At 33.8% G+C, this 56482-nt stretch carries 51 protein-coding genes and 2 pseudogenes; 25 read left to right on the plus strand and 28 right to left on the minus strand.

Translation table 11 applies throughout. The features are described 5' to 3' along the window. On the plus strand, nt 1–548 hold a 548-nt coding region (locus GGR32_RS09740), incomplete at its 5' end, for a pyrroline-5-carboxylate reductase family protein (protein ID WP_183478016.1). 378 nt (nt 549–926) lie between these two features. After that, the gene (locus tag GGR32_RS09745) at nt 927–1661 is read left to right on the plus strand and encodes a hypothetical protein (RefSeq protein ID WP_183478017.1); all 735 of its coding nucleotides are present in this window, start codon (nt 927–929) and stop codon (nt 1659–1661) included. Nucleotides 1662–2001: 340 nt separating this feature from the next. Here the strand turns inward: GGR32_RS09745 and rodA are convergent, their stop codons facing one another. From rodA to GGR32_RS09785, 8 genes are all read right to left on the minus strand, one after another. Next, entirely contained in the window at nt 2002–3258 is a 1257-nt protein-coding gene (gene rodA, locus GGR32_RS09750) for a rod shape-determining protein RodA (protein ID WP_183478018.1), read from the minus strand. Beyond that, a complete protein-coding gene (gene mrdA / locus GGR32_RS09755) occupies nt 3258–5120 on the minus strand; it encodes a penicillin-binding protein 2 (RefSeq protein WP_183478019.1) in 1863 nt (620 codons plus the stop codon). Before mrdA ends, rodA begins: the two co-directional genes overlap by 1 nt. Continuing rightward, the gene (locus tag GGR32_RS09760; RefSeq protein WP_183478020.1) at nt 5117–5626 is read right to left on the minus strand and encodes a rod shape-determining protein MreD; all 510 of its coding nucleotides are present in this window, start codon (nt 5624–5626) and stop codon (nt 5117–5119) included. Before GGR32_RS09760 ends, mrdA begins: the two co-directional genes overlap by 4 nt. After that, nucleotides 5619–6437 (minus strand): rod shape-determining protein MreC, encoded by an 819-nt coding sequence (gene mreC / locus GGR32_RS09765; protein ID WP_183478021.1) that lies wholly within the window; start codon nt 6435–6437, stop codon nt 5619–5621. Before mreC ends, GGR32_RS09760 begins: the two co-directional genes overlap by 8 nt. A gap of 24 nt (nt 6438–6461) precedes the next feature. Beyond that, complete coding sequence (locus tag GGR32_RS09770; RefSeq protein ID WP_183478022.1) at nt 6462–7490, minus strand: rod shape-determining protein; 1029 nt, start codon at nt 7488–7490, stop codon at nt 6462–6464. A 45-nt stretch (nt 7491–7535) separates the two neighbouring features. Continuing rightward, nucleotides 7536–9062 carry a bifunctional phosphoribosylaminoimidazolecarboxamide formyltransferase/IMP cyclohydrolase gene (gene purH / locus GGR32_RS09775; protein WP_183478023.1) on the minus strand — a complete coding sequence of 509 codons (1527 nt, stop codon included), beginning with the start codon at nt 9060–9062 and terminating at the stop codon, nt 7536–7538. A gap of 139 nt (nt 9063–9201) precedes the next feature. Continuing rightward, nucleotides 9202–9819: an L-threonylcarbamoyladenylate synthase gene (locus GGR32_RS09780; RefSeq protein WP_183478024.1), complete on the minus strand. Its 618-nt coding sequence runs from the start codon at nt 9817–9819 to the stop codon at nt 9202–9204. 93 nt (nt 9820–9912) lie between these two features. Beyond that, complete coding sequence (locus tag GGR32_RS09785; protein WP_183478025.1) at nt 9913–12243, minus strand: ATP-dependent helicase; 2331 nt, start codon at nt 12241–12243, stop codon at nt 9913–9915. A gap of 164 nt (nt 12244–12407) precedes the next feature. On the opposite strand from GGR32_RS09785, the gene GGR32_RS09790 reads away from it, so the two are divergent. Continuing rightward, nucleotides 12408–14012, plus strand: a complete 1605-nt coding sequence (locus tag GGR32_RS09790; RefSeq protein WP_183478026.1) for an FMN-binding glutamate synthase family protein — start codon at nt 12408–12410, stop codon at nt 14010–14012. Between the two features lie 17 nt (nt 14013–14029). Then, nucleotides 14030–14554, plus strand: coding sequence for a DUF7935 family protein (locus GGR32_RS09795; protein WP_183478027.1), 525 nt, complete (start codon nt 14030–14032; stop codon nt 14552–14554). Here the strand turns inward: GGR32_RS09795 and GGR32_RS09800 are convergent. Both GGR32_RS09800 and GGR32_RS09805 read right to left on the minus strand, forming a co-directional pair. Continuing rightward, nucleotides 14546–15451 (minus strand): patatin-like phospholipase family protein, encoded by a 906-nt coding sequence (locus GGR32_RS09800; RefSeq protein ID WP_183478028.1) that lies wholly within the window; start codon nt 15449–15451, stop codon nt 14546–14548. The genes GGR32_RS09795 and GGR32_RS09800 overlap by 9 nt on opposite strands. Continuing rightward, nucleotides 15448–17535: a M1 family metallopeptidase gene (locus tag GGR32_RS09805; protein WP_183478029.1), complete on the minus strand. Its 2088-nt coding sequence runs from the start codon at nt 17533–17535 to the stop codon at nt 15448–15450. The genes GGR32_RS09800 and GGR32_RS09805 overlap by 4 nt, the downstream gene beginning before the upstream one ends. Before the next feature lie 116 nt (nt 17536–17651). On the opposite strand from GGR32_RS09805, the gene recG reads away from it, so the two are divergent. The 6 genes from recG (at nt 17652) to GGR32_RS09835 (ending at nt 25128) form a co-directional block, all read left to right on the plus strand. Then, nucleotides 17652–19757, plus strand: coding sequence for an ATP-dependent DNA helicase RecG (recG, locus tag GGR32_RS09810; RefSeq protein WP_183478030.1), 2106 nt, complete (start codon nt 17652–17654; stop codon nt 19755–19757). A gap of 115 nt (nt 19758–19872) precedes the next feature. Beyond that, nucleotides 19873–22296 (plus strand): phenylalanine--tRNA ligase subunit beta, encoded by a 2424-nt coding sequence (gene pheT, locus GGR32_RS09815; RefSeq protein WP_183478031.1) that lies wholly within the window; start codon nt 19873–19875, stop codon nt 22294–22296. 123 nt (nt 22297–22419) lie between these two features. Further along, nucleotides 22420–23628 carry a diaminopimelate decarboxylase gene (lysA, locus tag GGR32_RS09820; RefSeq protein ID WP_183478032.1) on the plus strand — a complete coding sequence of 403 codons (1209 nt, stop codon included), beginning with the start codon at nt 22420–22422 and terminating at the stop codon, nt 23626–23628. A gap of 10 nt (nt 23629–23638) precedes the next feature. Continuing rightward, a complete protein-coding gene (locus GGR32_RS09825) occupies nt 23639–24205 on the plus strand; it encodes a hypothetical protein (protein WP_183478033.1) in 567 nt (188 codons plus the stop codon). Then, on the plus strand, nt 24205–24618 hold the full coding sequence (locus tag GGR32_RS09830) for a hypothetical protein (protein WP_183478034.1): 414 nt from the start codon (nt 24205–24207) through the stop codon (nt 24616–24618). Before GGR32_RS09825 ends, GGR32_RS09830 begins: the two co-directional genes overlap by 1 nt. A gap of 27 nt (nt 24619–24645) precedes the next feature. Then, nucleotides 24646–25128 carry a DUF4199 domain-containing protein gene (locus GGR32_RS09835; RefSeq protein ID WP_183478035.1) on the plus strand — a complete coding sequence of 161 codons (483 nt, stop codon included), beginning with the start codon at nt 24646–24648 and terminating at the stop codon, nt 25126–25128. Nucleotides 25129–25182: 54 nt separating this feature from the next. On the opposite strand, the gene GGR32_RS09840 is transcribed toward GGR32_RS09835, so the two are convergent. Genes GGR32_RS09840 through GGR32_RS09850 form a run of 3 tightly spaced genes read right to left on the minus strand, consistent with a single transcriptional unit; the run spans nt 25183 to nt 27810 of the window. After that, nucleotides 25183–26649 (minus strand): hypothetical protein, encoded by a 1467-nt coding sequence (locus tag GGR32_RS09840; protein ID WP_183478036.1) that lies wholly within the window; start codon nt 26647–26649, stop codon nt 25183–25185. 26 nt (nt 26650–26675) lie between these two features. Next, nucleotides 26676–27281, minus strand: a complete 606-nt coding sequence (locus GGR32_RS09845; RefSeq protein WP_183478037.1) for a hypothetical protein — start codon at nt 27279–27281, stop codon at nt 26676–26678. Further along, entirely contained in the window at nt 27265–27810 is a 546-nt protein-coding gene (locus GGR32_RS09850; protein ID WP_183478038.1) for an RNA polymerase sigma factor, read from the minus strand. Before GGR32_RS09850 ends, GGR32_RS09845 begins: the two co-directional genes overlap by 17 nt. Before the next feature lie 122 nt (nt 27811–27932). Here GGR32_RS09850 and GGR32_RS09855 point away from each other — a divergent pair, with 122 nt between their 5' ends. The 5 genes from GGR32_RS09855 to smpB all read left to right on the plus strand — a co-directional run bounded on the left by GGR32_RS09855 (nt 27933) and on the right by smpB (nt 31836). Further along, entirely contained in the window at nt 27933–28496 is a 564-nt protein-coding gene (locus GGR32_RS09855) for a DUF2911 domain-containing protein (protein ID WP_183478039.1), read from the plus strand. Nucleotides 28497–28558: 62 nt separating this feature from the next. After that, nucleotides 28559–29308 carry a hypothetical protein gene (locus GGR32_RS09860; protein WP_183478040.1) on the plus strand — a complete coding sequence of 250 codons (750 nt, stop codon included), beginning with the start codon at nt 28559–28561 and terminating at the stop codon, nt 29306–29308. A gap of 86 nt (nt 29309–29394) precedes the next feature. After that, nucleotides 29395–30147, plus strand: coding sequence for an SDR family NAD(P)-dependent oxidoreductase (locus tag GGR32_RS09865; RefSeq protein WP_183478041.1), 753 nt, complete (start codon nt 29395–29397; stop codon nt 30145–30147). Nucleotides 30148–30178: 31 nt separating this feature from the next. After that, entirely contained in the window at nt 30179–31231 is a 1053-nt protein-coding gene (locus tag GGR32_RS09870) for a linear amide C-N hydrolase (RefSeq protein ID WP_183478042.1), read from the plus strand. Between the two features lie 146 nt (nt 31232–31377). After that, the gene (gene smpB, locus GGR32_RS09875) at nt 31378–31836 is read left to right on the plus strand and encodes an SsrA-binding protein SmpB (RefSeq protein ID WP_183478043.1); all 459 of its coding nucleotides are present in this window, start codon (nt 31378–31380) and stop codon (nt 31834–31836) included. A 129-nt stretch (nt 31837–31965) separates the two neighbouring features. On the opposite strand, the gene GGR32_RS09880 is transcribed toward smpB, so the two are convergent. Beyond that, entirely contained in the window at nt 31966–32607 is a 642-nt protein-coding gene (locus GGR32_RS09880; protein WP_183478067.1) for a protein-L-isoaspartate(D-aspartate) O-methyltransferase, read from the minus strand. A gap of 202 nt (nt 32608–32809) precedes the next feature. On the opposite strand from GGR32_RS09880, the gene GGR32_RS09885 reads away from it, so the two are divergent. Genes GGR32_RS09885 through miaA form a run of 7 tightly spaced genes read left to right on the plus strand, consistent with a single transcriptional unit; the run spans nt 32810 to nt 39783 of the window. Further along, on the plus strand, nt 32810–33772 hold the full coding sequence (locus tag GGR32_RS09885) for a Gfo/Idh/MocA family oxidoreductase (RefSeq protein ID WP_183478044.1): 963 nt from the start codon (nt 32810–32812) through the stop codon (nt 33770–33772). Nucleotides 33773–33817: 45 nt separating this feature from the next. Further along, nucleotides 33818–34705, plus strand: a complete 888-nt coding sequence (locus GGR32_RS09890) for a 3-hydroxyacyl-CoA dehydrogenase family protein (RefSeq protein ID WP_183478045.1) — start codon at nt 33818–33820, stop codon at nt 34703–34705. Nucleotides 34706–34720: 15 nt separating this feature from the next. Next, nucleotides 34721–35959 (plus strand): DUF1015 domain-containing protein, encoded by a 1239-nt coding sequence (locus tag GGR32_RS09895; protein ID WP_183478046.1) that lies wholly within the window; start codon nt 34721–34723, stop codon nt 35957–35959. A 9-nt stretch (nt 35960–35968) separates the two neighbouring features. Continuing rightward, entirely contained in the window at nt 35969–36634 is a 666-nt protein-coding gene (locus GGR32_RS09900; protein WP_183478047.1) for a YggS family pyridoxal phosphate-dependent enzyme, read from the plus strand. Nucleotides 36635–36640: 6 nt separating this feature from the next. Then, entirely contained in the window at nt 36641–38005 is a 1365-nt protein-coding gene (locus GGR32_RS09905; protein WP_183478048.1) for an exonuclease domain-containing protein, read from the plus strand. Nucleotides 38006–38027: 22 nt separating this feature from the next. Next, nucleotides 38028–38873 carry an ion transporter gene (locus GGR32_RS09910; protein ID WP_183478049.1) on the plus strand — a complete coding sequence of 282 codons (846 nt, stop codon included), beginning with the start codon at nt 38028–38030 and terminating at the stop codon, nt 38871–38873. Beyond that, a complete protein-coding gene (miaA, locus tag GGR32_RS09915) occupies nt 38866–39783 on the plus strand; it encodes a tRNA (adenosine(37)-N6)-dimethylallyltransferase MiaA (protein ID WP_183478050.1) in 918 nt (305 codons plus the stop codon). Before GGR32_RS09910 ends, miaA begins: the two co-directional genes overlap by 8 nt. A gap of 55 nt (nt 39784–39838) precedes the next feature. Here the strand turns inward: miaA and GGR32_RS09920 are convergent, their stop codons facing one another. The 14 genes from GGR32_RS09920 to GGR32_RS09985 form a co-directional block, all read right to left on the minus strand. Next, on the minus strand, nt 39839–40549 hold the full coding sequence (locus GGR32_RS09920; RefSeq protein ID WP_183478051.1) for a response regulator transcription factor: 711 nt from the start codon (nt 40547–40549) through the stop codon (nt 39839–39841). Between the two features lie 19 nt (nt 40550–40568). Next, nucleotides 40569–42131: a sensor histidine kinase gene (locus GGR32_RS09925; RefSeq protein ID WP_183478052.1), complete on the minus strand. Its 1563-nt coding sequence runs from the start codon at nt 42129–42131 to the stop codon at nt 40569–40571. A 77-nt stretch (nt 42132–42208) separates the two neighbouring features. Continuing rightward, nucleotides 42209–42793: a dephospho-CoA kinase gene (gene coaE / locus GGR32_RS09930; protein WP_183478053.1), complete on the minus strand. Its 585-nt coding sequence runs from the start codon at nt 42791–42793 to the stop codon at nt 42209–42211. Then, nucleotides 42794–43753: a YbbR-like domain-containing protein gene (locus GGR32_RS09935; RefSeq protein ID WP_183478054.1), complete on the minus strand. Its 960-nt coding sequence runs from the start codon at nt 43751–43753 to the stop codon at nt 42794–42796. Further along, nucleotides 43746–44750 carry a glycosyltransferase gene (locus GGR32_RS09940; RefSeq protein ID WP_183478055.1) on the minus strand — a complete coding sequence of 335 codons (1005 nt, stop codon included), beginning with the start codon at nt 44748–44750 and terminating at the stop codon, nt 43746–43748. Before GGR32_RS09940 ends, GGR32_RS09935 begins: the two co-directional genes overlap by 8 nt. Nucleotides 44751–44820: 70 nt before the next feature. Continuing rightward, nucleotides 44821–45642 carry an enoyl-ACP reductase FabI gene (locus GGR32_RS09945; protein ID WP_183478056.1) on the minus strand — a complete coding sequence of 274 codons (822 nt, stop codon included), beginning with the start codon at nt 45640–45642 and terminating at the stop codon, nt 44821–44823. Nucleotides 45643–45686: 44 nt separating this feature from the next. Then, entirely contained in the window at nt 45687–47339 is a 1653-nt protein-coding gene (gene recN, locus GGR32_RS09950; RefSeq protein ID WP_183478057.1) for a DNA repair protein RecN, read from the minus strand. 94 nt (nt 47340–47433) lie between these two features. Next, nucleotides 47434–48327 carry a type IX secretion system protein PorD gene (porD, locus tag GGR32_RS09955; protein ID WP_183478058.1) on the minus strand — a complete coding sequence of 298 codons (894 nt, stop codon included), beginning with the start codon at nt 48325–48327 and terminating at the stop codon, nt 47434–47436. A 95-nt stretch (nt 48328–48422) separates the two neighbouring features. Next, entirely contained in the window at nt 48423–49622 is a 1200-nt protein-coding gene (gene coaBC, locus GGR32_RS09960) for a bifunctional phosphopantothenoylcysteine decarboxylase/phosphopantothenate--cysteine ligase CoaBC (RefSeq protein ID WP_183478059.1), read from the minus strand. 12 nt (nt 49623–49634) lie between these two features. Next, nucleotides 49635–49958, minus strand: coding sequence for a DNA-directed RNA polymerase subunit omega (locus GGR32_RS09965; RefSeq protein ID WP_183478060.1), 324 nt, complete (start codon nt 49956–49958; stop codon nt 49635–49637). A gap of 11 nt (nt 49959–49969) precedes the next feature. Further along, nucleotides 49970–50788, minus strand: a complete 819-nt coding sequence (locus tag GGR32_RS09970; protein ID WP_183478061.1) for an outer membrane protein assembly factor BamD — start codon at nt 50786–50788, stop codon at nt 49970–49972. 84 nt (nt 50789–50872) lie between these two features. Beyond that, the gene (gene dapA, locus GGR32_RS09975) at nt 50873–51754 is read right to left on the minus strand and encodes a 4-hydroxy-tetrahydrodipicolinate synthase (protein WP_183478062.1); all 882 of its coding nucleotides are present in this window, start codon (nt 51752–51754) and stop codon (nt 50873–50875) included. A 75-nt stretch (nt 51755–51829) separates the two neighbouring features. Further along, nucleotides 51830–53704 carry a M61 family metallopeptidase gene (locus GGR32_RS09980; RefSeq protein ID WP_183478063.1) on the minus strand — a complete coding sequence of 625 codons (1875 nt, stop codon included), beginning with the start codon at nt 53702–53704 and terminating at the stop codon, nt 51830–51832. A 406-nt stretch (nt 53705–54110) separates the two neighbouring features. Beyond that, nucleotides 54111–54554 (minus strand): DUF3408 domain-containing protein, encoded by a 444-nt coding sequence (locus GGR32_RS09985; RefSeq protein ID WP_183478064.1) that lies wholly within the window; start codon nt 54552–54554, stop codon nt 54111–54113. 476 nt (nt 54555–55030) lie between these two features. On the opposite strand from GGR32_RS09985, the pseudogene mobA reads away from it, so the two are divergent. From mobA to GGR32_RS10000, 3 genes and pseudogenes are all read left to right on the plus strand, one after another. Beyond that, nucleotides 55031–55465 (plus strand): annotated as a pseudogene (mobA, locus tag GGR32_RS09990) (conjugal transfer protein MobA). Nucleotides 55466–55469: 4 nt separating this feature from the next. After that, a pseudogene (locus GGR32_RS09995) lies at nt 55470–55829 on the plus strand (relaxase/mobilization nuclease domain-containing protein); the annotation flags it as partial. 65 nt (nt 55830–55894) lie between these two features. Then, nucleotides 55895–56482: transposase (locus tag GGR32_RS10000; RefSeq protein WP_183478065.1), on the plus strand; the 588-nt coding region annotated here is incomplete at its 3' end.

Consider the following 56482-nt stretch of genomic DNA (forward strand, 5'->3'; position numbering starts at 1 on the left):
ATTTGATTTTATCAGTAATGGCTGGAGTTTCAATTGATAATATTTCAAAAAAATTACAAGTCAAAAAAATAATTCGGTCAATGCCAAATATTCCGACACAAATAGGACAAGGCATGACCGTTTTTACGGCTTCTCAAGAAGTAGATAGAAAAGATTTATTTATTATTCAAAATCTAATAAATACCACTGGAAAATCATTATTCATTGAAAATGAAGAAATGATTAACTCGTCAACTGCTATTTCAGGAAGTGGGCCAGCTTACGTTTATTATTTTATAAATGCGATAATTGACTCGGCAATAAATTTAGGATTTACAAAATCGGAAGCGGAGTTTTTAGTGCAACAAACGTTTCTGGGTTCTACACAATTACAAAACAGAAGCAATTTATCAAATTTAGAGTGGATTGAAAAAGTAGCGTCAAAAGGAGGAACAACTGAAGCCGCTTTGGGTATATTTCATTCATTTGATATAAAATCCAAAATTAATGAAGGTATTATTCAAGCTAATGCAAGAGCAAAAGAACTTGGTAAATTAATTGATAAATAAAAACGAACGCCCAACCAAGTAGACGGCTCCGCACCTAAATAGGTACAGAGTTCGCCTCTCAACTATTTATATTCACGAAGTCCTATAACAAAAATAACAATGTACTGAGTACACCTCCCTACGTACGGGTCTCGTATACGGCGGTTCAATAATGATACACTACTTTTTGAGCTATTCTCGAACAACGCCCTGACAGTACGACTGTAATTCGCTATATTTGTAGTAAATTATTAATAATTATTGACTTGAGACGCCTACATAGGTGAACTCTCGACAACAAACGGATATAACGAATTACGTCTAATAGCTCTCTTTGCTCTTGAAGTTTTCACTTCAACGCAAATCGTCATATCCGTCAGGGCGTTGGTATTAATTTGAATGAAAAACATTTTAAAATACATTTTCTTAATTTTCATATTTAGCTGCTCCCCTATTGAGCAGAAAGAGAAATTACTTGGAAACTGGTATGCATATAGTAATGACAAGGATATTATAGAATTTCAATTCTATAACGACTCCCTTATTATTTATGATATGATGTTGGGTAGATATTCCCAAGAATGGAAAGTAAATAAAAATAATATTTTCTTAACTCACATAAAGGGATTTACAGATAAAAAGCAATTAACTTACTCTTATACATTAGATAAATCAAACGAATTATTAAACCTTGAAGTTTTAGGAGACACGATAATTCAACTCCCAGAATTGAGGAAAGCGAAAAATACGTTTGACTTTTTTAGAAAGACAATTGATTTGGAAATTGAATTACCTGAATGTAATGATGAACTTAAAAACATAAGCCAACCCAAACGTTTAAATTTTAATATTTATGCTGGATTTAAACATAAAAATTTTATTGTAAAAACTGACTCATCTACTGACTTGAAAAATTTAGAGAAAGAGGTTACCAAATTTAAAAATAACACAAGAAACGAACTAAAAAAGTTTTTAAGATTCAATTTAATCGCTGACAAAAACATCACCCATACTCAATTGGATTCTATAAAAAATCGTCTAGAAGAAACATCTATAAAAATTACTTTTAGAACATATAAAAATAGTCAAATCGATTATAAGGACAATTTAATATGGTTCGGAAAAAAAGAATAAATACGCTTGCTAACCAAGTAAACAACTCCGCACCCAAATAGGTACAGAGTTCGCCTCTCAACTATTTATATTCACGAAGTCCTATAGCAAAAATAACAATGTACTGAGTACACCAGCGTACGTACGGGTCTCGTATACGGCGGTTCAATAATGACTACATTACTTTTTGAGTATTGGTTTACCAATACGGGTTCTCTAAATTCAGCTTCCGAGTAATAAATTTAAGAGGTACTACCTCATCCAAGTGTGTAAATACACAGAAAAGAAAATCGCCTAAAAATTACTTTTCAGACGACCTTTTTTATTTCTCTAAAGTTACATTTTTTATTTTGTTTTTTAATCAAGTTCTTGCTAATAAGCGAGTACTGTCTAGTTTTATAAAAATAAACAATAACAATGTAAAGCCCCATAAACCAGAGCCTCCATAACTAAAAAATGGTAAAGGAATACCTACTGTTGGAAAAATACCCAAAACCATAGCTATATTTACCGAAAAATGGACAAATAAAATTCCTATTACACAATACCCGTATATCCTACTAAACTTTGTACGTTGGCGTTCTGCCACAAAAATTAACCGAATAAGTAAGCCTATAAAAACCAAAATCACAAACGAAGCTCCTATAAAACCCCACTCCTCACCTACGGTGCTAAAAATATAATCGGTATGTTGCTCTGGAACAAAATTTCCTTTAGTTTGCGTTCCTTGAAGCCAGCCTTTTCCAAACCACTCTCCACTACCTATGGCAATTTCACTCTGATTGGTATTATAGCCTATTCCTCTATTATCTACTTCTTTTCCTAATACAATATTAAACCTATCTCTATGATGTTGTTTAAACAAATTATTAAAAATATAGTTTACAGAAAAAGAAAATATTGTTGCTCCAACCACAAAAAGAAGATATCTGCTGTAGCGTTTCCGCCTCTTTTTGCGATTAAAAAACAACACCAACAAAACCAGCAACAAAACGCATAAACTTACATATAAAGCCCCTATAAGAAGCGTACAAACAAAAAGCATTACTAATATTAATATAAGTAGAATATAATTACTAGATAATCCTTCTCTATACATAGGGAATAAAAAAGCTATATAAACCAAAAAACTACCTGGGTCTGGTTGTATAAGTACTAAAAATGCAGGTATAAATATAATAGCAAGCGCCCTAAGTTGATTCTCTATACTTTTCATATCCACCTGAATATCACTTAAATACTTAGACAAAGCCAAGGCGGTTGCTGCTTTAGCAAATTCACTAGGCTGCAACCCAAAACTCCCAAAACTATACCATGCCGTGGCGCCAGAAATGGTTTTTCCAAATATAAAAAGCCCTAATAAAGATGCTATTGAAACTAAATATATTACACTAGAAAAGCGTTCGTAAAATTTTGCTTCTAATGAAAATATAAATACTATTAATATAAAGCTTAACCCAATAAATAAAGCTTGCCTACCGTATATCTGATCTACGTCAAACCAGCCTCCTGTCTCTCCCGAAAAAGAAGCAGAATATATATTCATCCAACCAAAAACTACTAAAATTAGGTACAAGAAAATGCTTAACCAATCTACTGCTGTTATAAACTTTCTCATTATTGATTAATTTTAAATGACTCGCCGCTATAGGGTTTTAAATATTCTTCTTCTAGGCTATGCGACATCACCCATTTTTCTAAATCTTTACGAGTAATGGTATCATTTAAGTACTTTTCTATCATCAAGCTCGCTATTCTTCCCCCATATCGAGATCCCCAGTATCCATTTTCCACGAAAACAGCCAATGCTATTTTAGGGTCATCCTTTGGAGCAAATGCTACAAAGATAGAATGATCTGTAAGTTGTACGCGTTTCCCATCTATACGGGTAAAATTTTCTGCAGTTCCTGTTTTTCCACAAATTTCTACTCCAGGAATTCTTAAAGATCTAGCTGTTCCATAATTATAAACCCCATGCATTCCTTCCACAATAGGTTCAAAATGCTTTGTATCTATGGTAGTATAGCGTTTTTTTGTATACATGGTATCTTTTATAGGGTTTCCTTCTATGCTTTTTAAAACATGTGGTGTATAATACCAACCTCGGTTAGCAATAGCTGCCGTTATATTGGCTAATTGTATAGGTGTAGTTGCTATTTCTCCTTGCCCAATTCCGTTAGATAATGTATAAGAAGCTGCCCAGCGTATATCTGGATACCATCGGTTATAGTAATCTCCGTCAGGAATACGCCCAGGTTGTCCAATTGGTAGATCGTAGCCTAAAAAATCTCCTAAACCAAAACTTTTTAAATGCTTTTGCCAAGCGTCCATTCCTTTAGGAGCTGTGGGGTAATTCTCTATGGTTCTCCAATATGCTTTTGCGAAATAGGTATTACAAGATTGAGCTAATGCTGGTACCAAGCTTACTGGGCTTTTATGGTAATGGCAGCCCATCCGTGAGCGTCTCCCATAGCTAAACCCCATGTGGCAGGCCATGGTTTCTTTTGTGTTTATAACCCCTTCTTGTAATGCGATAAGTGCGGTTAAGGCTTTAAAGGGTGAACCTGGAGGGTACATTGCTTGTAGCCCTCTATCTAGCAAAGGTTTATTTATGGTATCATACCAGAGTTTGGTGAAATTTTTAGAGCGTTTACGTCCTACTAATAAGGCTGGATCGTAGCTTGGAGCAGTTACTAAACTTAAAATCTCTCCTGTTTGTGGCTCTATGGCTACAATTCCTCCATGTTTATTTGTCATTAACATTTGCCCATAGGCTTGTAATTTTTCATCTATGGTAAGGCTAATGTCTTTTCCTTTTACGGGAAGCGTATCATAAATACCATTTTTATAAGGGCCTATTTCTCTGTTAAAACGATCTTTCTGAAGATACTTTACGCCTTTTACGCCTCTTAATAATTTTTCATATTGTTTCTCAACACCTTGCCTACCAGTTAAATCGCCCGAATTATAATAAGGGTTTGCGCTTATTTCTCGTGGATTTACTTCTGCTATATAACCTAAAACATTTGATCCTGTTTTGGTTTTATAATCTCGTAGTGATCGTTTTTGTATATAAAATCCTGAGTATTTACGAAGTTTTTCTTGTAAATAGGCGTACTCATTTTTTGTGAGTTGTGGAATTACTACCGAAGGAAGCCTAGAGGAATAAACACGGGCTTTTTTTAAAGATTTTTTTAATTGAATCTCATCTATACCTAATAGTTTTGCAAACTCTAGTGTATCAAAGGCTGTTACTTCTCTTGGAACAACCATAACGTCGTAAGAGGGCTGGTTGGCAACTAATAGTTTTCCATTCCTGTCAAAAATATATCCTCGCTGCGGATAATCGTACTCTACTTTAACAGCATTGGTTTGTGATAGCTTACTAAAAGAATCATCTAAAATTTGCATGTAAAACAAACGTGCTATAAAAATAATCCCGACAACTACAATTAATAAAATAGGAACTAATTTTCTCATGTACTTGTATTACGCTTAAATAACATACTTCCAATAATAATTAAAAGTATGGTAAAGATACTAGAGAATAACGTTTTCTTAAGGATTAAAAGTATAAATGATAGATCAAAATATTCTAATAAAAATAATATAAAATGATGAATTACCACCATAATAGTTGCGTACACCATACGCTGACGAAAAGGAGTTTGACTATATTTTAAAGTTTGGTGCTCAAAACTTACCCCAAATACCCAGCGTAATAGGTAAGGGCGAAAATAGGCTATTACCAAACAAGCTGCTGCATGTACTCCTCCAGAATCATGAAACATATCTATACTTAATCCTGCTAGAAAGCTTATAAAAAGGACTTTCCATTGGTTTAGATTTAATGGCAATAATAATATAAAAAGCACGTATAGGTATGGATTTATATAGCCTAAAAACCAGATGTTATCTAATAATGTTACTTGTAATAAAACAAGAATTACATAACGGCTTATATTTTCTATCCATAAATTATTCATCTTCTTGTAAAAAATTACTCAATTCTTCTTTGTTGTTATTTTTTATCACATAAACATAGCTTAAACTCGTCATATCATTAAACAAGTGTACATTTATAGTACCATAATTATCATTTTGGTCTAATTTATAATCGCTAATAACTCCTATTGGGATTCCTTTAGGAAAAATAAACGATTTCCCTGATGTAACAATTGTATCGCCAACCTTTACAGGAGCCATTCTAGGTATATCCTGTAATTGAAGTGTATTTGGTGATTTGCCATCCCAAAGTAAACTTCCAAAATGTTCTGTTTTTTTAAGCTGGGCACTTATAGATAAGTTAGTATTTAAAATAGAAATAATACGAGCGTAATTAGTACTGCTTTTTTCAATAATCCCTACAATCCCCTTACTTGTTATTACCCCTAAATCACTATTTACTTTATGTTTATCTCCCTTATTGATAAGAATAAAATTATCTATTTTATTATATTGATTTCTTATCACCTTTGCAGTGATGTAATGATAAGGATAATTTTTATTTACAGAATCGTTAATCATGGTATCCTGCATATATTTAAAACTCGCTACTTGTTCTCGCAACAGTTTATTCTCCTTTAGTAATAAGTTGTTTTCTTTTTCTAAATAGAAATATTTATCAATTGCATTTAGTTTAGTATAAATACCTCCAGAAATAAAATTGGTAGAGTTTATAAACTTGCTTTTATGATATTGGTGAGACTGTATAGTAAAAAATAATGCAATTGTTAATAATAGTAAAAACAACAAAGTATTCTTATAACGGATAAGAAAATTTATTATTTGCTGCATAAAACACTTACTTTATTACTATTCTTATTTTATTAAAATACTTTTAAATTTCTCTATACTTTTTAGTGCAATTCCTGTTCCTCTTACAACAGCACGTAAAGGATCTTCTGCTATGTATACTGGTAAATCTGTTTTCTGAGATAAACGTTTATCTAAACCTCGAAGCATTGAACCTCCTCCAGCTAAATATACTCCAGTATTATATATATCTGCAGCTAATTCTGGTGGGGTTTGCGATAAGGTTTCCATCACAGCATCTTCTATACGTAAGATAGATTTATCTAAAGCCTTTGCTATTTCTCTATAAGAAATATCTACTTGTTTGGGTTTACCTGTAAGTAAATCTCTTCCTTGTACGCTCATTTCTTCTGGTGGCACTTCTAAATCTTCGGTGGCTGCTCCTATTTGGATTTTAATTTTTTCGGCGGTACGTTCTCCTACATAAAGGTTATGCTGCGTACGCATGTAGTATATAATATCATTTGTAAAAACATCTCCTGCTACTTTTACCGAGCGGTCACAAACAATACCTCCTAGGGCTAAAACGGCAATCTCGGTAGTTCCTCCACCTATATCCACCACCATATTTCCTTTAGGTTGCATAATATCTACTCCAATCCCTATGGCTGCAGCCATAGGTTCATGGATTAGATAGACTTCTTTCCCGTTTACACGTTCTGCACTTTCTTTTACTGCACGCATTTCTACTTCTGTAATTCCTGATGGAATACAGATTACCATACGTAATGCTGGTGCAAACAGTTTCTTTTTTAATGCAGGAATTTCTTTTATAAAACGCGTAAGCATTTGTTCACTAGCATCAAAATCTGCTATTACTCCATCTTTTAACGGACGGATAGTTTTTATATTTTCATGGGTTTTTCCTTGCATCATAGCAGCTTCTTTTCCTGCTGCTATAATTTTTCCTGTCATCCGATCACGTGCTACAATAGAAGGACTATCTACCACTACTTTAGCATTATGGATAATTAAAGTATTGGCGGTTCCTAAATCTATTGCTATCTCTTCTGTCAAAAAATCAAAAAATCCCATAGTTAATTTATATTGTATTTGGGTTTAATCTGTAAATGTATAAAATTAATGTTTAAAATGACGAGTTCCTGTCATAACCATTGCCATTTTATTTTCATCGCAATAAGTTATGCTTAACTCATCTTTTATAGAACCTCCAGGTTGAATTACAGCGGTTATCCCTGCGTTATCTGCTATTTCTACACAATCTGGGAAAGGGAAAAAGGCATCGCTAGCCATAACCGCTCCTGTTAAATCAAACTTAAAAGCTTTTGCTTTCTCTATTGCTTGGCGTAAGGCATCTACACGAGAGGTTTGTCCTGTTCCACTTGCACAAAGTTGCTTGTTTTTGGCAAGTACTATGGTGTTTGATTTGGTGTGTTTAGATAGTTTTGAAGCAAATAGCATATCGGCTATTTGTGCTTCTGTTGGCGTTACTTTTGTTACTGTTTTTAAATCCTTAGCAGCGTCTGTTTTTAAATCTTTATCTTGTACCAAAACACCATTTAAACAGGTTCTTACTGTTTTTGTAGGCAGGGCTACTTCTTTTTGTGTTAACAAAATTCTGTTTTTCTTTCCTTTAAGTATTTCTATCGCTTCTGCACTGTATGAAGGTGCGATTACCACTTCACAGAAAAGTTTATGAATCTCCGTAGCTGTAGCTGCATCTATTTCTGTGTTACTAATTAAGATTCCGCCAAAAGCCGAAACGGGGTCGCCTGCCAATGCATCTGTATAAGCTTCTAAAACGGTATCTCTTTGTGCTAATCCGCACGCGTTATTATGTTTTAAAATAGCAAATGTTGGGGCTTCATTTTTAAACTCTTCCATTAGGTTTACCGCTGCATCTACATCTAATAAATTGTTATATGATAATTCTTTACCATGTAATTTATCAAACATTATATCAAAATCTCCAAAAAAGAAACCTTCTTGATGTGGGTTTTCGCCATAACGCAATTGTTTACCTTGTGTTTGGCTTTCTTTATAAACTACTTCTTCTTCGTTAAAGTAGTTAAAAATCGCCGTATCGTAATGCGAAGAAATATTAAAGGCTTTTGCTGCAAAACGCTTTCGGTTTTTTAGGCTAATTTCTCCGTTGTTTTCCTGTAGCAATGTTAAAAGCTCGGTATAATCTTGCATAGAAGATACACAAAGTACATCTTTAAAATTTTTAGCAGCTGCACGGATTAAAGAAATCCCTCCGATATCTATTTTCTCTATAATATCTTGCTCTGAAGCACCTGAGGCTACTGTTTTCTCGAACGGATATAAATCTACAATCACCAAGTCTAATTGAGGAATCTCAAAACTTTTCATTTCTTCCACATCGCTTTCATTATCTTGGCGGTTTAAAATACCTCCAAACACTTTTGGATGTAATGTTTTTACGCGTCCTCCTAAAATTGAAGGATAAGAAGTTACCTCCTCTACTGGTACTACAGGGATGCCTTTTTCTTTGATAAATTGTTCTGTTCCTCCTGTAGAATATATGGTTACACCTTGTTTATGTAGCTCTTCTACAATAGGCGATAAACCATCTTTATGAAATACTGAAATTAATGCGGATTGAATTTTTTTGGTGTTGCTCATAGTGTTGTGTTGTTTTCAGGCTGCAAAAGTACTATTTTTAACGCTAAAAACTACCTTCTAATTGTTTTAAAATTGTAGGTTTTTTAATAAAAAACGACTGCAAAATATGCAGCCGTTTTTGTATTGTTATTTTTATAGGTTAAAAAATATCTAAACTCCCTTTTCCTTCTCGAACCACTTCTGGTTCTGACTGGGTTAAATCTATTACGGTAGAAGCTATGTTGTCGCCATAACCTCCATCGATAACTACAGCTACATGTTTATCCCATTTTTCTGCTATTAATTCAGGATCTGTGGTATATTCCAAAACTTCATCTTCGTCTCTAATTGAGGTTGATATAATTGGGTTTCCTAAGGCTTCTACTATTGCTAGTGCGATATTGTTTTTTGGAACTCTAATTCCTACAGTTTTTTTCTTTTTAAACACACTTGGTAAATTATTGCTTCCGTTTAATATAAACGTATATGGACCAGGTAAACTGCGTTTAAGCAGCTTAAATGTACTGCTATCTAAAGTAGCGTAATCTGCAATATTACTCAAATCTTTACAAATAAAAGAGAGGTTGGCTTTGGCTAATTTTATTCCTTTTAATTGGGCTATTTTTTCTAGGGCTTTGGTATTGGTTATATCACAACCTAAACCATAAACGGTATCGGTAGGGTAAATAATTAAACCTCCGTTTTTTAATACATCTACTACTTTTTGTATTTCTTTAGCTGAAGGATTTTCTTCATAGATTTTTATAAGCTCTGCCATATTAATAGTGTTTGTTTTTATTAAAAGCCTTAAGATAGTTATTTTTACTTTAGTTTTTACAAACTTGTTATTTTTTTAATTAAAAAAATAACTTTACAACATATCTAACTTAGCAAATTTCAGTAATAATTTTTTTATTCCTCCGCTGTCAAAGTCTATTTCTGCTTTTTTATCTTGTCCTATTCCTTCTACTCCCACAATAGTTCCGTTTCCGAATCTTGCATGGCTTACCCGTTGCCCTTTTTCTAATGCTGGTATTTTTGTAGCACTAGACGATTGTTGTGTTTCTGTATTACTTACAGGTCTTAATCTTCTTAGTTTTTTAAGCTGACTATCTGTTGGGCGATGTGAAGGTGGTGGTGTTCCTTTTTGTGGTTTTGTTTGCCTTAATTTGCTTTTATCTACTTCGCCAAATATATCTCTACCTATAGGTGATTTATAGGTGTAATTATCTTTTTGAGCAAATAGGTACTCTTTAAATTTATCGTCTATTTCTTCTATAAATCTACTAGGTTCGGCATCTATAAGTTTCCCCCAACGGTAACGAGAATGTGTATAAGTAAGAAATGCTTGTTTTTCTGCTCGTGTAAGTGCTACATAAAACAAACGCCGTTCTTCTTCTAACTCTGCCCTGGTATTCATACTCATGGCAGAAGGAAACAAATCTTCTTCCATCCCTACAATATATACGTAAGGAAACTCTAAACCTTTGGCCAAATGTATGGTCATTAAAGCCACTCTATCCTCATCTTCTTGTGCTTTATCCATATCGGTTGCTAAAGCTACATCCTCCAAAAACTCGGTAAGTGATCCTGTAGCATCAGCTATTTCCTTTTGCCCTTCTACAAAATCCTTTATACCATTTAGCAATTCCTCGATGTTTTCTACTCTTGCAATTCCTTCTGGTGTACCATCTTTTTTCATTTCTAACAAAAGCCCCGTTTGTCTAGCTACTTGTTCTGTAATTTCGAAGGCATTTTTTGTTTTTGTTAAAACCTCGAAATGCTTTATCATGTTAGCAAAATTAGTAAGCTTTGTACGAGTTCCTGCATTTATTTTTAGGTCTATTCTTGTTATGTTTTCTATGATTTCAAAAATAGACTTCTGGTAATGATTAGCAGCTAAGGCTAATTTATCCATTGTAGTGGCTCCTATTCCGCGTGCTGGAAAATTTATGATACGTTTTAATGCTTCTTCATCATTAGGGTTTACCACTAAGCGTAAATAAGCAAGAATATCTTTAATTTCTTTACGTTGGTAGAAAGATAATCCGCCATAAATTCTATACGGGATATCGCGTTTACGCAATGCATCTTCTATTGCTCTACTTTGCGCGTTGGTTCTGTATAAAATAGCAAAATCTCCATTGTTTAATTGATTTTCCATTTTATTATCGAAAATAGACCGCGCTACAAATCTTCCTTCTTCCGCATCGGTAACTAAACGGTTTATTTTAATCCTCGCTCCTTCTTCGTTAGCTGTCCAAACTACTTTTTCTAGTTTAGTTTTATTTTTATCAATCACCGAGTTGGCAGCTTCTACTATATTTTTTGTAGACCTGTAATTTTGTTCTAATCGATATACCTGCACATCATCATAATCGCGTTGAAAATTTAAAATATTATTGATGTTTGCCCCTCGAAATGCATAAATACTTTGTGCATCATCTCCTACAACACAAATGTTTTGAAATTTATCGCTTAAAGCTTTTACAATAAGGTATTGCGAGTGGTTTGTATCTTGGTACTCATCTACCAAAATGTAGCGAAACCTGTTTTGGTACTTTGCTAAAACTTCTGGAAACCGAGTAAGCAGCTCGTTGGTTCTTAATAATAAATCATCAAAATCCATGGCACCTGCTTTAAAACACCTATCTACATAGGCTTTATATATTTCTCCTAACCGCGGACGTTTTGCCATGGCATCTGCTTCTTGTAATTCTGGATTATTAAAATAGGCTTTTACCGTTATCAGGCTATTTTTATAAGATGATATTCTAGAATAAACTTGCTTATACTTATAGACGTCTTTATCTAATTGCATTTCTTTTATAATAGCCGAAACAAGCCGTTGAGAATCCTGCGTATCGTATATGGTAAAGTTAGACGGGTAACCCAATTTATCGGCTTCAAAACGAAGTATTTTAGCAAACACAGAGTGAAAAGTTCCCATCCAAAGGTTTTTTGCCTCACTATTTCCTACAATCTGGGCTATACGAGCCTTCATTTCTCTAGCAGCTTTATTGGTAAAGGTTAAGGATAGAATATTAAAAGCATCTACACCTTTACTCATCAAATAAGCTATCCTATAGGTAAGCACTCTTGTTTTTCCAGAGCCAGCACCTGCTATAACCATCATAGCGCCATCCTTTTGCAATACAGGAGCACGCTGCGCTTCATTCAATTCATCGATATAATTTTCCAAAACAATTCTTTTTTAGGGACGGAATTTATTAATTTTACTTTAGCTAACTTTGATAATGGTAAGCAATTTATAAACAATTATCAAATTATAAACAATTATCAAAAGTATTGTTTGTATCGAAATAAATTTAATACTTTAGCCCGTTAAAAAAACTCCTAAATTTTATGGATAAAATCGTTGATTTTCTTGGTGACATTACTTGGTGGCAGTGGATTTTGTTTATAATCCTGCTTATCATCGTAAGAGATGTTTTCTTTAACAAAAAACACATTATTACACACAACTTCCCCTTTGTTGGGCACTTTAGGTATATCCTAGAAAGTATAGGCCCTGAATTAAGGCAATACATTGTAGCAAATAACCGCGAGGAGCTTCCGTTTAACAGGGTTGAACGCAGCTGGGTATACGCTTCGGCAAAAAATCAAAACAACTACGAAGGCTTTGGTACCGATCAAAATATATACGAAACCAACTATATCTTTATAAAAAATGCCATCTCTCCTTATCGGATGAAGGCAGATAACCCTAATATTTCTGACCCCTACTTTCTTCCTTGTGCAAAAGTAATGGGCTTACACCATAAACGCAGAAAACCTTTTAGGCCAGCATCGGTAATAAACATTTCTGCAATGAGTTTTGGTAGTTTATCAGCAAGAGCCGTAGAATCGCTAAACAGCGGAGCTGCCAAATGTTACGCATACCACAATACTGGCGAAGGTGGTTTATCTCCGTACCATAAACAAGGCGGCGATATTGTATACCAAATAGGAACAGGGTATTTTGGTGTTCGTGATGAAGAAGGAAACTTCTCGATAGATGCTTTAGTAAAATTGGTAGAAGAAAACCCTTGTATAAAAGCTATCGAAATAAAACTTTCTCAAGGAGCAAAACCTGGAAAAGGAGGTGTATTACCCGCCTCTAAAATCACACCAGAAATTTCTAAAATCCGTAGAGTTCCGCTAGGGAAAGATGTTATTTCACCACCTTATCATCGTGCTTTTAGCACCAACCAAGAAATGATAGATTTTGTAGAAAAAATTGCCAATGCAACAGGCCTTCCTGTTGGTATTAAAGCTGCTATCGGAAAACTTGATGATTGGAGAATTATTGCTCGTTTGATGAAAGAACAAGGAAAAGGTCCCGATTTTATTAGTATTGACGGCGGTGAAGGCGGTACAGGAGCCGCGCCTCCAAGTTTTGCAGACCACGTTGCTATGCCTTGGATGTATGGCTTTAGAAATATTTATAAAATATTTAAAGACGTAAACCTTAGCGACCAAATTGTTTTTGTAGGAAGTGGTAAATTAGGTTTCCCAAGTAAAGCTGCTATGGCTTTTGCCATGGGCGCAGATATACTTAACGTAGCCAGGGAAGCTATGATGAGTATTGGCTGTATCCAAGCTCAATCTTGTCACAATAATACTTGCCCAACAGGCATTGCTACACAAAATAAATGGTTGCAATCTGGGATTAACGTAGCCAATAAAGCAGAAAGATTAAGTTACTATTTTAAAAACTTCTGCAAAGAGTTTATAGAAATCACACACGCCTGTGGTTACGAGCATCCTTGCCAATTTACTATGGATGATGTAGACATGAACCTCAGCGACCAAGATTTTACAAAATCTTTGGCAGATTCGTTTGAATACCACAAAACAAAAGTTCCTTTTGAGAGCATGAAAGCCCTTATGGAATGCCCTTTCCTTGGAGGTAATTACCGTGAGTTAAATGGACAAACTACAATAGATAAACAAAAAATTCGTTACTAACTAAAAAACTTTCTACAATGTTTAATGATGTTAATTTTGTTCAAGTCTTCTTTAGTGTTTTACCAGCTTTAGTCGTTGCATTTATCTGTTATTATTTCTTTAGTAATTTTATAGCTAATGAAAATCAAAAAAGAGATTTTATGCTTAGGCGAGAAAACAGTAAAACCTTAACGCCGCTTAGGTTACAAGCAATGGAACGAATGACACTTTTTTTAGAACGCATTGATCCTGGAAGTTTATTAGTAAGAATAAAACCGTATAACGACAGTAAACATGATTATGAAAATTTACTAATTCAGAATATCGAAACTGAATTTGAACATAATCTTGCTCAACAAATTTATATTAGTGATGCATGTTGGCACGCCATCAAGGCTACAAAAAGTGCCACTATTTCTTTAATTAGACAGGCTAATATGTCGGACAAAGTAGATTCTCCCGATAAACTTCGGGAGGTTGTACTTACCGAACTTATTGATAAAAATGCTCCTAGCACGACCGGGATTGCGTTTATAAAAAAAGAAGCCCGAGAATTATTTTAATTTATTTTTTTGTAAGGTTAAATATTTCTCTTCTGCATAAGCATAACCTTGCTCCCACCAAAGACTCATTAATTTTTTATTGAAAATCAATGAATTTTCGGTAAGTTTACTAGGTGTGTAATACAGGTTAAGCACTACGTTTTTATTAATCGCTGCAAGTTTTCCTTCTATAATATTGCTTCGTTCTACTTGATCTACCATATAACCAAATAAGCTTAACATTAAAGAAAATGGATTTTTACCTAAAACTTTATTTCGTTCCATGTTTTCCGACTCTAAAATAATTACATCAACCTCGGTTGCTCCTCTTTTTATGGCCTCTCGTATTGGAACAACGCTTCCAAATCCGCCATCAGCATATTCATAGCCATTTTTAGTAACAAGACTCATAAAAGGAAGGTAATTACAAGATATCCAAATCCAATCACAAAATTCTTCATACGAAAAATCTTGTATCGATTTATATTCTACACTACTTTTAGATAAGTTAGCTACCGTTACAATAACATCTTTCCTCGTAGCTTTTATACTTTCAAACTCTTCTGGTGTGAAACTATTTCTTATAAGTTTACGCAGGTTTTTACTTTCTCCAAAAGTTCTCTTTTTCTTTATAAACTGTAATATTGTATTTTTAAAATTAATGGCTACATATTCTCTATTGCCTTTTTTTTTCACCACAAAAGGACTTAGACTAAAAATTTTCCGCTGGTTTACATTGGTATAAATTTCATGCAATTTATCTAGCTTACCTAATGCTAAATGTGGCAACAGTAAACTCCCTGTAGAAGTTCCTACAAAAATATCGTAGTTTTTTTTCTGCTTACCTATAAGGAATTGGGCTACGCCCCCTGCGTAAGCACCTTTACTTCCGCCGCCAGATATAACTAGTGCTTTCATGGTGATAATAATTTAAAAAATAGTTCTTGTTGGCTTGTGTTTAATGTTTTTATATGTAAATCTAAAGCTTCTTTATGAACTTCAGATTGGTATATTTTTTTTAGTAATTCTCTACAAAAGTTTCGGTAGCGCCATACATCATGCTGGGCATCTCGTAGTAAATCTGTATAATTTCCTGAAGTAAATGCATCTATTTGATATAGGTATCCAAAAGCATTTTCTCTTACATAAATAGGGTTTGTTGCCGCTGTATAAGCCGATAAAGTTTCGTATAAATCTTTTTTAGAAACTCCTGTGTATTCTGGGGTTACTAAACTTAATGTAAGCCATAGTAGTTCTATATTTCTGTTAGAAAACCCTGTAACGCCTTCTAGTTTCTTTAAATAGGTTGTTCTCTTTTCTGGAAAATTCATCCATAAATTAAACAGGGCATTTTCTTGGGTAAGGTAAGACGCATCGGTTAATAAACTTTCATACGCTTGCTGCAATCCAAAGGGAATCTTTTTTAAGCCTATGGCGATATCTTGCCTTAGAAAAATATTATTGGTTTTTAGGGCTTGTTTTAAAAGTTTATTTCGAAGTTCGGAAGCTGGACTTTGCAATATTTGACGTACTATTTCCTGTCCTATATAATTATTTACCAACGGATGTAATATACTCAAAAACTCTTCTGCTTTCTGGTCTAACGGAAATGTTGCTTTAGCAGCAATTTGCAACCAGTCGTTTATAAAATTAGATTTTTTCAATACAGCCAATGCTTCTGAAGCTTTAAATGCTGATTGCTCCAACCAGTTTTCTCGATAATCAGCTAACGAGTTTCCTGTTAACTTTTCTACTTCTGCTAAAAAATCTGCGGTAGTTACATTTTTATATCGATGCTTTTGCAAGTAATTTTTTACTGCTTTTTTAAAAATACTATCTCCTACCTTATTGTGTAAAATATGTAATGCCCAAGCCCCTTTTTGATAAAAAGTAAGCGAACTTGCTTTAGGATTTAATACCGCTTCTCCTCTCCCCTTATCGCTCAACTGCTTAAGCTGCTCTGCTGTGGTAAACAATTTGTAATGAAAATAATCTTCCCCAAAAATTTCTTTCTCTGCCAAAAGCGCGTAATAAGTAGCAAAACCTTCGTGTAGCCAATGGTGTTTTGCTGAAGTTTCTGTTACTAAATTCCCAAACCATTGGTGCGCCAACTCATGAGCGTTAACAGTTACATAATTCTGGTCGATAAACCCAATGCTATCGGTTATAAACTGGTTTGAGAAAATAGTTGCCGAAGTATTCTCCATCCCAGCATATAGAAAATCCCGAACGGGTATTTGTTTATAATTTTGCCAAGGATAGGGCACGCCTATTTCTTTTTCAAAAAAATCAAAAATTTCTTTTGTGTATCTATACGTAGGTTCTACCTTTAAGGAATCTTGGGGTTCGTAATACAATTTTAATGCTACCCCAGAATTGGCATACCTAATGGTTTCTTTATATTTACCTATGGCAACTGCTACTAAGTAACTGCTCATAGGTTTTTTCATGCTATAAAACCAAGTTTTATTTTTATTTGCTTTTTTAACAGCCTCTAAATTACCATTTGCTATAACTTCATATTTTTCAGGTACGGTATAAGCGATATCAAATATAATTTTATCATTCATATCATCTATACTCGGCAACCAGTGTGACGTATATTTCCCTTGCCCTTGTGTCCAAATTTGTTCGCTAGCCTTGTTATCCCAACCCAAAAAATACAATGTTTGCTTAGGAAAAGCTTCATAATTAAACTGTACAACATATTTTTTATGAGGAAGAAAATCTTGTTGTAAAACAATATGAGTGTTTGTGGTTGTTATGCTAGGCGCATCTATGGTATTTTTATCGATGCTAACTTTCATGTTTTTAGCATCTATACGCACTTCTGTAAGGCTATCTTTTACGCTAAATTCCGCTATTACATTTCCTTTTACTTTCTTTTCTAAAGGAAAAAAATGAACTTTTGCACTTATTTTTGTAAAATCGACAGTTTGTTGGGCTGCAAGAGTAAAGGCGTTAAATAGCACCAGGCTTAAAAAGAGGAGAAACTTCAACATAAATTATTTTGAAATCTCAATATTACTAATTTTCCTACTAAAAGTATAACTTATATCTATACAAATCTAACGCTAGTTTTTTAAACATTTTTCAAAAATTACCTATCTTCGTTCTTATGAATATTTCTCCATTGCATACTCCTATTGCTTATTTAAAAGGTGTTGGCCCGCAACGTGCCGAGTTACTTCAAAAAGAGTTAAGTATCTATACGTATGCAGATTTATTAAACTTCTACCCCAATAGGTATATCGATAAAAGTAAATACTACAAAATAAACCAATTACAAAATACCAATAGTGAAGTTCAAATTATCGGAAAAATTATTCATATAAAAACGGTAGAACAAAAAAGAGGGAAACGCCTTGTGGCTAAATTTAGCGATGAAACCGGTAGTATAGAGCTAGTTTGGTTTAAAGGCATAAAGTGGATAAAAGAAAGTTTATTACTTAATAAAGCCTATGTTGTTTTCGGAAAAATAAACTGGTTTAATGGTAGTTTTTCGATGCCACATCCTGAATTAGAATTGCTCGAAACCCATAAAAAAAATATCCGTATTGCTATGCAACCCATCTACCCTTCTACCGAGAAGCTTAGCAAACGTGGTATTAGCAATAAAGTAATAACTCAGCTTATCCAGCAATTACTTAAAGAAACCCATAAAGGCATTACAGAAACCTTACCCGATTATTTTGTAGAAGAATTAAACCTTATTCCTAAAAACAAGGCGGTTATCAACATTCATTTTCCGCAATCGCAAGAATATTTAGCAAAAGCTCAATTTCGATTAAAATTTGAAGAATTATTTTACATTCAGCTTCAATTACTAATAAAAAACAAACTACGAAAACAGAAAATAAAAGGATTTGTATTTGAAAAGGTTGGCGAAAATTTTACTAATTTCTACCATAATCATCTTCCGTTTAACCTTACCAATGCACAAAAGCGTGTAGTTAAAGAAATTAGAAACGATGTAGGCTCTGGAGCACAAATGAACCGTTTATTACAAGGCGATGTAGGTTCAGGAAAAACCATTGTTGCGCTGTTAGTAAGCTTATTAGCTTTAGATAATAACTTTCAGGTATGTTTAATGGCTCCTACCGAAATCTTGGCTACCCAGCATTTTCATGGCATACAAGAATTTTGCCAACACATAAATGTTTCTATTGCTTTACTAACAGGATCTTCTAAAACTGCTGAAAGAAAAAAAATACATCAGCAATTAGAAAGCGGAGAACTACAACTCTTAATAGGTACGCATGCCGTATTAGAAGACAAAGTAAAATTTAAAAATTTAGGCTTAGCCATTATCGACGAGCAACACCGGTTTGGCGTTGCCCAACGAGCCAAACTATGGAAAAAGAACCACATCCCTCCCCATATTTTGGTAATGACAGCAACCCCTATTCCTAGAACCTTAGCCATGAGCCTTTATGGAGATTTAGACATCTCTGTAATCGATGAATTACCCCCAGGAAGAAAAGCAATACAAACCGTGCATAGATACGACAGTAACAGGCTTAAGGTTTTTCATTTTATGCGTGAAGAAATTGCCAAAGGAAGGCAAGTTTATATTGTCTATCCGTTAATTGAAGAATCCGAAGCTTTAGATTATAAAGACTTAATGGACGGGTATGAAAGTATTGCGAGAGAATTTCCTGCTCCAAAATATCAAATATCTGTTGTACATGGCAAAATGAAAGCCGCCGATAAAGATTTTGAAATGAATAGATTTGCCGCAGGAGAAACACAAATTATGATTGCTACTACGGTAATTGAAGTTGGCGTAAATGTACCCAATGCCAGTGTAATGATTATCGAAAGCTCCGAGCGTTTCGGGTTATCTCAACTTCACCAGTTAAGAGGACGCGTAGGTAGAGGTGCCGAGCAATCTTATTGCATCCTAATGACAGGACAAAAACTCTCTAACGATTCTAAAACAAGAATACAAACCATGGTAGAAACCAACGATGGTTTTAAAATTGCCGAGGTAGATTTAAAATTACGAGGTCCCGGAAACCTTATGGGAACACAGCAAAGTGGTGTTTTACAGCTAAAAATTGCAGACATTGTAAAGGACAACCTCTTATTAGCTAAAGCTAGAGAATATGCCAAGCGCGTATTACAAAAAGACCATAACCTACAACTTAGTGAACATCAAAACATAGCGAAAACCTACCAAAAATTAAATAAGAATAAGACTTTGTGGAATTTTATAAGCTAAAACTTATCAAAACCGCTTTTCGCTATTATTTTAAACAACTCCCCAATATTTACGCCTAATTTATGCCCTTAAAAAGTATAAATCTTTACCTTTGCGGTTTGATAAATTTTAGTACATGAAAATTTCTTACAACTGGATAAAACAATTTATTAAAACTGATTGGGAAGCTGAAAAAACTGGAGAATTACTCACAGACTTAGGTCTAGAAGTAGAAGGCATAGAAAGTTTCCAGTCTGTAAAAGGTGGTTTAGAAGGCATTGTAGTAGGTCACGTACTTACATGCAAGCAACACGAGAATGCCGATAAACTTAAAATAACCACTGTAGATGTAGGACAAAATGAAAACTTACAAATTGTATGTGGTGCTCCCAATGTAGCAGAAGGGCAAAAAGTACCTGTAGCTTTGGTAGGAACAACATTATATACCGAAGAAGGTGAAGCTTGGGTAATAAAAAAAGGAAAAATACGTGGCGAATATAGCTTTGGGATGATTTGTGCTGAAGACGAATTAGGACTAGGTAAAAGCCACGACGGGATTATGGTTTTAGAAGATAATCTTGAACCAGGTACACCCTTAAGCAAAGTAATGAATGTAGAAACCGATTATGTTTTTGAAATTGGTCTCACACCAAACAGGGCCGATGCCATGAGCCATTTTGGCGTTGCTCGCGATTTAAAAGCAGGATTACTACAACAAGAAATCAACACCCCGTTAGACTCTCCTTCAGTAAGTAACTTTCATGTAGAAAACAGGAGTAAAAAAATGCTTATTGAAGTTGAAAATTATGAGCTTGCTCCTCGTTATTGTGGTGTAACTTTAACCGATTTACAAGTTAAAGACTCCCCTGCTTGGTTACAAAACAAATTAAAAGCCATTGGTATCACCCCTAAAAACAATATTGTAGATGCTACCAATTATGTTATGCATGAACTAGGGCAACCCCTACATGCCTTTGATGCAGATACCATTGTAGGCAACAAAATAATTGTAAAAACAATAACCGAAAAAACAACTTTCACTACACTAGACGATGTAGAAAGAGAATTACACCCAGAGGATTTAATGATCTGTGATGCCAAAAAACCACTATGTATAGCCGGTGTTCTTGGAGGGAAAAATTCTGGCGTAAGCGAAACCACCAGTACCATATTCTTAGAAAGTGCTTACTTTAACTCTGTAAGCGTAAGAAAAACAGCAAAAAGACATGGTATAAACACCGATGCATCCTTTAGATTTGAACGTGGAATAGATCCTAACTTCACCAAATATGCACTAAAACGAGCAGCCCTACTTATACAAGAAGTAGCTGGCGGTTATGTTTCTAGTGACATTGATGACATTTACCCTAATAAAATTGAAGATTTCCAAGTTTTTCTAACCTATGCAAAAATAAACCAGCTTATTGGTCAGGAGATAGACCCTTCTACCATTAAGTCTATTCTTGCTTCGTTAGATATACGTGTAAATAACGTAACCGAAAGCGGTATGGGACTTACCATTCCTGCTTACCGTGTAGATGTTAAACGTGAAGTAGATGTTATTGAAGAAATTTTACGTGTTTACGGATATAACAACATTGAATTTGGAGAGAAATTTAACACCTCTATTGCTATTTCTGGAAAATTTGAAGATTACAAACTTCAAAATATAATAGCTAATCAGCTTACCGCACAAGGCTTTCATGAAATGATGGCTAACTCGTTAACCTCCAAAAAATACAACCAACTTGTCGAGCAAATTAACGATCAGCATAATGTAGAAATGCTAAATCCATTAAGTCAAGACTTGTCTGTAATGAGGCAGAGTATGCTTTTTAGCGGATTAGAGGCTATCAACTATAATTTAAATCGTCAAAATAGCAGCCTAAAGTTTTTTGAATTTGGAAAAACCTACCACCAATACAGAACTTTTGAGGAACAAAAACACCTAAGCCTTTTTGTAACAGGAAACCGATCTAGTGAACGTTGGAACACCGATGCTTCTCCTACAGATTTCTTTTATATGAAAGGTTTTATCGAAGCCATTCTCTCTAGGTTTAATATTAAAGAATATAGCTTTAGCCCTATTAAAAATGATATTTTTTCTGAAGGACTTCTTCTAAAAAGTAAAAAACATAATTTAGTAGAGTTTGGTACTGTTAAAAAAGCTATTCTTAAAAGCTTCGATATCGATCAAGAGGTAATTTATGCCGATTTTAATTGGGAAAAAATTATAGAAATAACAGCAATTTCACAACCTAAATATCAGGAGATATCAAAATTTCCAAGTATTCGAAGAGATTTTTCTTTACTTTTAGATGAGCATATCAAATTTGCTGATATCCATGAAATAGCTCTAAAAACAGAAAAGAAAATTCTTACAAAAATAGATTTGGTAGATGTTTATCAAGGAGAAAGCCTTCCTGAAAACAAAAAAAGCTATGCAGTAAGTTTTACATTTTTAGATAAAAATAAAACCTTGACCGATAAGCAAGTGGATAAGGTAATGAAAAAGCTTCAAGACCAATTTGAAACGCAACTAAAGGCAAGTTTACGCTAAAATGTGCTTTAAACCTAAACATAAAACACCACCTAAGATATAGTAGTTTAACTACGTAATGATAAAACAAACGTAAAACACTACTTTTTCTAGAGTAGTGTTTTCTATTTTAAAACTTAAAAAATGAAAAACAAAGATTTACTACAAGTAGCTCAAGAATACGGCTGCCCTACTTATGTTTATGATGCAGAAAAAATTGCCTCTCAATATAAACGCCTTACTGCGGCTTTTAAAGATGTAGAAAATCTGAAGATAAAATATGCGGTTAAAGCCTTATCTAACATTTCAGTTTTAAAATACATTTATAGTTTAGGAGGCGGATTAGATACTGTATCGCTACAAGAAATTCAGTTAGGATTAGAAGCTGGAGTCCCTGCCAATAAAATTATTTTCACCCCAAACGGAGTTGCTTTTTCTGAGCTTGAAGCCGCTGCAGAACTTGGCGTACAAATTAATATAGATAGCCTATCTATGTTAGAAAAATTTGGAAGTAAATACCCCGAAACCCCTGTTTGTGTACGCATAAATCCGCACATTATGGCTGGTGGAAATAGAAAAATATCGGTTGGTCATATCGATTCTAAATTTGGTATTTCAATACATCAAATTCCACATGTATTACGTATTGTGGAAAACACAAATATGCATATCAACGGAATTCACATGCATACCGGGAGTGATATTTTAGATGTAGAAGTTTTTCTTCAAGCTGCCGAGATATTATTTAGTACAGCTAGTAAATTTAAAAACCTAGAATTTTTAGATTTCGGGAGCGGGTTCAAAGTACCTTACCACGAAAACGACATTGAAACAAATATTGAGGAACTCGGTAAAAAACTAAGCAAACGTTTTAATGCTTTTTGTAAAAATTATGGTAAGTCTATAAGCTTATCTTTCGAGCCAGGAAAATTCTTAGTAAGCCAATCAGGATATTTTTTAACCAAAGTTAATGCCATAAAACAAACCACTTCTACTGTTTTCGCACAAGTAGATTCTGGCTTCAATCACCTTATCAGGCCTATGTTTTATGGGGCAGAGCATGAGATTATAAACATTAGTCACCCCACCAAACATAAACGTTTTTATTCCGTGGTAGGTTATATTTGCGAAACCGATACTTTTGCTAGCAACAAGCAAATAGCAGAAATTTCTGAAGATGATATTCTAGCGTTTAAAAATGCAGGAGCTTATTGTTTTTCTATGGCTAGCAATTACAATTCTAGGTTTAAACCAGCCGAAGTACTTTGGTATAAAAATAAAGCTTTACTTATTAGAAAAAGAGAGATTTTTAAAGACTTAATAAGTAACCAAATAAGCATAGATTTAGAATAAAATATTTTTTATGCAATTTTTAAATAGAAACAGAAAACTGTTGAGCATTATTGCTTTATTTGTTTTTTGTGCATTACATGCTTTTTTTCTTGTTAGAATAATTTACGATACAAAAAACTATCTTGTACTAGGTTTTACCAGTGCAATTTTGTTGTTCATTTTGATAAGTTACTATAAAGCTTCTCACGATGTAACGCCTCATCATTTTAAAGATTTGTACTTGGTGCTTTCTGTGCTTTTAGGAGCACTTCTAACCTATGCTATACATGCCAACACAATGGTTTCGGCAGTGTTGGCCTCTTCAGGCATTGGCTTATTGGCATCTTACATTCCTTACCTAAATAAAAAATCTACCTTTTTAAACACACTGCCTCCGCCCATTTATTGTGGAAGTTTTGTTGGCATGTCTGCTATTTATATAGCTGACTCTTGGCTTTTTGTTCTCTATGCTAGCTGTATTGCGGGTATCTTTTATATGTTTGCCAAAAATATGCTGAATGGGTTTGGCGGAAAACTAGGAAGTATTGCATTTGGAGGCGTTATTTGCACACAACTTTTATATTATTTTATAAGCTAATGGTTTTTGAAATATTAATTACAATAGCAAGTACACTCTCTGCATTAAGCACTTACTTTATTAGCGAACGCTTAAATCAAGGAGCTGTAAGAGCTTCTGCACTGGTAACATTTGTTGTTAGCATTATTTTTTTACTTCTATCTAAATGGATTTCTGACCCCTATTATACTCAAATCCCCGTAGTTGTTTTTGGTGCTTCATTTGTTGGAATGGTCTCCTCCAAAATTTTACAACAATACCTTAGTGTTGCTTTTTCTGGAGTTATATTTTCGATTATTTACCTCAACTTAAGTCCCTATTTTAGCGGAGTTGGAGGCGCACTAGGAACCACTGCCTGTATTGCTGTTATTTGTACCTACGGATTTCTAGAGCTTCGAAACATTTTAAAAAACAAACAACATAAGAAATTTTAGTATTTTTGCTAAAATTCTACAATAGAAATGAAAAATTTTAAAACAGAAATTAAATGGGCTGTTATTTTTAGTGTATTTACTCTACTATGGATGTACGCCGAAAAAATGCTTGGATTACATGATATTTATATCGAAAAACATGCTTTATACACCAACCTTATAGCTATTCCGTACGTAATTATTTTTTATTTGGCAATTAAAGAAAAGCGTGATTATTTTTTCAAAAAAAATATGAATTGGAAGCAAGGAGTAATTTCTGGTGGAATTTTATCGGTGATTATCGCTCTTATTTCTCCTGCAGTACAATACTTAACCGCCGAAGTTATTACTCCTGAATATTTTTCAAATGCTATTGAATATGCTGTTGAGCATAAAAAAATGAACCCTAAAACTGCCGAAAGCTTTTTTAACTTAAGGTTTTATATGATTCAAGCTGTATTTGGAAGTCTAACTATGGGGATTGTTACTGCGGCTATTGTTAGTTTATTTTTACGTACAAAAAAAGCCTAAAACCTAATACTAGACTCGGTTCTAGACTTTTTTATAATTATCAACAACCAAAATTTAATTCATATATATATCGCTATAATCTGCATTTATACTTATACTACTATTTGTATTTCTTGTTTTATTAAAGCCATTTACAAGCGTATTTCTGTTATTATTAAGCACTTTTGCTTGCATCGTTTTCGGGTAAACAACACCACTACTTGTTCCGTTATAATTAAAATGAAATGCGGTATCAGGAAGTTTGAGCGACAATTCGCTATTTTTTAAATTTATAGCTAATGTTTCAAACTTTTCAGAAAGTTTATCGATGTGTAAAGCCCCAAACGAACCGTCTAAACTCCCATTTCCTTCTAAGGTTTTTATATAAACATTGCTTGTTTTTGCATGTAAATTAATAGCTTTTACCGTATTTATTTTAGTATTTTGGGTGTAGCGTAAATTTAAATTCCCGCTATTCCATAAATCAATTTGTACTGGTGAGTGAGCGATATCTATATTGGTTTCTTTTCCAGAAATTTCTTTTGCATAAAACGCAGCATAGGAGACTGTTGCATCCATATTATGTATGGGTTGTTTTATATCTACTTTCCCATGACGGATTGTTAAGTTTAATTGTCCTTCTTTAGGCATTTTTATATAAATCGTATGGGTTAAGTTTTCTGCCAAAACAGGTTTTTGGGTTCCATTATCAGATTTTTTATAAACAATTCTTACCGATTTGCTTCCATTTGGTCCTGTAGTTACTGTTTTACTGTATTCTCCGCCTTGAACATTTGCTTCAAATTGACTTGCCCAAGCTTCCATATTTGAGGCAAAATTTTCGCCCCAGGCTTCCATAGCCTTCCCAAAGGATTCTGCATTGGCTTCTATATTTTTTTCTATTTGTACTTCTACATTTTTACTCCATTGTTCGGCATTACTTTCAAATAGATTGCTCCATACTTTTATTTGTTCTTCAAAGCTTTTATTTAGGTTTTTATCTAATTGCTTTTCATATTCTTTCATGTATTTTTCTCCATCTCGTTTATAAGCTTCTTCATCAAATTCTATAGAATTTAAATGTGTATTGAAGTTATGTGGTAATGGTGGGCTCTCAACTAAATGTTCTACCATAGGGTTGATAAAATCTTCTAATAATGGTGCAATAAAATCGTTAGGTAAATCTGTAAACATGGCTGTTTCTACACCGCTAGGCTCTCCAATATTCATAGGAAACGCGCTTCCATTAATAGTAAGGTTTACTTTATTTCCTTCTTGTTCGCTTAGTATTTTTAGGTCTTCTGCGATATGAGTTAGGGCGTCTTCAGAAAGTTCTTCGGCTGTTAACTCTCCAACAATATCAATTCGATCTTTATTCCAAGTTTCGATTACCAAATTTACCCTATCGGCATTAAGATTAAGTACAGGGTTTTGTTTTAGCGTGTAACTTTTTTTTATGGTAGTTACGTTGTTTTGTGCGTTAAATAATAAAGGGAAACTTAACAACAATAATAACGGCGCTATATGTTTTATTATTTTCATTTTTTTACAATTAATTCGGGTTAGAATTAGGCTTGATTTTCGTTTTGTATACTCACAACAGGAGCTTTTAATTCTTTGAGTTTATTTTTTAATTTATGTAATAAATTTAAACGAAGCTTCAGGTTATTCATCAAGGCATTAATACTCATTTCATCAATAACTCCAGAACTTGCCAACTCTTGGTTTAACGATTTATATTCTTTATCGAGGGCTGTTAATTGTTCTAAATATGCTTCAATAAGGTTTTTATTTTCATCGGTTACTTTCAAGTCGGCCAATTCGGCATTGATGTTTCCTATATAATAATCTTCTACTTTTTTAAATTCTGAAGAAACATCGCTTAACAAAACAGGCTTCTCTGTTGTTTTTAACTTGTTTGATGAATTTACCACACTCGGCGTATTTTGAGTAGTTACTGAATTTTGGGTTAACCAAAATCCTAAAATCCCTACAAAAAAAGCGACCAATAAAACAGCTGCTATTTTTACATAATAAAACTTATGTGCTGTTTTTTGCTGGGAAGGAAATTGTTTTTCCAAACGCACCTCAAAACGCCGCTTATGGTTTTTAGGTAAAACCGAAGGTTCTGGCGTATTGTTTTCTTTAAATAGTTGTCTAAGATCCTGTGCCATTGTAATACGCTTTTAAATGTTCTTGTAATTTCCTTTTCCCTCGGTGCACTAAAGTCCTTGAAGATACTGCAGTAATGTTTAAAATTTCTGAAATTTCTTCGTGATCATAACCCTCTATCAAAAACAACATTACAGGATATTTGTAACGTTCAGGAAGCTTTGCTATTGCTTCTTTTACTTGATTGATGGTTACACTATCGGCAACATCCCAATTATTATCCTCTTCTACTTTTGCTACCCGATGCTCGTCTAAAGCAACCAAATCTAGCTTTCTTGCTTTTAGCATGTCTATACTTTTATTAATTACAATTCGTTTTAACCAAGCACCAAAAGTTACTTCTCCTGTAAACTGATGCAACTTTGTAAATGCCTGAATAAAACCTTCTTGCATTGCTTCCTCTGCATCATGCTCGTTTTTCATAAAACGTAAAGCAACATAATACATCCCTTGGCTGTATTTTTCATACAGCTTTAGTTGAGCTTTTCTATCATTTCGCCTGCAGGCTTCTATGAGTTGATGCTGAATCAAAGTTTCCTTGGTTTGGTTCTACTCTAAATACGAGTAATTGTTAAACTTGTTGCAAAGTGCTTAAAATTATTTCTAAAAATTTTATTTTAAAGTAACTTTAGGGAAACTTTTACAAGCTAACTATGAAATTTAAAAAACTTTTAATTGTTATTTTACTGCTAGGGGGTATTGGCTACTTGGCCTTTAGTATGATTATAGATAATACTAAAGCACAAAGCCCAGAGGGTGAAGTTAATTTTCAAAAAGAAAACTTAAGAGTTGATATTTCTTACAATCGCCCTTATAAAAAAGACCGATTAATTTTTGGAGGTTTGGTTCCTTACAATAAAGTTTGGCGTACGGGAGCTAATGAAGCAACTACTTTTGCTACCAGTAGAGATATCCTTATTGATGGATCATTACTTAAGGCAGGAAAATATACGTTATGGACTATCCCTAAAGAAAATTCTTGGAAGATAATTTTTAACGATAGAATGTATGCTTGGGGGATAGACCTCTCCTCTAATGAAGCTGCTAGAAACCCAGAAAACGATGTGCTTATTATAGAACGCCCCGTTGAAAAACCTAATAAAACAATAGAACAATTTACCATCTATTTTGAAAAGGATAAATACCTTAATGAAATGGTGCTTACTTGGGATGATGTTAAAATTAAAGTTCCTTTTAAAGAGAAAGACCGCCATTAAGCTGTTACTTCCTATATTTTACTACAAGCCTAAGTTGTCTTTTTAAAAATAATACCAAACCTATGACGCGCATATTGTTACTCCTCTTCACTCTTCTATCTCTCCAAACACTACAAGCACAGGAAAAATATAAAAATGCCGAGGGGTTTTATAATTTATCTGGATTTGAGGTTTCCTCGGGATTATATTTATTAGAAAACAAAACTTTCTTTTACTTTTCCTCTTTCGGAAATGTAGATTTAAAACTATACGGCACGTATACTATTTCTAAAAACAACACAATAAGCCTAAACGTTTCTAAGAACCTGTTAGCTGATTTTTTCCTTTTCGGAAGAAACAATAGCAAACTCTCCAGTGGGCTTTCCTTCTCTTACTACAAACCTTATAAGCAAAATGCAGAAAATATTTACTTAATATCCAACACAACAAAAACCCCATTTCCAAAATTTACCGCATCGAGTAAAAGCACAACACTTCACATTGTTCCTAAAAACAAAAAACAAGTAAAAATTGGGTATAAACTAGCACAAAACAAACCCGAAGCATCTATACACATAGCCGATAGTATTAATGAAATTAAAATTTATCATAACTACTATGCCGAAATGACAAAACAAGTTGCAACAACTCAATTTAAAATAAATAACGATAAATTAACCACTCCTAGTAATTTCAGTAATGGTAAAACAATACAAAAAAAAGAGCTTTCCGAAGCGGTTAAACAACAAGTTAATCAATATATAGAAAAAGACAAGAACCAAAACCATATACTACGTGACAATAATTTATATTACAAGCTAGAACTATATTAATTACCTTTTTTTAAATTTCTTTAAAACCCTAAAGTTCCTTACCTTAGGCAAAGCATATATTTTATTTAACGCTAAAAATAATAAACATGACACAACTAAAAAATAAAGTAGCCATTGTTACTGGTGCTGGTTCTGGTATAGGAGAAGCTGTAGCCATTGCTTATGCTAAAGCTGGAGCAACGGTAATTGTATCTGATATAAATGAAAAAAACGGAAATAACACCCTTGCTAAAATTGAAAAACTAAACGCTAAAGCCGTATTTTTTAAAGCAGATGTTTCTAAACCTGAAGACAATAAAGCGCTTGTTGATTTTACCCTAGAAAAATTCGGGAAGCTAGACATTGCATGCAACAATGCAGGTATAGGAGGAGAAGGAAACCTTACCGAAGATTACAGCATAGAAAGCTGGAAAAAAGTAATGGACATTAATTTAAATGGTGTTTTTTATGGCTGTAAATACCAATTAAAAGCCATGGAAAATAACGATGGAGGCGCTATTGTAAACATGGCATCTATCCACGGGATGGTAGCAGCGCCAAACTCTAGCGCATATACCACTACAAAACACGCCGTAGTTGGACTCACTAAAAACATAGGAGCTGAATATGGGGCTAAAAACATTAGGTGTAATGCCGTTGGTCCAGGGTATATAAACACTCCACTTCTCGAAAACAACTTAACACCAGAAATAATAGAAGCCTTAAAACAAAAACACCCTATGGGTCGCTTAGGTAAACCTGAAGAAGTTGCCAATTTAGTATTATTTCTAAGCTCAGAACAAGCCTCATTTATTACAGGATCTTACTTTCTTGTAGATGGAGGGTATACCGCTATTTAACAAACAAATCCTAACTTTTATAAAAAATAAAATGAAAAAAAACTCAATAAACCTGTACTTAGCTACAATATTATGCCTTCTTTTTACAATTAGTGAAATGTCTGCATGCACAAGAGTAGTATACAAAGGAACCAACGAAACAATTATTACCGCTCGATCTATGGACTGGAAAGATGATATTCCTGCCAACTTATGGGCGTTCCCTAGAGGAATAAAAAGAGACGGTGCTGTAGGAAAAAGCTCCGTAAAATGGAAGTCTAAATACGGAAGTGTAATTACAAGCTCTTGGGATATTGCAACTTCAGATGGAATGAACGAAAAAGGATTAGTAGGAAACCTCCTTTGGCTTGTTGAATCTAAATACCCAAGTTTCGAAAAAGATGCGGAAACTCCTGGCATTTCCATTGCTCTTTGGCTTCAATACGTATTAGATAATTTTGCTACCGTAGAAGAAACCGTAGAGGCGTTAAAAAAGGAAGAATTTGTAGTTGTTTCTTCATTTATTCCTGGCACAAACAAGTTTACCACTGTGCATTTATCTGTTTCCGATAAAACTGGCGATAATGCTATTTTCGAATACATTAACGGGAAGCTGGTTATCCATCACGATAAATCGTATGTAACCATGACCAACTCCCCTACGTTTAAAGATCAATTAGCCATAAACACGTATTGGGAAGGAATCCCAGGTACAATTATGCTTCCAGGTACAAACAGAGCTACCGATAGGTTTGTAAGAGCTTCATACTACATTAATGCAATCCCAAAAACAGACAATGTACGCATTGCTATTCCTAGTGTTTTTAGTGTTATTAGAAATTGTTCTGTTCCTTTAGGAATCTCTTCTGCCACCGAGCCTAATATCTCTTCAACCAGATGGAGAACCGTTGCCGACCAAAAAAACTTGGTGTATTACTTTGACAATGTTTTAAACCCAGATGTAGTTTGGGTAAGTTTTAAAAATATTGATTTTAGTGAAAAAGCAAGTATAAAAAAATTAGGTTTAGATAAAAATCAAAGCTATGCAGGAGAGTCATCGGCTCAATTTAAACCAGCAAAAGCTTTTCAATTTGCTGGCTTATAATTTTTTTAATCCTACTTTTTGTAAAAGAAGATTACAGAACGAGATGTAAAGATTTAAGCTTTACATCTCGTTTTTACTATAGCCTATTTTATTAAAAGCAATAGCAACAAACCTAGAATAAACAAAAAAATAGTACTTTCGCTATTATGAAACAAAACAGAATAAACATCCTTAACAGAAAGGCTAAGTTTCAATACGAAATTATAGAAAAATATACTGCTGGCATAAAGCTTGCGGGTACCGAAATAAAATCAATTAGGGCAGGAAAAGCAGGAATTGCAGAGAGCTTTTGCGAATTTCATCGTAACGAACTTTATGTGATTAATATGAATATAGAAGAATATTCTCACGCTACCTATTTTAACCATAAACCTAAAAGTGAACGCAAACTTTTACTTAATAAACGAGAACTTAAAAAACTAGAAAAAGAAGTAAGCCAGTCTGGGCTAACCATTATCCCTTTGCGTTTATTTATTAACGAAAAAGGGTTTGCCAAATTAGATATTGCCCTTTGTAAAGGAAAGAAAATATACGATAAGCGAGAAACCATAAAAGATCGCGAAAACAAACGCAGATTAGACCGTATACAAAAGGAATACAAGTAATTATAAATAAGAATAACTTCTATACAAGAAGAATATTATTACCCATAATAGCTTTTAAAACAGGATGAAAAATCACCTCTATACAAATTTATAATCAAGTATAATAATCTCCATAAATTTAGATTCGCGTTAATTTTTATTTTCTAACAACGGAACAAATCTAAATTCACCATACTCATGTTTTTCAAAAGATTTTTCTCCTGTTCGTACATAAAGTGTCATAATTTGCTGTTCTTCTCCTACAGGTATTACTAAACGCCCTCCTATTTTTAACTGTGCTAATAATGGTTTAGGAACAAACGGCGCTCCTGCCGTTACAATTATTTTATCATAAGGAGCGTAAGAAGCAAGCCCTTTATATCCATCTCCAAAATTAAGGTATTTAGGTCTGTAGCCTATTTCCTGCAAAAAACGCTTTGTTTTTTTATACAATTCTCGTTGGCGTTCTATACTATACACCTTGGCTTTTAAGTAACACAAAACCGCTGTTTGGTATCCGCTGCCCGTACCTATTTCTAAAATTTTATCCTCAGGATTCACTTGCAACAAACTAGTCTGAAATGCCACTGTAAATGGCTGAGATATGGTTTGCCCTGCTGCTATCGGGAAAGCCTTATCTTGATATGCATGATCCTCAAAACTGCTATCCATAAACAAATGCCTCGGAATAGCCCCAATAGCCTCCAAAACCCTTTCTTGCTTTATGCCTTTTGCTTTAAGAAGTTCAACTAACTGATTACGTTTTCCGCGATGCCTAAAAGTATCTTTCACCAACTTAATTATTCCTTTTTTTGCAAAAATACCAATTCATTCGCAATAAAAAATTTTTAATATTAAAATTAAATACCCATGCTTTTTTAGTCAAAAAAAAACTTTATTTAAAATATACTAAAACTAAAATAGCCTTTCTTTTTAAAGTAAATGATATTTTTTCATCAAAGAAATAGTATTTTTGTAGAAAACCAGTTCTTATATGACATTAAAAATTGGCGTAATTGGCGCCGGACATCTCGGTAAAATACATCTTCGTCTAGCAAAAGCTTCAAAACACTACACACTTGTTGGGTTTTACGATTCTAATAAAGAATATGGCGAAGAAATAGCAAAAGAGTTTGGATACAACTATTATAAAGATCTAGAAAGCCTAATTGAAGCTTGTGATGTAATTGATATCGTTACCCCTACACTATCTCATTTTGAAGTGGCAAAAAAAGCAATACAAGCTGGTAAACATATTTTTATTGAAAAACCTATTACCAATACTTTAGACGAAGCCCTTGAGCTTATCAAACTCACAGAGCAACATAATGTAAAAGGACAAGTTGGTCATGTAGAACGCTTTAACCCTGCTTTTCAGGCGGTAGTAAACAAAATAGAAAATCCGATGTTTATTGAAGCCCACCGATTAGCCGAATTTAATCCTAGAGGAACAGATGTACCTGTGGTGCTCGATTTAATGATTCATGATATCGATGCAATTCTAAGCGTTGTAAAATCTGAAGTGGTACAAGTAAACGCAAGCGGAGTTTCTGTAATTAGCGATACACCAGATATTGCCAATGCACGAATAGAATTTAAAAATGGCTGTGTTGCTAACCTCACAGCTAGCAGAATCTCTCTTAAACAAATGCGTAAAGCAAGGTTTTTTCAGCGTGATGCCTATATCTCTGTCGATTTTTTAGAAAAGAAAAGCGAAATTGTACGCATGAAAGATGCTCCAGAAAGTCCCGACGATTTTGCGATGATATTACAAAATGCCGAAGGGGTAAAAAAACAAATTTATTTTGAAAACCCTACCGTTGAAGCTAACAACGCCATCCTTGACGAGTTAGAAAGTTTTGCCGAAGCCATCACCCTAAACAAAACTCCAAAAGTAAGTTTAGCACAAGGCACAGAAGCCCTACGCGTAGCACAAATGGTTATAGATAATTTTTAACCTATTTTACTCAAAAAAAATAACAACTATAAATATACTATTGATATGAAAAATATTGCTGTAATTGGAGCGGGAACAATGGGAAACGGAATTGCCCACACTTTTGCTCAATTTGGATACCAAGTTCAATTAATTGATATTTCTGAAGAAGGTCTAAAAAAAGGGTTAGCTACCATCGAGAAAAACCTAGACCGCATGCTTACAAAAGGAAAAATATCGGAAGAAGAGAAACAAGCTACCCTCAATAACATTAGCACCTATACACAAGTAGAAGAAGGAGTAAAACAAGCCGACTTAGTAGTAGAAGCAGCAACAGAAAACGAAACCATAAAACTAGAAATTTTTAAAACTCTAGATAAAGTTTGTCCTAAAAACACCATTTTAGCTTCCAACACAAGCTCTATCCCTATTACCAAAATAGCTGCGGTTACACAAAGACCAGAACAAGTAATAGGCATGCATTTTATGAACCCTGTTCCTATCATGAAACTTGTAGAGGTAATTAGAGGCTACAACACCTCTAACAAAACAACAACACTTGTAATGGAACTTTCTGAAAAATTAAATAAAGTACCTGTAGAAGTAAACGATTATCCTGGTTTTGTTGCCAACCGTATACTAATGCCTATGTTAAACGAGGCTATAGAAACACTTTATAACAATGTAGCTGGTGTAAAAGAAATAGATACCGTAATGAAGTTAGGAATGGCACACCCTATGGGACCACTTCAATTGGCAGATTTTATCGGACTCGATGTTTGCCTATCTATTTTAGAAGTAATGTACGACGGCTTTAAAAATCCAAAATATGCTCCTTGCCCGCTATTAGTAAATATGGTTAGAGCAGGTAAATTAGGTGTAAAATCTGGCGAAGGTTTTTACGATTACACCAACACCAAAAAAGCTGAAGAAGTTGCTAAGCAATTTGCTTAATTTTTAACTATTATCATGCCTAAAGTTATTCCTTTCAAAGCAGTAAGACCTACACGTGATAAGGTAGGTCTTGTTGCTTGTAGACCTTATCAAAGTTATACGCAAGACCAACGAGAATCGCGATTAAATTACAATCCGTTTTCGTTTCTTCATATTGTAAATCCTGGATACAAATATCATAAAGAAATAGCCGGAAAACAACGCTATCAACTGGTTAAAAATAGATACCTAGAGTTTAGGGAAGAAAATATTTTTATCCAAGACCCACAGCCTTATTATTACGTTTACAGAATTATTGATAGAGAACGAAACTCCTTTACAGGCATTATTGCAGCTACAAGTATAGAAGATTATAAAGCCAACTGTATAAAATGTCATGAAGATACACTAACAGAACGCGAAATAAACTTTAAAGAATACATAAAAACAGTAGGCTTTAACGCAGAACCCGTACTGCTTACACACCCTAGAAATAAAAACTTAGACAATATTATTGCAGAAGTTACAAAGGACAGACCAGAATATGAGTTTACAACAACCTATAGAGATACACATTACCTATGGATTGTAAAAAACGCCACTTACATAGAAAAAATAGAAAACGCATATAAAGAAATCCCTGCGCTATACATCGCCGATGGCCATCACCGTTCTGCCTCCTCTGCACTGCTCGCAGAAGATACGACTTTAGAAGAAAAATCGTCTAATAAAGTTAATCCGTATCAGTATTTTATGAGCTTTATTATTCCTGAAGACGACCTTAAAATACACGAGTTTAACCGGCTAATTACCGATTTAAATGGGCTATCAAAAGAAGAGTTCTTAATCGCTTTAGACTCTTATTTTATCATCGAAAATTTAAAAAACGAATATTTTAAGCCCTTAGAGAAAAACCAATTTAGCATGTACCTAGATAAAGAGTTTTACCGGCTTACGCTAAAACGTTTTTCTTACAAATTTACCGATGCACTTTCATCACTAGACGCACAAGTACTTTATAATACCGTACTTAAACCTATACTTAACATTACCGATGTTCGTAACAATAAGCGAATAGCTTACGCACATGGTAAAAAAGACCTCACCTATATAAAAGAATGTGTAGATAGTGGTGACTATAAAGTTGGTTTTGGACTTAAACCTATCGCGGTAGAAGAAATGAAACAAATTGCAGATGAAGGGCTTACCATGCCACCAAAAACCACTTATATAGAGCCTAAATTAAGAAGTGGAATAACAATTTATGAATTTTAAATTTGTGTTATGAACTCTATATCCGAAAATATAAAAAGGTACTTATCTAAATTACCTAAGCATGTACAACTTGTAGCGGTTTCTAAAACAAAACCAACAAGCGAAATTTTGGAAGCCTATAATGCTGGGCAACGCATTTTTGGAGAAAACAAAGTGCAGGAACTTACCGAGAAACACGAGGAGCTTCCTAAAGATATCGAATGGCACATGATTGGGCACCTACAACGAAACAAAGTAAAATATATAGCACCATTTGTTAGTCTTATTCATGCGGTAGATAGCCTAAAACTTTTAAAAGAAATAAACAAACAAGCAGCGAAAAACAACCGTAAAATTACTTGTTTACTTCAGGTAAAAATAGCTAAAGAAGATAGCAAATTTGGACTTTCTGAAGAAGATTTATCAAACATATTAACGCCTGAAGAAATCCAAAAATTACCTTATGTTAATATTATTGGACTAATGGGGATGGCAACTTTTACCAATAATGAAGAACAAGTTGCCGATGAATTTGCTTCCTTAAAGAAAATATTTGATCAGCAAACATCAAAATTTCCAAACTTAAAAATATTATCTATGGGAATGAGTAATGATTACAACATAGCCATAACACAAGGAAGCACCATGGTTAGAATCGGAAGTGCTATTTTTGGAAATCGTAATTATAAAAATTAAGCTCGTTTGTACGCAATTGTAGATATAGAAACTACGGGAGGTAAATACAACGAAGAAGGTATTACCGAAATTGCCATATATAAACATAACGGGCATGAGGTAACCGACCAACTAATTAGCTTGGTAAACCCCGAAAGAAAAATACAAGCTTTTGTAGTAAAACTAACCGGGATTAACGAAAACATGCTTCGTAATGCTCCTAAATTTTACCAAATTGCCAAACGCATTATAGAAATTACCGAAGGTTGTGTGATTGTAGCCCATAACGCTAAGTTTGATTATCGTATCTTACAACTAGAATTTAAACGACTAGGTTTTGATTATACCCGGCAAAGCGTATGCACCGTAGAGCTTTCTAAAAAACTTATCCCAGACATGCCGTCGTATAGTTTAGGAAAACTTGTAAAACAACTTGGAATCCCTTTAAACAATCGGCATAGAGCAAGTGGCGATGCATTGGCTACTGTTAAGCTTTTTGAATTATTACTACAAAAAGACACCCAGCAGGAAAGTTTTAAAAAATTCCTTAGAAATAAACCAAAATTACAAGTAGAAAATAAACTCATTAAACTTCTAGAAGAGCTTCCCACACAAACAGGAGTTTATTACTTATATAATGAGCAAGGAGACATTTTATATATAGGAAAAAGTAAAAATATCAAAAAACGAATTAACCAACACTTTACTTCCTCCTCAAAAAAAACAAAACAACTACAAAAAGAAGTATCTTATATAACTTACGAGCTAACAGGAAATGAGCTATTAGCCCTTTTAAAAGAGAATCAGGCTATTAAAAAAAATCAACCTCCATACAATAGCGCTTTAAAACGAAGCCTTTTCTCTCACGGATTGTTTTCTCACACCGACAAAAACGGATATTTAAGGTTATACATAGAAAAAATCACGCATCAAAACCCTAACCCTATCACAAGCTTCACCTCTGCCACTCAAGCCAAAAACACATTGTATAAAATTATAGAGGAGTATCAGCTTTGTGAGAATTTAATAGGTTTGCAAAAAACCTCATCTGCCTGCTTTAGCTATACGATAAAAAAATGTGCTGGTGCTTGCATAAAAAAAGAGGAACCAAAAAAATACAACGATAGAGTAAAACAATTATTAATCAAATATAATTTCGAAAATAAAAGTTTTGCCATTATAGATAAAGGCCGAAAAACAAGTGAAAAAAGTTTTGTTTATATCGAAAATGGGATATTTAAAGGTATAGGTTATTTTAACCTTAATCATCAGCTTAAACCAGCTATTATAAAAAATGCTTTATCGGCAATGGCACATAGTAAAGATACACAACATATTATACAATATTATTTAAGAAAATCTAAATCGTATAAAATTATTAACTTTAACTAACCAAACTCTAGCAATTTAGGTTATGAAACCCAATAAACAGAAAAAAAAGTTTTCTTGGCGAGAACGACTCCATGAAATCATATACGAGGCCGATACCCCAGCAGGAAAGTTATTTGATGTTATACTTCTTATTGTTATCATCCTAAGTATATTCTTTGTTATGATAGAAAGTGTAAAAGGACTCCCTAGATGGGTTTATCTTTACCTTTATTATGCCGAATGGGTTATTACTATCTTATTTAGTATAGAATATATTTTACGTTTAATAAGCATCAAAAAGCCTCAAAAATATGTTTTTAGCTTTTATGGGATAATCGATTTTCTATCTACTATTCCGTTGTACTTATCCTTTTTCATCAGTGGAAGTACGGCCTTATTAACCGTAAGAGCATTACGTTTGTTACGCGTTTTCAGAATATTAAAAATAAATCGCTATATAGGAGAAGGCAACAAATTAGTAATTGCACTACGAGATAGCCGTCCTAAAATATTAGTTTTTTTGTTTGCTGTACTTGTATTATCGCTTATTGCAGGCACATTAATGTATATGATAGAGGGATCAGAAAGTGGCTTTACAAGCATCCCTATAAGTATTTACTGGTGCATTGTTACCCTTACCACTGTAGGGTTTGGAGATATACACCCCATAACCCCTTTAGGACAGTTTATAGCCAGTATTATTATGATTATGGGATACGGAATTATAGCTGTACCAACAGGGATTGTAAGTGCCGAATACTCTAGAGCTACAAAAAAATCTACAAACAATAATACGCAACATTGTTATAATTGCAACGCTACAGAACACCAAAACGGAGCAGATTTTTGTTATAATTGCGGTTATAAACTCCATGATGATAATGAATAACATTTTACTTAGTATTATTGGCCCTACTGCCATTGGCAAAACCTCTTTGGCAATACAACTAGCCCGAGAATACCAAAGTGATATCATTTCGGCAGATTCACGCCAGTTTTTCCAAGAAATGAATATTGGCACTGCTGTTCCTAGTAAACAGGAGCTCGAAATGGCTAAGCATCATTTTATACAACACATTTCTATACAACAAGAATATACTGTTGGCGATTTTGAAAAAGAAGCTCTAAATAAATTAAATTATTTATTTACAAAAGACAACCCGCAGATAATGGTAGGCGGTAGCGGTTTATATATAGATGCTGTTATTAATGGGTTAGATAAATTCCCCAAAGTTAATCCTGAAATAAGAATACAGTTAAACAGTGATCTAAAAGAAAAAGGGCTACCTTATTTACAACAACAACTTAACGTATTAGACCCTATAACAGCCAATAAAATTGCCTTAGATAATCCGCAAAGAGTTATCCGTGCCTTAGAAATATGTATAGGAAGCAATAAACCCTATTCTTCCTTTATAAATCAACCAAAAGAGAAAAGAAATTTTTCTACCATAAAAATAGGACTCACAGCTCCTAGAGATATTATCTACCAACGCATAGAACAACGCGTAGATATTATGATGAATAATGGCCTGCTAGAAGAGGTAAAAAAATTACTTCCTTATAAAAACCTGAATGCGTTAAACACGGTTGGCTATAAAGAACTTTTCTTGTATTTGGAAAACAAATGCAGCCTAGAAACTGCTCTTGATGAAATTAAGAAAAACACGCGCAGATTTGCCAAGCGTCAACTTACTTGGTTTAGGAAAGACAAAAACATTACTTGGTTTGATGTGACTACAAACCCTTTAGAAGATATACTAACTTTTGTGAATCAAAAAACAGCTCCGCAGGATTAAATTAACCGCACGGAGCAGTTTTTGAAACTGAAATAAGCGAACTACTTATTTTATTTTATTCATCATCATGAACTACAAGTCTGAAGCCTTCACCATGAATATTTAAAATTTCCACTTTTTCATCGCGTTTTAAATATTTTCTAAGTTTAGCAATATATACATCCATACTACGAGAGGTAAAATAATTATCATCTCGCCATATTTTTGTAAGGGCTAATTCTCTAGGCATTAAATCGTTTTCGTGTAATGCTAACAAGCGTAAAAGTTCATTTTCTTTAGGAGAAAGTTTTGCTGGTTCTTCTTTCTTATAGGTTAAGAATCTTAGCTTTGAGTTTAGGTGGAAATTACCAATTTCAAACTCAAATTGTTTACTATCTGCAACGCTTTCGGTTCCTTTACGCTGAAGGATTGCTTTAATTTTCATCAACAACACTTCGCTGTCAAAAGGTTTGTTAAGGTAGTCATCTGCACCTACTTTATAACCTTTTAAAACGTCTTCTTTCATTGCTTTTGCGGTAAGAAATATAATAGGAATTTCTTCGTTTTTCTCTTTTATTTCTTTCGCTAAAGTAAAGCCATCTTTATAAGGCATCATTACATCAAGAATACAAAGGTCAAAGTTATCTTTTTTAAACTTTTCAAAACCTTCCATTCCGTTTTTGGCATGTGTAACTTCATAATCGTTCATTGCCAAGTAATCCTTAAGCACAATTCCAAAGTTTGGATCGTCTTCTACTAATAAGATTTTTTTCTTTTCAGTTTCCATTTCGCTCTCTTTTATTTAATTATGATATTAGTGGTAATTTTATAATAAATGTGCTTCCCACGCGCTTTTCGCTCTCTACAAATACTTGCCCGTGGTGATCTTCTACAATTTGTTTTACATAAGCAAGTCCTAAACCGTGTCCTTTTACATCATGAACATCGCCTGTATGCTCGCGATAAAATTTTTCGAACACCTTTTTTTGTACGTTTTTACTCATTCCTTTCCCTTGGTCTTTTATCTTTAAAATAATATAGTTTTTTACATTTTCTGTATAAACATCTATTTTAGGTTGTCCAGGAGAGTATTTTATTGCGTTATCTAGAATATTTACAATTACATTAGTAAAATGAGAATCGTTGGCTAATATGGAAGATTTTTTTGCTTCGAAATGTGTGTTTATATAGCCTTGTTTCTCTTCTACAATTAATTCTACATGCATAATTGCATCTTCTATTAAATCGTGTAATTTTAAACGTTCTTTATCTAGGTTTAGTTCATTTCGTTCTAATTTTGAGATTCGTAATACATTTTCTACTTGTGCATGCATACGTCTATTTTCTTCTTTTATCATCTTCAAATACCGGTCTACTTTTGTGGTATCTGAAGCTACTTTAGGGTTTTTTACCGCGTCTAATGCTAAATTTATAGTGGCAATTGGGGTTTTAAATTCGTGCGTCATATTATTGATAAAATCTGTTTTTATCTGCGAAATTTGACGTTGTTTTATCAGTTGTGAAATTGTACTCGCGTATGCTACAATAATAATAAGGGTAAATGCTACACTTAAAATAATCATGAGAACAATAGACGAGAAAACCTCTTTCTTTTTTCCTGTAAAGTTTATTAATAGTTTATAGTTTGTTGTTGGGGATTCAAAAATCGGAATCCCATAAGTACTAGGGTAATGTTGTTTAAAATTTTCTGTTTTTACCTTCGTTGCCAATTCATTACTAAAAATCCCAAATTCATATTTAGATTTTATATCTCTTGCTTCGAGTTGAGCTTCTATCAGCCTTCTTAATTCGGTGGTATCTACTCGTTTGTATATTGGTAATTCTGATGCTTTTTCTTTTATTGCTTCAGAAAGTAATATTTTTTCATTTTCCTCTAACCTTGAGATACGTTTAAAACGTTCTTCTGCCGAGATGTTTTTTAAATCTCCTTCTACTTGCTCGTTTCTAACCACACGAGAGACACGCTGATTTACAAGTTTTTTAAACGCTATACTGTCTCTATCTCCACTTAAAAAAGGAGAGGATAATTTGTAATCTTCCTGCAAAACAGTAGAGTAAATAAAGGTTTCATTATCTAAATCATCTTTATTTATCTGAAACAATTCGCTTAAGGTAGTGCTTGTAGGTTTTGATTGATTTGCTATAGTTGCATATTGAACATAGTATTCATCTACTTCCTGTCTTTCTATTTGTTCTGCAACATCTATTAAAACCTGCCTTGCGCTGTAAGAGAATTGCTCTTCGTTACTTTCTACTGTATTTTTTATCCAAAACCCCTGAACAACAATAATTCCTGTTAGGGATAAACTCATTAATAATATGAGTGCTAAAAACACTTTTTTATTCATGCTCTCAAAAGTAACATTTTAACATTTAGTCTTGATGAGGTTTAACCAAACGTTAACAAAAGGTAAGAATATCTTTTCTAAAGTGCTAAAAAATTACCATGAAGCTTTTCAACTTGTAGTTGGGTTTGCTTAAGGTTTATATTTTCTATAATAAAATCGGCTAGTTTTTGCTTTTGTTTGTCGTCCCATTGGTTTTTCATACGCTCCTCTACCTGAGCTTTTGTTACTCCATCGCGTTCCATTACTCGTTTTATACGTGTTTCTGCGGGAGCTGTAACCAATATGATATAGTTACACTTGTTTTGTGCATTATTCTCAAATAAAATTGCCGACTCATAAATTACATAGGCTGTTTTTTGTTTTTCTACCCAAATGCTGAAGTGTTTTTCTACAACTGGATGTACAATTTTATTCAACCTTTCTAAAAGATTTTTATCTGAAAATACTTTTTGTGCAATAAACGGCCTATTGGGTATATTTTTTGGTGTAAGTGCTTTTTCTCCTAATAGTTTTACGAGTTGCTGCTTTATTTCTTCAGAGGAATCCATAAGCTTTTTAGCTTCTTCATCCGAAATATAAATTGGAACCCCTAAAGCTCGAAACATTTTAGCTACAGTACTTTTTCCGCTGCCAATACCTCCTGTTAATCCTACGATATACATTTATTTCTTTTTAATAACAAATTGTACCTTATTTGTATTTAACCTAAAGTTAGTAATAACTTCTGGCTTTTTAGTTAATTTAGGAATTAAAAAGTCTTGATTTTTAATAATTGCACCATAATCGCAAACTACTTTAAAATCGGTTTTATCTATTTCCTGATAATATTCTAGGGGTACCGAAAAAACAACTACGACTTCTTTTGGAAAGAAGCTTATTTCTGTTTCTGGCGGTGCGTTAATTATTGTTATAGGAATAGCCAACTCGCCTTCTGTAAACTTTTGTACATCTATACTGTATGTAATTTTTTCTGGAGTAACTTGTATGTTTTTAAACTTTGGTTTTTCTATTGCTATGTTTGCTGTTTTTGATTGGTTTAAATCAACTAATGTTTTAGGTTTTGTAGAAACAAAGTTTATCTTCTCTAAATAATCCTGCTCGCCAATAATTTTAATTGAATCTGGCGATAATTGAATGCCATTTTTTGAAGAAAATCCTGCTGCATATTTTGTCTTAATGGCAGAGATTACAGGAACTTTTTTTACCGCTTTCTGCTGAAAAGGTATTTTTAAGGTATCGGTAAGGTAAACTATGCTTTTAAAAGCTGAAGTTAATTGGTTTTCTATCAGCGCTTTATTTTTATTTACTGAAAAATATAAATTATTTTTCCGCTCAGGAAGCTCGTTTAAAGGTATTGCAAGACTAGGTTTATTAATAGCCAATTTTGTTAACCCAAACCCTGTATTGGTAATTTTAACCGTAATTACATCCTTCTTTTTTGTTATAATTTTATCTTTTGGATGCTCTTGATAAATTACAGGAATTTCTATTATTTTTTGATACGTTTTTGAAAATTGAATCAATATCCAAATTATTATAGACAACAATAAAAACAATGAAAATGCTTTAAAGTTGGTTTTTCTAAAAGTGGTTTCTTTTATTTTCTTTAATAACTTAAGCATCAAAAAACAATTTAGGGAATGTTTTTCTAGGGTTTTTACCTAAAACTCTAATATAAAACGTCGTTGTAAAAAAACCTATTCCGTAACCAAAAAATTGAATAAGAACAGCCCAAAGTACTAAAATACTTATTTTAAAGTTTTTAGTTTTTAGAAAAGCATCTAGAAACAACAATAAAAAATAGAGGGCATAAAAATACATTAAATAAGGAAAACCTATTAAAAGTAAAATTACCGCACTTAGTAAGCCAAGGCTAAACATGGTAGGAAACCAAAAGGCAATGCTTTTTGTATGCGGATGCCATGAGTTTAGAATGGGGCGCACCATTCCAAATTTTTTAACTTGAGTATAAAATTTATCCCAACTAATTCTTCGTTTATGATATACTTTAGCGCCCTCGATAAAGGCTGTTTTAAATCCTAATTTCTCTAACCTAATCACCAAATCTGGATCTTCACCTGGGTGTATCTTTCCGAAGCCCGATGTAGCCTGAAATGCTTTTTTAGAAAGCCCCATATTAAAGCTACGAGGCTCAAATTTTTTTACTGCTTTCTTTTTTCCACGTATGCCTCCTGTTGTTAAAAAAGAAGTCATGCTATAGTTAATTGCTTTCTGAATGTCTGAAAAGCTCGCATCGGCAGCATCTGGACCTCCAAAGCAATCTATATAGTCTTGTTGTAAAAAAGCCGCTACTTCGTCTAGGTAATCTTTGGGTAATATTACATCGCTATCTAAGATAATAAAGTAATTCCCGCTAGCTTTTTTCATCCCATAGTTTCTTGAATCTCCTGGCCCAGTATTAGGTTTAGTTAAGTACATTATGTTTAGGCTATTTTTATAATTCTCAATAACCTTATCAGATGTTTGGGTAGAACCATCTTCAACAATAACAATTTCGAAAGGTATTTTCGAACTGAAATTTAAGAAACTAGCCAGTAATTCATCTATTTCATCTGGCCTATTATAAACGGGGATTATAAAACTATAGGTTAACTTCACAAAACAAAAATAAGAAAGAAAAATCCCAAAGCTATAAACTTTGGGATTTAAAAAAGAATTTATTTTTTATTTATTCTATTCCTTTTTCAAAAGCTTCCATTACTTTTTGGCTTACTCCCATGTTAGAGAAACCTCCATCATGATAAAGGTTTTGTAAAGTAACTTTTTTAGTTAAATCTGAGAATAAAGTTAAGGTGTAATTTGCACAATCATCGGCAGTGGCATTTCCTAATGGCGACATTTTATCTGCATAAGCAATAAAGCCATCAAAACCTTTTACACCTTGTCCTGCTGTAGTAGGTGTTGGTGATTGAGAAATGGTGTTTACACGTACTTTTTTATCGGCTCCAAAAAAGTATCCAAAACTACGGGCAATAGACTCTAAGTAGGCTTTATTATCGGCCATATCGTTATAATCTGGAAATACGCGTTGCGCCGCCATATAGGTTAAAGCTACAATACTTCCCCACTCGTTTATGGCATCTTTTTTATACAATACCTGCATTGTTTTATGGAAAGAAACGGCAGATACATCCCAACCTTTGGTTGTAAAATCGTAATTTGACTCTGTATAATGTTTGCCTTTACGTACATTTACCGACATCCCGATAGAGTGAAGTACAAAATCTATTTTCCCTCCAAGAATTTCGGTTGCTTTTTCTACTAAATTTTCTAGATCTTCTAGTTTAGTTGCGTCGGCAGGAATAATTTCTGAACCTGTTTTTTCTGCTAATTGCTTAATGCTTCCCATACGCATAGCGATAGGTGCATTTGTTAACACAAACTTCCCTCCTTCTTCGTGTACTTTTTCTGCTGTTTTCCAAGCTATTGAATTTTCGTCTAAAGCTCCGAAAATAATTCCTCTTTTTCCTTTAAGTAGGTTATAAGCCATAATTAATTGTTTTTAATATCGTGTAAATATAAGAATTCTTGTTTTTATTCAAGTAAGGTTTTTGCATGAGCAATTGCCGAAGCTGTTTTTGATTTTCCGCCTAACATTTCTGCCAATTCCTCTATACGTTCATCTGTAGATAAAACCTTTAAATGTGTTTGGGTTTTATTTACATTTGTTTGTTTATATACTTTTAAATGCCAATTTCCCTTTGCTGCAATTTGAGGTAAATGCGTAATGCTTATCACCTGCATTTTTGAACTCATTTCTTTCATAATATCGCCCATTTTTTGCGCTACTTCTCCCGAAACCCCAGTATCTATTTCATCAAATATTATGGTTGGCATATTGCTATAAAACGCTAAAATACGTTTTACCGCTAACGTTATTCTAGATAATTCTCCTCCTGAAGCAGATTTTTTAATGCTTCCAAACCCTACTCCTTTATTTGCCGCTAATAACCAATCTACTTGTGTAATTCCGTTTGATAAAAGATTTCCTGTTTTGGTTGTCGAGATATCTAGTTGTGCATTAGGCATACCTATTTGTTTTAATAGGCTTTCTATTTGTTTAGCTAATTTTACAGCTATTTTTTCTCGGTTTTTATGCAATTTTTCGGCTATCGCTAAAGCCTTATCCTTCAAGGTTTTTAATTGCTCTTCTAACGCAGCAAGTTGTTCATTTGCATTTTCTGTTAAAGAAACTTTCTGCGTTAAATCTGTTTGAATTTCTATTAATTCCTCAACACTATTTACCTGATGCTTTTGCTGAAGTGCGTATATCTTTTCTAATTGTTCGCTAACCGAAGTTAACTCTGTTGGGTTGTCTTCTATGGCCTCCGAAAGCCTGTCTAACTCCACCACTACATCTTCCAAGTCTACCAAACTACTTGCTACGCGCTGGTGTAATTGTTCGTATTGATTTCCGAACTTAACCAAACTTTGCAATTTTTGTTTTGCCAACAACAGGCTAGACATTGCTCCTATTTCTTCTTGTTGAAGGTGGTAAGAAGCACCGCTTAAATTTTCTTTTAATTCTTCTACGTTTGTTAATTGTTTGTACCTTTCTTCAAGATCTGCTAACAAACTAGGCTTTAAAGAAGCTGCTTTTAGTTCTTCTAATAAAAAAGAGTGATAATCGTATGTTTTTTTAGCTACTGCTTGTTCTTCTTTTAATGTTTCTAAAGCTATATGGGTTTCCTGATAAGCAGCTAAAGCTTCTTGATATTTTTGTATCTCCTCCTGATTTTTAGCTAAGGTATCTATAACTTGTAATTGATAAGCTGCCGAAGTTACCGATAGGGTTTCATGCTGACTATGAATATCGATAAGCTGTTGCCCTAAGGCTTTTAATTGTTGTAGGTTAACTGGCGTATCGTTGATAAAAGCCCTGGATTTACCCGAAGGCAATATCTCTCTTCTTATAAAAGTTTGAGACTCATAATCTAAATCTTCTTCATTAAAAAACGCTTGAAGGTTATAAGCATCCACCTCAAAGACACCTTCAACAATACATTTTTTTTCTGGATCTCTTACGGTAGATTTATCTACACGATTTCCTAACAACAATGATAAAGCTCCTAATAAAATAGATTTACCAGAACCTGTTTCTCCTGTAATTACGGTAAACTTGTCTTGTAAAGGAAGTTTTATATCTTCTATTAAAGCGAAGTTTTTTATTGTTAACGAGCTAAGCAATATGGTATATTTTTACTATTCTTTTTGAAAGGTAAATATACGAGGGATTTTTGAGAGTTTTGATTTTTATGAGGAAGGAATTTCACCACATAAATCAATACTTTATTTCTTGCCATTTTTTACTATGTAATGGCGCTACACTGTTTAAAACATTAAGTAACTCTTTTACCGATGTTTTTGCACCTCCGCTAAAAATTTGCTGAATTTCATCTGATTTTGCATCGAAAAATGAACGCAATAAATAAGTATTAGACCGAGCATCATTAACATTTTTAAGCGCTAGCAAGGCTTCTTTAATCTGCTCTTTTGCCACCTCCTGCTCTGCATACATTTGATCTAATCCCTCACGATGATATTTATACATTACCTCTTTAAACGCTTTTAAATTAGGCGAAATTGCTTCTTGATTTAACTGATACCTAGAATTGTTACCATCGCTAGCACTCCATCCTGAACGCTTACCTTGTTGTGCGGTATTTACAATTTGCCTAGCTACTTCGTGAAAATCACTTCCGCCATTAGTTTCAAATGTATCAGCATCAAAACCTAAAATGGTATAAACATAAAAACTTAACACCGAAACTAAGTTGGAGGAATAAGCATTAGGGTCGTATATTAAGGGTTGAAATTCCTTATAATCAAAATTAACTTTATTATCCTTTATATTAAGAATTGGTGTTTCTGTTGTGCTCCCAAATACAGGTCTTGAAGATTGCACTTGTAAAGTAGCTGTAAATTGGTTTGAATTGTATTTTATTACATTAATAAAAAAACTACAGTTTATTTTCTGATGATCTTCTAATTTATCGCCAGTCCAATCGGTATTATCTACAAATTCTTTAACTGCTTTTTCTAAGGTTTTAAATATACTTAACTGTGTTTTACCTGTTTGCTCTGCATTTACAGTTACCTGACTGTTAAATTGTTGCGCTATTAAAACCGGAATACTCGATAAAAAAACGATACTTATTAAAACTATTTTTTTCATATATAACTTTTATTACAGCAAAGTAAACTATAATTTAAGACTGGACAAATGGAACGTTCAAAGTCTCTAATTATTGTTATTCTATTGATGCTAAATTACAGTTTCTCTAAAATAGCATCAAAAATATCTTTTGCCACCAAGTGCTTATCTTTTAAATCGTAAGCGTTTATGCTATTTTCACTTATCAGCTTTATTTTATTGGTTTGGGTTTTAAAACCTGCTCCTTTATCGTTTAAAGAATTTAAAACTATTAAATCAAGATTTTTCTTGCTAAGCTTTTTCTGTGCATTTTCCACCTCATTTTCAGTTTCTAATGCAAAGCCCACCAAAAATTGGTGTGTTTTATTTTCTCCTAAAGAAAGTAAAATATCTTGTGTTTTTTCTAATTGAAGCGCTAAGGCGTTTTCCTTCTTTTTAATTTTCTGATTGGCAACGCTAACGGGTTTATAATCTGAAACCGCTGCTGCCGCAATAACAATATGACTGTTTTTATAGTACTGATGTACTGCCGAGTACATTTCTGCTGTGGTAAAAACTTTTATTGTTTTCACTCCTTTAGGTACTGCTAAAGCACTAGGTCCACTTATCAAGGTTACGTTAGCACCAAGATTTCGGGCAACTTCTGCCAAGGCATAGCCCATTTTTCCGCTAGAATGATTTCCTATAAAACGTACGGGGTCTATAGGTTCGTAGGTTGGGCCTGCAGTTATTAGTACTTCTTTCCCTTTTAATGGTAGTTTACTTAACGAGAATGCGTTTGAAATTTGTTCAAAAATAGCTTCAGGCTCTGCCATTCTTCCTTGTCCTACCAAACCACTTGCCAACTCTCCTGATGTTGCTGGGATTATGTGGTTTTCTATCTCTGCTAAAAATGCTAAATTTTTCTGTGTTGTAGGATGCTGGTACATATCTAAATCCATAGCTGGAGCGATATACACGGGACATCTTGCCGACAAATAAGTGGCTAGCAAAAAATTATCACACTGCCCATTTGCCATTTTAGAAATGGTATTGGCTGTTGCTGGTGCAATAATCATTACATCTGCCCACAATCCTAATTCTACATGATTATTCCACAACTGATTTTCATCTTCTGTTATAAAATCTGTATAAACTTTATTTTTAGAAAGTGTAGAGAGTGTTAGAGGGGTTACAAATTGGGCTGCTTTAGGAGTAAGAATAATTTTTACTTCTGCTCCTGCTTTTACAAACAACCGTGTAAGTGGTGCAATTTTATAAGCGGCAATACCTGCCGTTACTCCTAGCAATATACGTTTGCCGCTTAATACACTCATTGCTTTGTGTTTTTAACTATCTGCGTTTGTATCGCGGTAGTAAATTTTCCCGTCTAACCATTCTTTTACAGCAATAGCATGTGGTTTTGGTAAACGCTCATAGAATTTAGATACTTCTATTTGCTCTTTATTTTCAAATACCTCTTCTAGGCTATCGTTGTATGTAGCAAATTCTTCTAGCTTTTCAATAAGCTCTTTTTTAATTTCGGTATTTATCTGGTTTGCACGTTTTGCAATAATAGATATTGCTTCATATATGTTATCTGTTGGAGCATCTACCAAATCTTTATCTATTGTAATGGTTGATACAGGTGCCTCGGTCTTCTTTAAATCCATACCTAAAATAATTATGCTTGATTTTTTGTAATTAATCGCTTGTTAATGTCTTCTGAAATTTCTTTAACTTCCTCTATGTGGGAGCCTTCTGGATAATATTTTTCATAATCCTCTACATAAGATTGTGCATCCTCCAGGCGGTCTTCTACTAAGTGTTTATAACTGTTTATACTTAAAACATAAGCGGCTTTGAGCTTATAAAAATAAGCATCTTCCATATATTTAGCTCCTGGCCTATCTTCTATATAGTTAGCCATTGCTGCAATAGCAGACTTATAGTCTTCTATATGGTAATATTGTTGTGCAATTTCAAAGGCTTTTCTGTCTAGTTTATCGCGTAATTCACCAACAAGTTCATTGGCTTCTCCTATGTATTGCCCATCTGGATATAAACTAATGTATTGCTGAAATTTCTCTATCGCTTTATACGTATCTATTTGGTCTTTACTATATACAGGTGATATATAATAATAACTTTTAGCTCCTTTATAATATGCTTCTTCTACTTTTTGACTTTTAGGATAAGCCTTTGCAAAACGTTCAAATTGATAACTTGCGCCAAAATAATCTTCTAGCTGGTAATGCGCATCTGAAAATATATAAGCAATACGCTCACCTTGAGGTTTTCCTCTATACTGAGGCAGTATTTGCTCTAAAAGGCGTATAGATTTTTTGAGTTTTGTTTTCTTTCCTGTCTCCATGCCTTCGTCATAAAACTTTATAGCCATATCGTATTTAGGTTTTATGTCGTTTTTCTTTAAAACCTTCTGATATTCACTACAGCTAAAGGCAACTATACAAACGCCAAGAAGAAGTATTTTTTTCATCATAACTTGAAATATCTTGCAAAAGTACTGCTTTCTACTGAATTATAAAAACTTCAATTCTATATAAAGCTAGTAGGGGTTGTTTTTTTATTTCTTAAACGTAGAAATGTAGGTGTTTATTTTATCATTTAGGGCTGTACTTGCTTTTACTAGCGGTAAGCGCACTTCTTCGGTAGAGAGTTCTAAATGTTTGAATACATTTTTAATTCCTGCGGGGTTTCCTTCTTCAAATATATAATCAATCATTGGGGCTAATTGGTAATGAATTTGGTAAGCTTCATCTACTTTACGCTGAAGCCCTAAATTAACCATAGTAGAAAACGCTGTAGGAAAACCTTGTGCAATAACCGATATTACGCCTGCTCCTCCAGCTAAAACCATAGGTAAGGTTATCATATCATCGCCAGAAATCACAAGGAAATCTTTTGGAGTTTTAGCAATTACTTCCATGGCTTGTACCATATCGCCTGCCGCTTCTTTTACCCCTATTATATTTGAGAACGATGAAGCTAAGCGTGCAATTGTTTCGGGTTGCATGTTTACACTTGTTCGCCCTGGTACATTATATAACAATATAGGTAGCGGGGAGGCTTCTGCTATCGCTTTAAAATGCTGATAAATGCCTTCCTGAGTCGGTTTGTTATAATAAGGAGCAACTGATAGAATGGCATCAAACCCTTTAAGGTTTTCTGGAGTTAATTGAGCTACAATTGCTTTGGTATTGTTTCCTCCTACCCCTAAAACCAATGGTAATTCTCCGTTGTTTTCTTCGCTAACAATCTGTTTTACTTGTTCTTTCTCTTCTTCCGAAAGGGTAGCATTTTCGGCTGTAGTTCCTAATACGACCAAATAATCTATCCCATTATTTTTTTGATAAGCTACTATACGTTTTAGCGCTTCTACATCTATATTTTTATCACTTGTAAAAGGCGTTACAAGAGCTACGCCAGTTCCTTTTAAATTTATCATTGATTTTGGCTTAAAAAATTACCTCCAATATTATAAGTATCTTTATTGATTTCCAAACTAAATTTCAAAAAATACTTAGGCTTTTAACCAAGCTTCTCTTAATTTTACTTTCTTACTGTTTGAAGGCAATATTTCATTTTTCAATTTTACTTGTTTTATATAAGGTTGTTGGTAAGGCGCTTCTAGTATTTTTGTTTCTCCTTCACGCAACACTTCTATGCTTATTTTCTGCCCGTCTTTCCAATTCTGAGACCTTAAAACCAAAAGGAATATACGGTTTACATCGTATTTTTCTCTGTTTACTTTTTGGATAACATCTCCTGCTTTTATGCCTAATTGTTCTAAAAATGAGTTGTATGAAATACCTTCTCTAAAAAACAGTTCTTCGCTAGCGGGTTTTACATCGATAAACGGAATTTCTCCGTCGAGAAAAACCCCTGTTTTTTTGTTATTGGTAGTATAGCTCACCCCTACTTTAGCTAAAAATTCTTGATAAGGTATCGGGGTATTTCCTAAAACGTAAGTATTAAAAAAAGTTTTTATTTCTGGATAGGTTAAGTTTACCATATCATCTATCAATTGCTCATCTTTAAAAGGAACATCTTTTCCATATTTTTCAGACAATTGTTTCATTAACTCCAGAATGCCTTTTTCTCCTTCGCTTAATTCACGTAAACGTATATCTAGTGCCATTCCTATTAATGCGCCTTTTTGATATACATTGTAATAATCGTCTTTATATGGTGACTTCAATACATTTTCACTTAAAGTTGTAAAGGGAATCGTATCGTTATAAACACGAGAGGTTTGAATTTTCTCGGCCATATTATCATAAAATTCCTGTGTTGATATAAGTCCTTGATTTACCTGAAATAAATTAGCAAAATATTCGGTTACTCCTTCATACATCCATAAATGTTTAGACATTTTTGGTGTATTATAATCAAAATAATGAATCTCTTCGGCATGAATATTTAAAGGCGTTATGATATGAAAAAACTCATGCGAGACAACATCTCTCATGCTTTTATTAAGGTCTGATAACGGCATTGTTTCTGGCAACACGACGGTAGTGGAGGTATGGTGTTCTAATGCTCCGTAACCTTGAGCGTCTGGCTTATTAACATCGGTTAGATACAATAAAATGGTATAGACATTGGTATTATCTATACTGCCTAAAAAATTCTTTTGAGCTGTAATAAACCGTTCTATCTCTGGCGCTATATCGGTAACTTTATGAAGTCCGTTTGGCGAATACATACTAAGTTTTACTTTCATCCCTTGCAGGTTAAAACTAGTTGTATCTGGTTTGGCGTACATTATAGGATTATCGGTTACTTGAAAATAACGCGATGCCATAAAGGTATCGGTAATTATTCCTAAACTATCCCTTTTATGCAATCGTGGCAAGGAAGTTTCTCCATAAAGGTGCTTCGGCCTTTTGATGTTTAGTTGATAGGGCAACTCTTGCTCTCCTTCAAAATAACCTACAAAGGCATGCAGGTTAAGCATAAAATTATTATCCTTATCTATATTTGTTCCTGCGGGAGAAAACACGCCTTTTTCGCCTGTAACTATATCATAAGTATCATTTACCCAATAGGTTATTTTGGCTAACTTATTAGCATTTTTTATTTTCCAAGAATTCTTATCTAGCCTACTAACCTCTAATTTTTTACCTTTATTATCTAACGCGACAAAATCATCTATCAACTCCCCATAATTATCTTCAGAATATGTTCCTGGCACAATTTTAGGAATATAAAATATCGTTTGTTTTGCAGAAATTTCAGGCGCCATGATGCTTACTTGTACTTTATCATCTACCACTTCTACCAAATCTATAGTTACGGCTATAATCTCTTTTTGATCTTGCCCAACTACCGCTCCTCCTTTACAAGCTATTAAGCTAATGCCTAACAATACTCCTAAAACTACTTTCTTTACCATGTTATTGTTGTTTTATTAATAAACAGTTTCTATGTCCAAATGTTACAAGCATGTATTATTAAAATGTAAAAATCAAGTAAGTTTACATAAATTCTAAATTTCTCTACTTAACTTTGTCTTTTTTAAAATAAATTTTCAGTAAAAATACATCAAAGATTAATAAAAGGAAAAACGGTTGTAAATAAAGACTTTACAGCCGTTTTATGATTTTTGGTAATGAGGTAAAAAGCAGAAAAAAGCAACGATTGGCAAAAGTAAGGTTACTAAAACGTTACTTTTAAATATTGAAAACAATCTTTTTAAAATACTATATTTCAGTCTTCTGCATAGTTTTTCATATTGTTCCGTAGCTCACATAGGTTTAATTTTATCATTAAGAATTGTGAGTATGGAAACGATAAAAAAATCAACATTTAAGGTGCTTTTCGTTATAGATTTCCTTAATCAACTCCCCGAACTCCTGAAAATGATATTCGATAATGTTGTCCAGATACGCATAAATCGTTAGCTTGTCAATGCCCATAATGCTTGTAAGCCTGTTGAACGTTTCGTGGTGTTCCTGCCGTACATAGACCGATTTACCTTTGCTTGCCGTTGTCGTAGGGATTTTAAAGAACTGCCCACAATAATCTTCTTTCGTCAGCTTCTTCGGCTTTGAGGTCGTTCTTTTGGTATTACTTGCAGTCGGTTTTGTATCTTCCGTTTCTATGGATTTTTCGTCTTCGGTAAAGTCGTTCCGATGTATTACGGTTTGCTGTTCCTGTTGGGTATTTTTCTTGTCGTTACCGATAATCATTTCCATAAAATCCTGTGCTTCGGGTTGCTGTTTTTTGTCGTCTTCCTGTATCATATCTATCGTTTTTAATGTTGTTTCAGATTAGCTGTTTAGTTAGCTGAACAGTCAGTTGTATATATCATTGCACCTACATATTTTCAATTAGCTAAAAAGCTAATGGATTTCAGGCAATCTATTTAACCCATTACTAACTCCATAGCCAATCAGACAGCTAACCACAACAAAGGAAATAAAAGTAATCCTAACCTGAATAAGGGTGGCAGTCAGTGGCACTATTTGGCGTTCATTGTCGTGTTTGTAAATCACTGTATTTCAAATAGTCTTACGGAACTTTGTAAACGGAAGCGGTTGGTTTTTTCGGCTAACTCCAATCCGTTTGCAAAACGGATTTTTCTGAACCCCTGTTCAGAGCAAGTTATCTTTTGAGGTCCTCGAAATAAATTTCCGTACCTCAAAAGCACTTGCCCTTGCAGGGGGCTGGAAACGGCTCCGAAGTCGCTCGTTTGTGTAAAATTAAAAATGGATTTATTATGGAAGAAAAGAACAGTAAACAGTTTAGGAAAACAGGGAGAAAACCGAAGAACGACCCTGCCGTACATCGGTATTCCATTAACCTGAACGCAGAGGATAATGCCAAGTTTCTTGCCCTCTTTGACCAATCGGGAATGAAAGCAGTAGCACATTTCATCACGGCTTGTATCTTTCAGAAGACGGTAAAGACCGTAAAAATTGATATGAATGCGGTAGAATACCACGAAAAATTGACCCGATTTTTTAGCCAATTCAGAGCAATCGGAACAAATTACAATTAGATTGTGAAGATATTGTACCGCAATTTTTCAGAGAAAAAAGCAGGAACATACCTTTTTAAATTGGAAAAAGAAACCATTGAATTGGCAAAAAATACGCAGGAAGTCATCCGTTTGACACAGGAATTCGAAGCAAAGTATCTAAACAAAGAGTGAAATTATGATTGCAAAAATCGGAAAAGGTAGCAATATGTACGGAGCGATTTTGTACAATCAGCAGAAAGTGGAAACGGAAAACGGAGCGGTTTTGTTGCTGAACAAGATACCCGATACAATGGACGGCAGGTATTCCGTAGCGTATTTCAACAAATGCTTTGAACCGTATTTGTCTGCCAATATCAAAACGGAAAAGACGGTACGGCATATTTCATTGAACCCCGACCCGAAAGACAGGGTAAGCGATGAGCAGTTTACCGAAATGGCACAGGAGTATATGGAACGTATGGGCTACGGCAATCAGCCTTATATTGTTTTCAAACATACGGACATTGACCGAACGCATATACACATTGTGTCTGTTGCACAATTTAGCAAAAAAATCCATAGCTAAGATGTTTTTTATGATTAATTTTCGTAACTTATTGTATGCAAGGCAAAAAACAATATCAGGAAAAATTATTCAGTAACTTTCAATTAAGTGAGCGTGTTCCCGAAGACAACTTTTATCGTCGATTAAACAAGGTTTTAGATTTAGACTACTTATACACACTTACCAAAGGCTATTATGGTAGTAGCGGGCAAAAAAGCATCGATCCTGTGGTGTTCTTTAAGCTATGTTTAGTAGGCTATTTAGAAAATATTATCAGCGACCGCAAGCTCGTAGCTCATTGTAGTATGCGTTTAGACATTTTGTTTTTCTTAGGTTATGATATCGATGAAGAACTTCCTTGGCATTCCACCATTAGTCGAACTCGACAGCTTTTCCCTGAAACAATATTTGAAGAAGTTTTTACCAAGGTATTCGAACTATGTGTATCAGCAGGCATGGTAAGTGGTCACACCCAAGCCATAGATTCTGCCCCTGTAAAGGCCAATGCTTCTATGGATAGCCTAGAGCTAAAAGTGCCTGAAGAAGAGTTAGAAGCACACCTTCGGAAAGTTCGTCATATCAGCAATAGAGACAAAGACAAACCCTTTCGTGAAGCAAAAACAAACAAAGCTACTAAGGTACAA

It is taken from the genome of Mesonia hippocampi, from assembly GCF_014197445.1.
Lineage (GTDB): Bacteria > Bacteroidota > Bacteroidia > Flavobacteriales > Flavobacteriaceae > Mesonia > Mesonia hippocampi.

Bases quoted from the DNA above. Each gene is read 5' to 3' on its own strand.
- GGR32_RS09745 (WP_183478017.1), top strand. From the start codon at position 927: ATGAAAAACATTTTAAAATACATTTTCTTAATTTTCATATTTAGCTGC.
- rodA (WP_183478018.1), bottom strand. From the start codon at position 3,258: ATGAGAAAGTTTATAACAGCAGTAGATTGGTTAAGCATTTTCTTGTAC.
- mrdA (WP_183478019.1), bottom strand. From the start codon at position 5,120: ATGAGAAAATTAGTTCCTATTTTATTAATTGTAGTTGTCGGGATTATT.
- GGR32_RS09760 (WP_183478020.1), bottom strand. From the start codon at position 5,626: ATGAATAATTTATGGATAGAAAATATAAGCCGTTATGTAATTCTTGTT.
- mreC (WP_183478021.1), bottom strand. From the start codon at position 6,437: ATGCAGCAAATAATAAATTTTCTTATCCGTTATAAGAATACTTTGTTG.
- GGR32_RS09770 (WP_183478022.1), bottom strand. From the start codon at position 7,490: ATGGGATTTTTTGATTTTTTGACAGAAGAGATAGCAATAGATTTAGGA.
- purH (WP_183478023.1), bottom strand. From the start codon at position 9,062: ATGAGCAACACCAAAAAAATTCAATCCGCATTAATTTCAGTATTTCAT.
- GGR32_RS09780 (WP_183478024.1), bottom strand. From the start codon at position 9,819: ATGGCAGAGCTTATAAAAATCTATGAAGAAAATCCTTCAGCTAAAGAA.
- GGR32_RS09790 (WP_183478026.1), top strand. From the start codon at position 12,408: ATGGATAAAATCGTTGATTTTCTTGGTGACATTACTTGGTGGCAGTGG.
- GGR32_RS09795 (WP_183478027.1), top strand. From the start codon at position 14,030: ATGTTTAATGATGTTAATTTTGTTCAAGTCTTCTTTAGTGTTTTACCA.
- GGR32_RS09800 (WP_183478028.1), bottom strand. From the start codon at position 15,451: ATGAAAGCACTAGTTATATCTGGCGGCGGAAGTAAAGGTGCTTACGCA.
- GGR32_RS09805 (WP_183478029.1), bottom strand. From the start codon at position 17,535: ATGTTGAAGTTTCTCCTCTTTTTAAGCCTGGTGCTATTTAACGCCTTT.
- recG (WP_183478030.1), top strand. From the start codon at position 17,652: ATGAATATTTCTCCATTGCATACTCCTATTGCTTATTTAAAAGGTGTT.
- pheT (WP_183478031.1), top strand. From the start codon at position 19,873: ATGAAAATTTCTTACAACTGGATAAAACAATTTATTAAAACTGATTGG.
- lysA (WP_183478032.1), top strand. From the start codon at position 22,420: ATGAAAAACAAAGATTTACTACAAGTAGCTCAAGAATACGGCTGCCCT.
- GGR32_RS09825 (WP_183478033.1), top strand. From the start codon at position 23,639: ATGCAATTTTTAAATAGAAACAGAAAACTGTTGAGCATTATTGCTTTA.
- GGR32_RS09830 (WP_183478034.1), top strand. From the start codon at position 24,205: ATGGTTTTTGAAATATTAATTACAATAGCAAGTACACTCTCTGCATTA.
- GGR32_RS09835 (WP_183478035.1), top strand. From the start codon at position 24,646: ATGAAAAATTTTAAAACAGAAATTAAATGGGCTGTTATTTTTAGTGTA.
- GGR32_RS09840 (WP_183478036.1), bottom strand. From the start codon at position 26,649: ATGAAAATAATAAAACATATAGCGCCGTTATTATTGTTGTTAAGTTTC.
- GGR32_RS09845 (WP_183478037.1), bottom strand. From the start codon at position 27,281: ATGGCACAGGATCTTAGACAACTATTTAAAGAAAACAATACGCCAGAA.
- GGR32_RS09855 (WP_183478039.1), top strand. From the start codon at position 27,933: ATGAAATTTAAAAAACTTTTAATTGTTATTTTACTGCTAGGGGGTATT.
- GGR32_RS09860 (WP_183478040.1), top strand. From the start codon at position 28,559: ATGACGCGCATATTGTTACTCCTCTTCACTCTTCTATCTCTCCAAACA.
- GGR32_RS09865 (WP_183478041.1), top strand. From the start codon at position 29,395: ATGACACAACTAAAAAATAAAGTAGCCATTGTTACTGGTGCTGGTTCT.
- GGR32_RS09870 (WP_183478042.1), top strand. From the start codon at position 30,179: ATGAAAAAAAACTCAATAAACCTGTACTTAGCTACAATATTATGCCTT.
- smpB (WP_183478043.1), top strand. From the start codon at position 31,378: ATGAAACAAAACAGAATAAACATCCTTAACAGAAAGGCTAAGTTTCAA.
- GGR32_RS09885 (WP_183478044.1), top strand. From the start codon at position 32,810: ATGACATTAAAAATTGGCGTAATTGGCGCCGGACATCTCGGTAAAATA.
- GGR32_RS09890 (WP_183478045.1), top strand. From the start codon at position 33,818: ATGAAAAATATTGCTGTAATTGGAGCGGGAACAATGGGAAACGGAATT.
- GGR32_RS09895 (WP_183478046.1), top strand. From the start codon at position 34,721: ATGCCTAAAGTTATTCCTTTCAAAGCAGTAAGACCTACACGTGATAAG.
- GGR32_RS09900 (WP_183478047.1), top strand. From the start codon at position 35,969: ATGAACTCTATATCCGAAAATATAAAAAGGTACTTATCTAAATTACCT.
- GGR32_RS09910 (WP_183478049.1), top strand. From the start codon at position 38,028: ATGAAACCCAATAAACAGAAAAAAAAGTTTTCTTGGCGAGAACGACTC.
- miaA (WP_183478050.1), top strand. From the start codon at position 38,866: ATGAATAACATTTTACTTAGTATTATTGGCCCTACTGCCATTGGCAAA.
- GGR32_RS09920 (WP_183478051.1), bottom strand. From the start codon at position 40,549: ATGGAAACTGAAAAGAAAAAAATCTTATTAGTAGAAGACGATCCAAAC.
- GGR32_RS09925 (WP_183478052.1), bottom strand. From the start codon at position 42,131: ATGAATAAAAAAGTGTTTTTAGCACTCATATTATTAATGAGTTTATCC.
- coaE (WP_183478053.1), bottom strand. From the start codon at position 42,793: ATGTATATCGTAGGATTAACAGGAGGTATTGGCAGCGGAAAAAGTACT.
- GGR32_RS09935 (WP_183478054.1), bottom strand. From the start codon at position 43,753: ATGCTTAAGTTATTAAAGAAAATAAAAGAAACCACTTTTAGAAAAACC.
- GGR32_RS09945 (WP_183478056.1), bottom strand. From the start codon at position 45,642: ATGGCTTATAACCTACTTAAAGGAAAAAGAGGAATTATTTTCGGAGCT.
- porD (WP_183478058.1), bottom strand. From the start codon at position 48,327: ATGAAAAAAATAGTTTTAATAAGTATCGTTTTTTTATCGAGTATTCCG.
- coaBC (WP_183478059.1), bottom strand. From the start codon at position 49,622: ATGAGTGTATTAAGCGGCAAACGTATATTGCTAGGAGTAACGGCAGGT.
- GGR32_RS09965 (WP_183478060.1), bottom strand. From the start codon at position 49,958: ATGGATTTAAAGAAGACCGAGGCACCTGTATCAACCATTACAATAGAT.
- GGR32_RS09970 (WP_183478061.1), bottom strand. From the start codon at position 50,788: ATGATGAAAAAAATACTTCTTCTTGGCGTTTGTATAGTTGCCTTTAGC.
- dapA (WP_183478062.1), bottom strand. From the start codon at position 51,754: ATGATAAATTTAAAAGGAACTGGCGTAGCTCTTGTAACGCCTTTTACA.
- GGR32_RS09980 (WP_183478063.1), bottom strand. From the start codon at position 53,704: ATGGTAAAGAAAGTAGTTTTAGGAGTATTGTTAGGCATTAGCTTAATA.
- GGR32_RS09985 (WP_183478064.1), bottom strand. From the start codon at position 54,554: ATGATACAGGAAGACGACAAAAAACAGCAACCCGAAGCACAGGATTTT.